The organism is Amycolatopsis sp. NPDC052450, from assembly GCF_044547565.1.
Lineage (GTDB): Bacteria > Actinomycetota > Actinomycetes > Mycobacteriales > Pseudonocardiaceae > Amycolatopsis.
Genome location: NZ_JBIUAQ010000039.1, coordinates 1 through 57281, shown reverse-complemented (window position 1 = coordinate 57281; position 57281 = coordinate 1). Strand labels below are relative to the sequence as shown.

Genomic DNA, 57281 nt, shown 5'->3' with positions numbered 1-57281 from the left:
GGCAACTTCGGCTGGCCCCAGTGCGAAGGCACCGAGGGCACCTGCGGTGGCACCGTCGCGCCGAAGAAAACCTGGTCGACGAGCTCCGGCGGGCCGAGCGGGATCGAGATCGTCAACGACTGGATCTACGTCGCGGCCGTCACCAGCGAGCAGCTCTTCGCCACCCAGATCAACGCGGCGGGCAACGGCGTCGGTTCGGTGCAGTCGCTGTTCTCCGGCCGCTGGGGCAGGCTCCGCTCGGTCACCAAGACACCGGACGGCGGCCTGTGGGTCACCTCGACCAACGCGGACAAGAACGGCGGCACGCCGAGCGGGATCGACAACGTGGTGGTGCGATTGAAGTTCCCCGGTGGCGGGCAGCCGGGAGCGTTCAAACTGACCAGCTCCGCGTTCGCCGACAACGCGTCGATCCCGGACAAGTTCACCTGTGCCGGTGACGGCACCGCGGGCCAGGACACCTCCCCGCCGCTGGCGTGGAGTGCCGGGACCACCGGCGCCAAGGGATACGCGGTCGTCTTCGCCGACGTGGCCAACAACGGCAACAAACTGCACTGGGCGATCTGGGACATCCCGGGGTCCACAGTGTCGCTGCCCGAAGGCCTCGGAGCGGGCTACACGGTCCCGAACCAGAACGGTGCCAAGCAGAAGGCCATGGGCAGCGGGGCGAACTCGCAGAAGTACTTCGGCCCCTGCCCCGGTGGCTCCAGCCATCCCTACACGTTCACGCTCTACGCCCTGAAATCGGCGACGGTACCGGGCTTGTCCTCATCCTCGACGATGGCCCAGATCGAGACGGCGATCAAGAACGCCTCGACGGCCAACGTCAAACTGCGCGGCAAATCCAGCGCCGCGTCCTGAGTCGCGGTCGGGGTGTCCGGAGCGGCGCCGGGCACCCCGGCCGTTTCCACGCCAAACGCCTGAGCTCCCCACGGTGAAGGACTGGAAGTTCTGCCCTCGCTGCGGCGACCGCACGCGAATCGCCGGCGACGGCGAAGACACCCATGTCGCATGCCCCGCCTGTGGCTTCACCAAATACGACAACCCGCTGCCGACCACGGTCGGGCTCATCCTCGACGGCGACCGGATCCTGTTGCTACGCCGGGAACACGAGCCTCGGAAGGGCAGCTGGGACACCGTCGGAGGGTTCCTCTCCGGCGCGGAGACCGCCGAGGAGAACCTCGTCCGCGAAGGGCTCGAGGAAGTCGGCTGCGAACTCCGGAACCTCCGGTTCGCCGGAACGTACCCGTCCGTCTACGGCGACACCGGGCTGATGACGATCGGTCTCGCCTTCGTCTGCGAACTTCCGCCGAACGCGGAAATCGTGCTGTCGGAAGAGAATTCCGAGTACGCCTGGTTCCCGCTGGACGATCGCCCTCGGCTCGCCTTCGCCGACTGCGAGGCCGCGGTGGCCGACTTGGCGGCGCTCACCAGCCGAACAGGTTCCGCATGATCCGCGAGCAGCGCTCGGTCATCGCCGCGGCGTCCTGATCCGGCTGGTCGATCCACCAGCTGATCAGGGAATCGACCACGCCGGTCCACACCTGGGCGATCGCCTCGATGTCTCGATCGTCGTCCAGCCCGCGCGAGTGCATCAGCTGCGCGGCGCCGATCAGCGCGAATCCGTCGAGCCGATGGCGATAGTCGACCGCGACACCGGCGATCTCGCCGGTCGACGGCACCGTTGGGTCGCGGAGCAGCTTCCACGCGTACCGGTCGTTGTCGAACGTCTCGAAAATGGCCGAGAGCACCGCGAGCGGCATGCGTTCCGGCGGCTCGCCCTTCTCCGCCATCGTCTCGGCGACCCCTTCGGTCAGCCTGTCCCCCGCCCGGTGCAGGCAGGCGAGGTACAGCCCGTCCTTCGAGCCGAAGTACTGGTACAGCAAGGGTTTCGTGACGCCGACCCGGCGGGCGATCTCCACCATCGACGCCCCGGCGTACCCGTTCTTGCCGAACTCCTCCGTCCCGGCGCGCACGATCTGGGTCTCCCGTTCCTCACGGGGCACCCCCTTCGTGCCGACGGCCCTTGCTTCTGTCACGGCGGTTATCTTACCCTGAGGTAAATGACCCTAGGGTAAGTTACCTGATGGTCAGTTAACGGAGGCGCGACAGGAGAGGTGCGATGGCGGAGTTCCTTGCCCATTTGAGTGACCCGGTACTGCTGGCGACGCCGGTGTTCCTGCTGTTCGTCGCGATCGAGATCCTCGCGCTGCATGTGCTGGGACACGACGACAACGTCATCGGCTACAGCGTCAAGGACACCCGGACCAGCATGTCCATGGGCGCGGTGGCGGTGGTGATCAACGGCGTCTTCCGCATCGCCATGCTGTTCGTGTTCGCCGCGCTCTACGAACTGGCGCCGGTGAAGTTCAGCCCGCACGACTGGTGGACCTGGGTGCTGATGCTGCTGGGGCAGGAGATCGTCTTCTACGCCTACCACCGGGCCAGTCACCGCGTCCGGGTCATGTGGGCGGGCCACCAGGTGCACCATTCGAGCGAGCACTACAACTTCTCGACGGCGTTGCGGCAGAAGTGGACCCCGTACTTCCAGCTGCCGTTCTGGTCGATCCTCGCCCTCGCCGGAATCCCGCCGTGGATGATCCTCACCGGACTGTCGATCGACCTCGTCTACCAGTTCTTCGTGCACACCGAGAAGATCCGGAAGCTGCCGCGCTGGTTCGAGTACGTGTTCAACACGCCTTCACACCATCGTGTGCACCACGGCAGCGACCAGGAGTACCTGGACGCGAACTACGGCGGCATCCTGATCATCTGGGACCGGATGTTCGGGAGTTTCGTCCCCGAGGGCAAGCGGCCGACCTACGGGCTGACCAAGAACGTCGAGTCCCACAACCTGCTCAAGGTCGGCTTCCACGAATACGGCTCGATCCTGCGAGACGTCCGTGCCGCCGGCTCTTGGCGGGACAAACTCGGGTACGTGTTCGGCCCGCCGGGCTGGCAGCCCAAGGAGGCACTGAGCTCAGGCCGTGTCGTGTAAGTGCTGATCCGCGGAGAGGGAGCGGGGGACCTTTGCCATCACTTCGGCCGCCGCATGTTGCGAAAGCCACTTTCGCAACCTTGAAGGTTGCGAAAGTGGCTTTCGCAACCTCCCGAGATGTCTCACCCGAGCCGCTGACCTGCGAAAAGGGAGCAAGGGACCTTTGCTACCGCCTCCGGGACGGTCACCGCAACTCCTTGCCGGACACACCCTAAGCGCTCCTGCGCAACGCGGGTGAATTCTCCGGCCGGATCTCCGGCGGAAGGCTTTCCAGCGGCGGCCGCTGGGTGAGGGCCACGTCGGTGAGCACGAGTTCCCGCTCGACGCCCTCCCCCACACCACGCCGGAATTGGGCGAGTGACGTCGACGGCGGCGCCGCGGAGATCACCCGGCCGCCGCCGTCGGGTTCGACGCCCGCCGCCCCGGCGAGCGGCCGGTGGTAGAACCCTTTGACGTAGGCGATTCCCGGGTCGGTCAGCAGGGGCCCCAGCAGGCCGGTCACGTAGCCGGCGGTGAAGTCGCGCAGATCGCCGTCGACGAAGACGACGAGATCACCGGTGGTTTCGGCGACGCCCTTCCAGAGCGCTTCCCCCTTGCCCGGCAAGCCTTCCAGAGCCGGGAACACCGCGTCCTGCGCGACGACGTCCGCGCCGGCCGCGCGGGCGACCTCGGCGGTGGCGTCGGTGGAATGGCTGTCCACCACCAGGATTTCGTCCACCAGGGGGAAACGTTCGACGAGTTCACGCCGGATGGTGCCGACGATCGCGCCGACGGTCTCCGCCTCGTCGCGGGCCGGGATCACCACCGAAACCCGCGTCCCGCGTTTGGCGACGACGAGTTCGCCCGCCCACCAGTCACCCGCCCGGCTGCTGCGCCGGGCGAGCCACGTGCCGACCTCCGCCGATACCCGCATGGCTGCCCCTTCCTCGAAGATCACCTCATCGGGAAGCTTCGAGGGGAGCTGTTTCCATCCGTCGTCACCACGGAAACCGCCGCGTTACGCCTGCCCGCCGCAGGTTAACGACCGGGAGAGGGCCTCACCGGTGCGGCGTTTGGCGAGGTAGAACGCCGCCTCGTGCGGTTTCGCGCCGTTGTCGACGGTGTAGCCGCTGTCCAGGACGCCGTCGGCGCCGGGGAACAGCCTGCTGAGATCCGGCCGGGCGGCGACGAGATCGTCGCGGTCGGCCAGGTTCACCCAGCTCGCGACGCCGGGCGGGACGGACGGCGGCTGCGGGCGGGTCCGTTCGTAGACCACCGTGCGCAGGCCCAGCGGCGAGCCGAGGGTGAGCAGCAACGGCAGCGGGCGGCCGTGCAGATGGGCGGCTTCGTAGGCGACGACGGAACCGAGCGAATGCCCGATGATCGCCTCGGTCTCCGGGCCGATGTGTTCGGCGACGCGGTCCTGCACACGTTTCCGGATCGTCTCGTCGGTGAGGTACAGCGTCACCTGTTTGAGTGCCTTGACCACCACGCGTTCGGCGAACGCCACCCCGAGCCTCGCGAACGGCTTCAGCCGCACCAGCGCGTTCAGCACCGGGCGGGCGGCCGCGCGCACGCCCTGGGTTTCCCCGTCCGGACCGCCGAGCCGGGCCAGTTCGGCACTCGCCCGCTCGCGATCCGTCTCGCGGGACGCCGAACCGGCCGCGTTCCGGAGCCACTCCCCTGCCAACGCCTCGGCGAGTTCCCACTCGTCGGCGGTGAGTTCGTCGGCGCCGCCTTGCTGGCCGTCCTTGAGGAAAAGGTCACCGTAGAAGGCCATCCGCGCGTCACCGGGCCGGGCGTCGCGCCACAGGGAGTCGGCCAGTCCGGCGTCCCCGGCGAGCCGGACACCGCCCGCCAGACTCGGCAGCCATTCCGCCTCGAGGGTGTCCGCGGACTTCTGTTCCTGGGCGATGCCGTGCACCAGAACGATCCGAGCCATGGCGCATGGTATCGCGGCCGCCCTTGCCGGTGACCGTCCGATGAGACAAAGTGATCTCCGTGGGAGAGCGGAGGTCGTTGGTCGTCGCGTCGCAGTGCGACTCGCTGAACCTTCTCTCGTTCCTCCCCGACGCGGGCCGTCAGGTTTCGACGGCCTTGCTCGACCCCGAGATCGGCGGCTGTGTCCCCGCGCTCCAGGACGGCCGCGGCCTGCTCGTCGACCCGACGATGGTCGAGCTGGACGACGCACTGGTGGAAGCCTTCGAGCGTGCTTCGGAAGACGAGGCGACGCTGTTCCTTTCGCTCGTCGGGCACGGCGAATACGCCGACGACGACTTCTACTTCCTCACCAAGGACACCGGCCTGCCGGTGGACAGCCGGAAATCGTTCCTGTTCGCCCAGCGCATCAAAGAGCTGCTCGGCCGCTACTCGATGCTGGACGGTTTGGTGATCCTGCTCGACACCTGCCACGCGGGAATCGGGGCGAGGCAGGCGGGCCGACGCTGGCTGCGGATCGTCGGCGAGGCGGGTCGACGGTTCGACCTGCTCACCGCCTCGGACGACCGTGTCGCGGCGAACGGGTGTTTCAGCCGGTCGCTGGTTTCGGTACTCCGGTCGGGGCACGCCGAGTTCGGCGAGCGCGTCCGGTGCGCGGACCTCAAACGGGTGATCACCGGCCTGTGCCCGGCGCAGACCGCCATCCATCTGGGTTTCGACGGCACCCGTGAGGTGGCCGAAGCCGACCAGGGACTGTGGCTCGCGCTGAACTCCTCGCCCGTCTGGCGGCGTTCTCCTTTGGCAGGCAACCCGGCCGCGCCGCGGATCGAGCGGCTGACCGCGGACTACCGGCCGGATCCGAAGCTCGGCGAAGCCGTCGGGCACCTGCTCACCGGAACCCGCCTGGTCGTGCTCGCGGGCGAGGCCGGCACGGGGAAGTCGGCCATGCTCGCCGCGCTGGCACGGCCGTCTGTGGCCGGTTCGTACGTGCCGCCGGACTTCCTGCACGCCGTGCTGTTCACCGGCCGAGGTGAGACCGCGGAACAGATCGCCCGTGAACTGGCCAGGCAGTTGCGGCGCACCGTCCCCGGGTTCGCCAACGCCGAAGACGCCCATCGCGGCGGGCTCGACGACGTCGGCCGCGCCGGCGCGAGCGCGTTCGAGCTGGCACTGCTCGGCCCGCTGCGCCGTCTCGCTCCACAAGGGACCGGCGGTCCGGTGCGGATCGCGATCGACGGGTTCGACGACCTCGATCCCGGGCTCCGGCGGCGGCTGCGCGGGGTCCTTCTCGACCTGTCACTGGACCCGGCGCTGGCGTGGGTCAAAACGGTGGTGGCGACCCGGAAACCGGACGTCCTGGAGTCGGCGTTCGTGATCCGGCTCGGTCAGCGGGACAGTGTCCCCGGACGGATCCTCGAACCGGAGGAAGCCTACGTGGGCGACCCCGTTCCAGGACATGACACCGGCTCCCCCACTTCGCCGCGGATCACTCCCGCCACCCTGATCATCGACGTACCCGGCCTCCCGCCCGCGCGGCACGAACTGTCCTTCGGGCTCACGACGCTCGGCCGCAGCAGGAACGCCGCGCTCCGGCTCGGCGATTCGCGGGTTTCCCGGCTCCACTGCGAGATCCGCTGGGACGGCACGACGGCGTGGCTGACCGACCGGGATTCCGCCAACGGCACCTTCGTCAACGGGAAACGGGTGCTGAACGCCGAGTTGGCGCATCGGGACGTGCTCCGGCTCGGCGATTCGACGGTTACCTTCATCAGCGTCACGCAGGCGGACCGAGAAGAGGAAGACGAGGAGCGAGGCACCGGCGCGGTGGCCTCGCCACGGCCGGGTCACGCGGTCCTGCTGGAGCTGCTGGGTCTGGCTTCCGGACGCGGGCCCATCCCGATCTCGATCCTCACCGCGGCGAGCGCGGCCGCGGGCGGGCCGGACCGGCGGGTGCGTGTCCGCGATTTCCTGGCCGGGCTCGGTGACGCGGTCAGCCGGACGCGAGCGGGCCTCGCCGACGAAACCGTCCTGTGGACCGGTGCGCCGCCCGAGCTCTTCCCTGCTGTGGCGGCCCGTCTGCACGCCTGGCTGGCGTCGGCGACCTCGGAGGTGGCACTCGTGACCGGAGACGACGAGCCGACGCTCGAACAGAGTTACGCCGAGGCCAACGAGGCCGAGCACCTCTGGCTCGCCGGGCTCCGCGAAGACGCCCTCGCCTCGTTGGAACGCCGGACGTCCCACATCCCGGTCGAGAACCGGGAACGCTGGGCGTTCTGGGCGAACCGCGCGGCAGGCGAGCTCGGCGAGACCGACCGGATCACGTTGCGCTGCAAAGCACGGCACGCGACGTGGACCGGCAAGGCGGGTGACGCGGCAGGCGCACTCGCCCGGTTCGAAGAACTCCTGCCGATCGCCACCGCCGCGCTGTCCGACGGCGACGAAGACGTTTTGAGCATTCGCAACAACATCGGGCATCTGCTCGCCGAACTCGGCCGCTTCGAGGAGTCCCGGGCCGAGTTCGAAGCCCTCGTCCGCGACGCCACCCACGCGCTCGGAGCCGACCATCGCGAGACACTGCACGCGCGGCATTTCCTCGCGGTCGCGACCGGCAAGACCGGGAACGGCGAGGAATCACTCCGGCGAAGCGACGGGACGGCTGAATGACCGGCATCCCGACGTCCTCGACCTCCGGTACGGTCTCGCACTCACCCTTGCCAAGGCCGGGCAGGTCACCGAGGCGCTGCCGACGTGGACCTTGCTGCTCGGCGATTCCGTCGAGGTCCGCGGCGAACGCCACGGGGAAACCCGGAAGATCCGCGAGCAGCTCGCGTACTGGAGCGCGCGGGAGTGAGCGGTGAGCGCACTGCGGATCGCGCTCCTGACCTACCGCGGGAATCCGCGCAGCGGCGGTCAAGGCGTGTACGTCCGGCATCTGAGCCGCGAACTCGCCGCGCTGGGGCATCGCGTCGAGGTGCTGTCCGGGCCGCCCTATCCGGAGGTCGACGACGGCGTGCGGCTGACGAAGATCCCGGGGCTCGACCTGTTCGCGGAGCCGGATCCCTTCCGGACACCGCGGCCGCGGGAGTTACGTGACCTGCCGTCGTGGGTGGAGTTCCTCGGCATGCGCCGCGGCGGCTTCCCCGAACCCCTCGCCTTCTCCCTGCGTGCCGCCCGGCATCTCGCGAAGCGCAGGGACGACTTCGACATCGTCCACGACAACCAAGGGCTCGGCTACGGAATGCTCCACTGTGGACTGCCGACCGTCGCCACGATCCACCATCCCCTCGCCGTGGACCGGGCTTTGAAGCTCGCCACCGTCACCGGACGCGACGCGGCTCGGGTCAAGCGGTGGTACGGGTTCGTCGCCATGCAGCACCGCGTCGCGCGGCGGCTGCCCACGCTGACGGTGTCCCGGGCTTCCCGCGCGGCCATCGGCCGGGAAATGGGTGTCCCGGAGGACCGGATCCAGGTCGTCCCGCTCGCCGCCGACACCAGGATCTTCCGGCCGCGGCCCGAAATCCACCGGATCCCGGGCCGGGTCGTGGCCACCGCCAGCGCGGACGAACCACTGAAGGGGCTCGAACACCTCTTGGCGGCGTGGGAACGGATCGAAGGCGAATTGGTGATCGTCGGCAAACCGAAACCGGACGGTCCGGCGGCGCGGGCGCTCGCCCGGCTCGGCCCCGGCGCGGGCGTCCGATTCGTCACCGGGCTGACCGACGACGAACTCGCACGGTTGCTGTGCTCGGCCGAAATCGCTTGCGTGCCTTCACTGTTCGAAGGATTCTCGCTGCCGGCGGCCGAGGCGATGGCCTGCGGAACGCCGGTCGTCGCGACCACGGGCGGCGCACTTCCCGAGGTCGTGGGTGACGCGGGGATCCTGGTGCCGCCGGGTGACGTACCGGCGCTCGCGGAGGCACTCACCAAAGTCCTCGGCGACGAACACCTGCGCGCCGATCTCGCGGCCCGCGGCAGGGAAACGGCGGGGGCGCTGAGCTGGCGGCGCACTGCCGAGGAGACCGCCGCGCACTACCGGCGGGTCCTCGGCCGGGAGCGTGCGGGGTGCTGACCGTCGACTTCGACCGGTTCCCCGTCGGCCCCGGGGACCGGGTGCTCGACCTCGGCTGCGGGGACGGACGGCACGCCTATGAAGCGTACAAACGCGGCGCGGACGTGGTCGCCGCGGACCTCGACGACACCGCGCTGAAGTACGTGCGGGACATGTTCGCCAACCTCGCGAAGGCGGGCGAGACTCCCGCCACGGCCTCGGCGATGGCAGTCCGCACGGACGCCCTCCGGCTCCCGTTCCCGGCAGGCTCCTTCACCCGGGTGATCGTGGCCGAGACACTGGAACACATCCACGCCGACCGGACAGTGCTCGCGGAGGCGAGCCGCGTGCTGGCACCCGGTGGACGGCTGGTGGCGACCGTGCCGCGCTGGTGGCCGGAACGGATCTGCTGGCTGCTCTCGGACGCGTATCACCAGGTCGAAGGCGGGCACATCCGGATCTACCGGCGCCGCGAACTGCTCGGCAAACTGACGGAAGCCGGGCTGCGGCCGACCGGAAGCCATCACGCGCACGCGCTGCACTCGCCGTACTGGTGGCTGAAATGCGCTGTCGGCCCGGACGAGGAGCACCGGCTCTGCGCGCTTTATCACCGGTTCCTGGTCTGGGACATCATGCGGAATCCCCCGCCGGTGCGGTTCGCCGAGCGAGCGCTGAACCCGGTGCTCGGCAAGAGCCTCGTCGTCTACGCCCGCAAGCCGTGAAGGCCACCGCCGCCGGGATCGCGGCCGTGCAACGGCCGGACGGCGGGATCCCCTGGGAGACCGGCGGACACCTCGATCCGTGGAATCACCTCGAAGCCGCCATGGGACTGGACGTCGCCGGACTGAAGGCCGAGGCCGAAGCCGCGTACGACTGGCTGCACCGGAACCAGCGTCCTGACGGATCGTGGGCGGCCAGGTATCGCGACGGCAAGATCGACTTGTCCACTATGGACACGAACTTCACCGCCTATGTCGCGGTCGGGACGCGGCACCATTTCCTGCTGACCGGGGATCGGGCCTGGCTGGACCGGATGTGGCCGGTCGTGGACAGGGCAGTCGACGCCGTCCTGCGGCGGCAGCAGCCGTCGGGCGCCATCTCCTGGCGCGACGACCCCGAAGTCCGGTTGGTCGCGGGATGCGGCAGCATCCACCACGCGCTGACCCAGGCACTGGCGCTCGCGTCCACGATGGGGCTGGACCGTCCACAGTGGCGGGACGCGGCGCGCCGGCTCCGCGCGGCCCTGGTCGGCGAGCCACGCCTGTTCGCCGCGAAACCGCACGCGATGGATTGGTACTACCCGATCCTGGGGTCCGTCGTGACCGGCGCCGACGCCACGGCGCGGCTCGCGGCCGGCTGGGACCGGTTCGTCGAACCCGGCCTGGGAGTGCGTTGCGTGCACCACGAACCGTGGGTCACCGGCGGGGAAACCGCCGAACTGGCACTGACCCTCGCCACCCGCGGCGAGCGGGCCCGCGCGGGCGAACTCCTCGCTTGCGTGGCCCGGCTTCGGCTCGACGACGGCTCGTACTGGACCGGATATCAGTACGCGGACGACGAGTTCTGGCCGGACGAGCGCACGACGTGGACTTCGGGCGCCGTCCTCCTCGCCACCGCCGCGCTCGATGGCGACCCAGCCACGTGCGAAGTCTTCGGCGAGCAACGCAACCGTCAGGTGTGATCGCTGGTGACAGTGGGACGGCTGTGACCTCGACGGCCGGTCGCGAAGTACAAGGCGTGACTCGCGTGCTTGGGGACGCAACTCGCGTGTCTGGGGGCGTAACTCGCGTGTTTGGAGGCCGCACTTGGGAGCGCGGAGTCCGAACACGCGAGATCCGGGTCTGAGCACGCGAGTGCGGTGCCGCGTCACCCAGCCCGCCGTCTCACCCGAGACACGACACGTGTGCCTTACCCGCGTTTAGTCCTCTGGATGCGGTCCTTGCACACGCAAGTACCGCATCCAGAGGACTAAACGCGGGCTGATCAGGCTTCGTCTTCTTCGAGCATGTCCGGGGTGACGGCCGATTCGGTGTCCGGGATGCCTTGTTCCTTCGCCTTCTTGTCGGCCATCGCCAGCAAGCGGCGGATCCGGCCGGCGACGGCGTCCTTGGTCATCTGCGGATCGGACAGCTGGCCCAGTTCTTCGAGCGAGGCCTGCCGGTTCGACAGGCGCAGTTTGCCCGCGGCGAGCAGATGCTCCGGGGCGGATTCGCCGAGGATGTCCAGCGCGCGTTCCACCCTGGCCGCCGCCGCCACGGCCGCGCGGGCCGAGCGCCGCAGGTTGGCGTCGTCGAAGTTCGCGAGCCGGTTCGCGGTGGCGCGCACTTCGCGACGCATGCGCCGCTCTTCCCAGGCGAGCACGCTCGTGTGCGCGCCGAGGCGGGTCAGCAGGGCACCGATGGCGTCACCGTCGCGCACCACGACCCGGTCCGCGCCGCGGACCTCGCGCGACTTGGCCTGGATGCCCATCCGCCGGGCGGCGCCGACGAGCGCCAGCGCGGCCTCGGGGCCGGGGCAGGTCACCTCGAGTGACGACGAACGGCCGGGTTCGGTGAGCGAACCGTGCGCCAGGAACGCGCCGCGCCAGGCGGCTTCCGCGTCGGCGACGCCGCCGGACACCACCGCGGCGGGCAGTCCGCGCACCGGACGGCCACGCTGGTCGATCAGGCCGGTCTGCCTGGCGAGTCCCTCGCCGTCCTTGACCACCCGGACGACGTACCGCGTGCCCTTGCGCAATCCGCTGGAGGAAATGACGTGGACGTCGGACTGGTGTCCGTACAGTTCGTGGATCTCCTTGCGCAGCCGCCTGGCCACCGAACCGGTGTCGAGTTCGGCCTCCACCACGACGCGGCCGGCCACGATGTGCAGCCCGCCCGCGAATCGCAGCATCGACGCGACCTCCGCGCGGCGCGGGCCGATCTTGGTGATCTCCAGCCGGCTCAGCTCGTCCTTCACGGCGGCGGTCATCGCCATCGCTGCCCCTCCATACCTTCAGCTCCTCCCCCGGTGAGACCGAGAGCGTCTCGCATACAGCCCGCGAGCGCATCAGGATCATGCCGCCCCGTCACGACCGGGTCAGCCACCGCCCCCAGCAACGCCCTCGCGCCCAGTCTCCCGGCGGCGTCCCGCAACCGGGCTGGTGAGGGCACCGAGTCACGATCCGCGATGACCGCGTCCACCCGCAATTCCGGGGCGTGTTCGAACAGTACGTCCAAATGCTTCTCCGGAGAGAATCCCGCCGTCTCCCCCGGTTGGGGGATCAAGTTGAGGATGACGACCTTCGTGGCGTCCGTTCGGAGCAACGCGTCGTGCAGATCCGGCACCAGCAGATGGGGCAGCACACTGGTGAACCACGACCCGGGGCCGAGGAACACCACGTCTGCGGCGAGCACTGCCTCGATGGCCTCGGGACAACCGCGCGGCGGCCGGTCGGCCTGCCCTGTCGGGTGCAGGCTGATCCGGTGCACCTGGCCCGGCGTCGTCGCCACCGCCACCTGACCGCGAATCCGCCGGAGCGCCTCGGGATTCTCGGCGTCCAGCCCCGAAACCTCGCCCTGGATTTCCAGCGGTTCGGGTGACATCGGCAGCACCCGGCCGGAAATGCCCATGAGCCTGCTCGCCTCGTCGAGCGCGGCGACCGGATCTCCGAGCACTTCGAACAATCCGGCCAGCAACAGGTTCCCGACCGCGTGCCCGGCAAGAGCCCCGTCGCCGCCGAAGCGGTGCTGGAACACCTCCGCCCACAGGGTCCCGCCGTCTTCGGCGGCGAACGCGGCGAAGGCCTGCCGCAGGTCGCCCGGCGGCAGCAGCCCGAGTTCCCGGCGCAGCCTGCCGGACGAGCCGCCGTCGTCCGCGACGGTGACCACGGCGGTGACCTGCGAGGTCACCCGGCGCAACGCGGTGAGGGTGGCGTGCAGGCCGTGCCCGCCCCCCAGAGCGACCGCGCGCAGATCACTCGCGGCCAAGGTCGCGGTGCACCACCTTCACGGCCATACCGTCCTCATTGGACAGACGCTGGGCGAGCTCCTCGGAAATGGCGACACTGCGGTGCTTTCCGCCCGTGCAGCCGACGGCCAGCGTCAGGTACCGCTTGCCCTCGCGCTTGTAGCCCGCGCCGATCAGGCGCAGCAGCTGGTGGTAGCGGTCGAGGAACTCGTCCGCGCCTTCCTGGCTGAGCACGTAGTTGCGGACCTCGCCCTCGAGACCGGTGTGGTCGCGCAGTTCCGGGATCCAGAACGGGTTCGGCAGGAACCGGACGTCCATCACCAGGTCCGCGTCCATCGGCAGACCGTATTTGTAGCCGAACGACAGCACGGTGACGCGGGTCTGTGTGCTCGCCTCGGAACCGAACGCGTCCTCGATCTTGGCGCGCAGGTCGTGCACCGAGAGCGACGACGTGTCGAGCACCAGGTCGGCCTCTTCGCGCAGCGGCTCCAGGAGCGTGCGCTCGGCGGTGATGCCGTCGGCGAGCCTGCCGTCGCCCTGCATCGGGTGGCCTCGGCGGACGGCCTCGAACCGGCGCACCAGCACCGCGTCCGTGGCCTCCAGGAACAGGACACGCGGCTTGTATCCGCGGGCGTCGAGATCCTTGATGACCGACGCCAGGTCGTCGGTGAACGCGCGCGAGCGCACGTCCATCACCACGGCGACCTTGGTGATCGCGCCCCGCGCCTGCGCGCCGAGCTCGACCATGGTGGCGATCAGTTCGGGCGGGAGGTTGTCCACCACGAACCAGCCCAGGTCCTCCAGGCATTTCGCGGCGGTGCTGCGGCCGGCTCCGGACAGCCCGGAAACGACCGCGACCTCCATCCCCGAACCGCGGCCTTCTTCTTGCGCACTCACGATGGTCCCTTCACCGATCACGTACCGGACTCCCCCGCCGCCGCGGCTTTCTCCCCTGCGAGTGCCGCGACGACCGCTTCCGCGGTGCGCCTGCCGAAGCCGGGCACCGCCTCGATCTCTTCTATCCGCGCTTCGCGGAGTTTCTTCACCGAGCCGAAATGCTTGATCAGCGCGGTACGGCGAGCTTGCCCCAGCCCGGGCACACCGTCCAATGCGGACACCTGCATCCGCTTGGACCGCTTCTCCCGGTGGTACCGGATGGCGAAGCGGTGCGCCTCGTCACGCAGCCGCTGCAACAGATACAGCGCGTCGGACGTGCGCGGCAGGATCACCGGATCGGGATCGCCCGGCAGCCACACCTCCTCCAGCCGCTTCGCCAAGCCGACCACGGCGACGTCGGTGACGCCCAGTTCGGAGAGGACGTCCGCGGCGGCGGTGGCCTGCGGGCCCGCGCCGTCGACGACGAGCAGGTTCGGCGCGTACGCGAACTTGCGCGGTTTGCCGGTCTCCGGGTCGATGCCCGGCCGATCCGGATCGACCGCGACACCCTCGGCGTTTTCCTTGAGGTAGCGGTAAAACCGGCGGCGGACGACCTCGGCGATCGACGCGACGTCGCCTTCCTCCGCGGCCTCGCGCAGGGCGAAGCGCCGGTACTCCGACTTGCGCGGGATCCCGTCCTCGAAGACCACGAGCGAGGCGACCACGTCACTGCCCTGGATATGGCTGATGTCGACGCATTCGATGCGCAGCGGCGCGGTTTCCAGCGCCAGATAGTCCTGCAGTTCCGCCAGCGCGGCCGAGCGCGCCGTGAGATCGCCCGCGCGGCGCAGTTTGTGCTGGGTGAACGCCTCGCCGGCGTTGCGCGTCACCGTCTCCGCGAGCGCGCGCTTGTCCCCGCGCTGCGGCACCCGCAGGCTCACCCTCGAACCGCGCAGCCCGGAAAGCCATTCGCCGAGCGCTTCCGCGTCGGCGGGCAACTCGGGGACGAGGACCTCGCGCGGCACCGGCGACCCGAGGTCGGGGTCGTCCGCGCGTTCGGCTTCCTCACCGTAGAACTGCGTGAGGAAATGGTCGACGAGATCCTTGACGTCCATCTCTTCGGCCTTGTCGATCACCCAGCCGCGCTGGCCGCGGACCCGGCCGCCGCGCACGTGGAAGACCTGGACGGCGGCTTCGAGTTCGTCGTGGGCGAAGGCGACGACGTCCGCGTCGGTACCGTCACCGAGCACCACCGCCTGCTTCTCCATCGCGCGCCGCAACGCGCCGAGGTCGTCGCGCAGCCGGGCCGCGCGCTCGAACTCCAGCTCCTCCGACGCGGCCGCCATTTCCTGTTCCAGGCGGCGGATCAGCGCGTCGGTGCGGCCGGCGAGGAAGTCGCAGAAGTCTTCGACGATCGCGCGGTGCTCGTCGGCGGAGACCTTGCCGACGCACGGCGCGGAACATTTGCCGATGTAGCCGAGGAGACAGGGCCTGCCGATCTGGCCGTGCCGTTTGAAGACGCCCGCCGAGCAGGTGCGCGCCGGGAAGACCCGGAGCAGCAGGTCGAGCGTTTCGCGGATGGCCCAGGCATGCGCGTACGGACCGAAATACCGCACGCCCTTCTTGCGCGCGCCGCGATAGACGTGCAGGCGCGGGAACTCCTCGTTCATCGTGACGGCGAGGACCGGATAGCTCTTGTCGTCGCGGTAGCGGACGTTGAACCGCGGGTCGAACTCCTTGATCCAGTTGTACTCCAGCTGGAGCGCTTCGACCTCGGTGCTCACCACGGTCCACTCGACGCTCGCCGCCGTGGTCACCATCTGGCGGGTGCGCGGGTGCAGACCCGTGATGTCGGCGAAGTACGAGTTCAGCCTGCTGCGGAGGCTTTTCGCCTTGCCGACGTAGACGACCCTCTTCGTGGCATCGCGAAATTTGTACACGCCAGGGGCGTCCGGGATGCTCCCCGGCGAGGGACGGTAGGTGGTCGGGTCAGCCACGTCGTCCAGCCTATGGGGCACCACCGACAGTCTTGCGAGCCCCCATGCTCTAACCCTCATCCGGGTGGCGACTACCACGATGCGGTCCGTATTTCATTACGTATACCGACCTAAGTCGGGTCTTCGGCCGGATCAGACGTTCGTTGGTTCCTAGCGGGTGAACCGGGTGATTACTTTCCGTCCCAGTTCCACTTCATTCGGTTCTTCGTCAGATGACGCTCGAAAGGACTCCTGCACCGTGAGCCGTCTTCGTACGCTGGGCGCCGCCACCCTCGCCGCCGCAGCCCTCACCATGACCGCCGGCGCGGTCGCCTCCGCGGGCACCCCCACCGGTGTCCAGCCGAACATCGTGGGCGGCGGCACCGCCCCCACCGTGAGCTGGGGCGCCCAGATCTACGTCAACACCCCCGGCCGTCAGTGGGACGGCTTCAACTGCTCCGGCAGTGTGATCGCCCAGCGCTGGGTCCTGACCGCCAAGCACTGCCTCGACTCCGACGGCAGCGGCATGCGGGTCCGCGTCGGCAGCAACGCGCTCCAGGGCGGCCGTGAGATCGCTGTCGACCGCAAGGTGTCCTCGCCGAACGGCGCCGACATCTCGCTGCTGCACCTGGCCTCGGACGCCGGGGTCACGCCGATCTCCCTGACCGGCTCGAACCCGCCGGTCGGCAGCACCAACAAGCTCTACGGCTGGGGCCGCGAGACCCCGACCGGCCCGCCCGCCTCGGCACTGAAGGTGGCCGACGTCCGCGTCACCGGCAGCTCGCGCGACGCCTACGGCGGCCCGGCCATCCAGAGCGTCGGCATCAACGGTTCGGCGTGGAAGGGCGACTCGGGCGGCCCCCAGGTCTACAACGGCGTCCAGGTCGGTGTCGCTTCGACCGTGCAGAACCAGAGCGGCTCGAACATCCGCGGCACCAACAACTACGGCAGCGTCGCTTCGGCCCGCTCCTGGATCCGCTCGACCACCGGGGTCTGACCTCCACCCCGGCCGGGCCCCTGTCGCGACGTGACCCGTCGCGACAGGGGCCCTTTCACGTGGTCGTGTCGGTGGGGTGTGGGACGCTCGCGGGCATGCGGATCGCGACCTGGAACGTGAACTCGATCGGGCCCCGGCTGCCGAGGGTCCTGGACTGGCTCGGCTCGGTGCAACCGGATGTGCTGTGCCTGCAGGAACTCAAGAGCGGCACCGACGCCTTCCCCGTCGACGCCGTGAAGGAACTCGGCTACGAGACGGCCGCGTACGGCATCGGGCGCTGGAACGGCGTCGCGATCGTGTCCCGCGTCGGCCTGGAAGACGTGACGCGCGGCCTGACCGGCGAGCCCACCTTCGAGGACAAGGCCGACGCGCGGGCCATCGGCGCCACCTGCGGCGGGCTGCGGCTGTGGTCGGTGTACGTGCCGAACGGGCGTGACCTGGAGAACCCGCACTACGGCTACAAACTGGCCTGGCTCTCGGCGCTGGAGGCGACCGTGCGGGAGGAGCAGGCGCGCGGACTGCCGTTCGCGGTACTCGGCGACTTCAACATCGCGCCGACCGACGCCGACGTGTGGGACATCGGCGTGTTCGCCGAATCGACGCACGTGACCGAGCCGGAGCGGAAGGCGCTCGCCGCGCTGCGCGACCTCGGGCTGTCGGACGTGTTCCCGCGGCCGCTGAAGTACGACCACCCGTTCACGTACTGGGATTACCGGGCGGGGAACTTCCCGAACAACAAGGGAATGCGGATCGACCTCGTGTACGCCGACGCCGTCGTGGCCGGTGCGGTGACGGATTCCTATGTGGACCGTGACGCGCGGAAGGGCAAGGGCCCCTCGGACCACGCGCCGATCGTGGTGGATCTTTCGCTTTGAGCGCTGCCGGTCCCGTGCCGGATGTCATGAAAGGGTCGTTCAGGACAAAAAACGTCCTGAACGACCCTTTCATGACACTTGAGTGAGCCAGCCGCACCGCGGCCCGGACCCTGCCCCGAACGCTAGGAACGGCCCTTTCCTTGCGAAATTTGCAAGGAAAGGACCGTTCATTGCAGCCTGCCGCGGCGTCGCGGCTGACCCGAGTCCGTGCCGGGCCCCGAACGCAATGAAGGGGCCTTTCATCGCAAATTTTGCGATGAAAGGCCCCTTCATTGCACGCTGGAGAGGGCGCGTCAGCCTTCCCAGGCCGCCTTGTGCAGCCGCCGCAGCGCCCGCACCGCGGCCACCGCACGTTCCCGGTCCACCGCCTGCACGGCCATGACCGAGTAGTACTCGTCGTCCGGCAGTTCCAGCCGCGCCCAAGAGGCACCGTCCGGGAAGCTCACCGAAAGCACCTCGCTCCACGCGAACTTCTTGGTGATCAGCACGTTCCGGACCTCGATGCCGTCGGCGTCGGCCTTCACGCGCGCGGTCGCGAACAGCATCGTGCCCGCGGCGAGCAGGACGCCGATGCCGATCATCGCCGCCTGGTCGGACGGCTGGAAGATCACGCCGGTGTCCGAGCCGCGCAGCAGCACCGCGACGACCACGAACGTGGCCAGCAGGATCACCGCCAGCACCGAACACATCACCAGGGCACGGCGGGGCCGCAGCACCACGACCTCGGACTTCGTCATCACATCCGCCTCGACGCTCACACGAAGCCCCGCTCGGTCCACGGCTGGCGCAGGTTCCGCAGCGCGTGCGCGGCGTCCAGTGCGGCGACCGTCGCTTCGTAGCCTTTGTCCTCGACGGAGCCGGGCAGGCCGGACCGGTCGAGGGCCTGCTGCTCGGTGTCGCAGGTGAGCACGCCGTTGCCGACCGGGGTGCTCTCGTCGAGCGCCACCCTGGTCAGGCCCGCGGTGACCGCGTCGCAGACGTACTCGAAGTGCGGTGTCCCGCCCCGGATGACCACGCCCAGCGCGACGACCGCGTCGTGCGTGCGGGCCAGCGCCTGCGAGGCGACGGGCAGTTCGACGGCGCCCGCGACGCGCACGACCGTCGGCTCTTCCTCCAGGTCGGCCGCCTTGGCCGCCGCGAGGGCGCGGTCCAGCAGCGCGCTCGTGATCTTCGTGTGCCAGCGCGTGGCCACGATGCCGAGCCTGATGTTCTTACAGTCGGACAGGTCGAGTTCGACGTCCGGACGGCCTTCGCCGCTCACCGCTTGCCACCTCCGTTGCCCTGGTCGACCTCGGCGCCGACCTGGTCGAAATGCTCCAGCTGGGACAGGTCGTGGCCCATCCGGTCGCGTTTGGTCCTGAGGTAGCGCAGGTTCTCCGGGTTCGGCGAGATCGGCAGCGACACCCGCCCGGTGACCCGCAGGCCGTAGCCCTCCAGCCCGACGCGTTTGGCGGGGTTGTTCGTCAGCAGCCGCATCGAGCGGACGCCGAGGTCGCACAGGATCTGCGCGCCGGTGCCGTAGTCCCGCGCGTCGGCGGGGACGCCGAGCTGCAGGTTCGCGTCGACGGTGTCCGCGCCGGCGTCCTGCAGCTGGTAGGCCTGCAGTTTGTGCAGCAGCCCGATGCCGCGGCCCTCGTGGCCGCGGATGTAGAGCACGACGCCGCGGCCTTCCTTGGCCACCGCTTCCAGTGCCGCCTCCAGCTGCGGGCCGCAGTCGCAGCGCAGCGAGCCGAAGACGTCTCCGGTGAGGCATTCGGAGTGCACGCGGACCAGGATGTCCTCGCCGTCGGCGATCTCGCCGTAGACGAACGCGATGTGCTCGATGCCGTCGAGCAGGCTGTCGTAACCGACCGCGCGGAACGTGCCCGCCGCCAGCGGGATACGCGCCTCGGCGACCCGCTCGACCTGCTTCTCGGTGCGCCGCCGGTACGCGATCAGGTCGGCGATGGTGATCATCTTGAGGTCGTGGTCCGCGGCGAAGACCTCGAGTTCGTCGCGGCGGGCCATGTCGCCCTCGTCCTTCTGCGACACGATCTCGCAGAGCACGCCGGACGGCGAGAGCCCGGCGAGCCGGGCCAGGTCGACGGACGCTTCGGTGTGTCCCGGGCGCCGCAGGACGCCGCCCTGCTTGGCGCGCAGCGGGACCACATGGCCGGGCCGCCGGAAGTCCGACGCCTTGGACGCCGGGTCGGCAAGCAGCCGGACGGTATGCGACCGGTCGGCCGCGGAGATGCCGGTGGTGATGCCCTCGGCGGCGTCGACCGTGACGCTGTACGCGGTACCGCGCTGGTCCTGGTTCGTGTGGTACATCGGCGGCAGGTCGAGCCGGTCCGCCTCCGCCTCGGTCAGCGCCACGCAGACGTAACCCGAGGTGTAGCGCACCATGAAGGCCATCAGTTCCGGCGTGGCCTTCTCCGCCGCGAAGATCAGGTCGCCTTCGTTCTCGCGGTCTTCGTCGTCCACCACGACGACCGGACGGCCCGCCTTGATGTCGGCGATCGCCGCCTCGATGGCATCGGCGTTCACGGCCACCCCGCCTCCACAGGGGGTCAGATCAGCCGACCCCGGAATCGCACTCGTCTCACTCACGCCCGCTCCTCCGTACCGCCATTGTCCCCCTGCGCGCGCAGATGCGGCATGGCCAGCTTCTCGACGTACTTGGCGACCACGTCGACCTCGAGGTTCACCAGGTCACCCGGGGTGTTCCGGCCGAGGGTGGTGAGTTCGAGGGTGGTCGGGATCAGGGCGACGGAGAACTCCTCGTCGGTCACCGAAGCGACCGTGAGGGAGACGCCGTCGACCGCGATCGACCCCTTCTCGACCACGTACCGCGACAGCTTCCTGGGCAGCGCGAACGTGGTGAGTCCCTGTTCGTCCCGCTTGAGGAAGACGCCGGTGCCGTCGACATGGCCCTGCATGATGTGCCCGCCGAGCCTGCCGCCCGCCGGCGTCGCGCGTTCGAGGTTGACCACGTCACCGACGTGTACCTTCGCGAGGCTGGAGCGCTGCAGGGTCTCGTGCACGACATCGACGGTAAACTCACCGCCCGCCACCGCGACCACGGTGAGGCACACGCCACTCACCGCGATGGAGTCACCGTGCCCGGCGTCGCTGGTCACCAGCGGACCCCGCACGGTCAACCGCGCGGCGTCCGGGACCTGCTCGACCGCGGTGACCTCGCCGAGTTCCTCGACAATGCCGGTGAACACTCCTGCTGCCCTCCTCCTGGCTCGCACCGTCGCTGGAAACGGTGCTCCCCTCATCCAACACCCATCGGGGCCGATTCCTTCTCCTGACCCGACGGCGGATCAAGAGGCGGGATCAGCCGCGGGCGCGGGCCGCCTGCTCGCGCAGCGCCGCGACCGCCTTACCTGGGTCTTCGGCGCCGTAGACGGCGGAACCGGCGACGAAGCAGTCCACACCGGCCTCGGCGGCCTGCTCGATGGTGTCGGCGTTGATCCCGCCGTCGATCTCGACGACGAGCTTGAGGTGACCGGTGTCGACCAGGCGCCGCGCCGTGCGCACCTTGTCGAGGACACCCTCGATGAACGACTGGCCGCCGAAACCGGGCTCGACCGACATCACCAGGAGCGTGTCGTAGTGCTTGAGGGTGTCGAGGTGGTCCTCGATCGGCGTGTTCGGCTTGATCGAGAGGCCGGCCTTCGCCCCGGCGGCGCGCAGGTTCTTCGCGAGCGCGATCGGGTCGTGCGCGGCCTCGACGTGCACGGTGACGTTGTACGCGCCCGCCTCGGCGTACCCGATGGCCCACTTGTCAGGGTTCTCGATCATCAGATGGCAGTCGATCGGCACGTCGGTGGCCTTGAGCAGCGACTGCACCACCGGCAGGCCCAGGGTCAGGTTCGGCACGAAGTGCGCGTCCATGACGTCGACGTGGACCCAGTCCGCGCGGGTTTCCCCCTCCCCCGCGACGGCGCGGATCTCGTCGCCGAGCCGGGCGAAGTCCGCGGAGAGGATGCTGGGTGCGATCAAAGGTCGGTGAGCCACGCGCCCGAGTGTAGGAGGACACCGCTAACGCCCGCTAACCGGCTGTGACCGCCCCGCCGGTCTTGGGGATGACGGGAAATGGCACCCCAGTGGGAGGTGCGCGCACGGCCGGGGCGAATAGCGTTCCGGTCATGGTCAACCCCCTCAAACCCCTGGTGCGGATCGGTAGCTATCGGAGCGTGCCGTTCGGGTTGCTCGGCATGGTGATGACGGCCGTGCCGTTCCCGATCGCGCTCATCCCCGCCGTGCTGATCCCCGGCGACGTACGGCTGAAATTCGTCTACGGGATGCTCTCGATGGGTGTCCTGGTCGCGCTGGCCGGGCTGCCGGGACCGATGCGGCGCGTCGGCATCTGGTTCGCGAACCAGATGCTGGGCACCCGGATCGCGCAGCCACTGCCGAATACGAAGATCGCCTGGCCGGAGCGCTGGCGCTCGGCGGCATGGCTGGTCGTGCACACCGCGCTCGGCTGGGTGCTGTTCGGCCTCGGCTCCTTTCTGATGCTCGGCTTCGTGTTCGCCGCGGTGTGGGCGGGAGGCGGCGGCAGCCCGATCGAGGTCTTCGGGGAACGGGTGACGATCGAATCCGGCACCGGCGGGCTGTGGACGCTGCCGATCGCGCTGGTCACGCTCGTGGTGATCGCGTACGTCCTCGCCGGTTTCACCAAACTGTTCCAGTACAGCGCGGTCGCGCTGCTGGGCCCCTCGGCCGCCGAACGCGTCGCCGCGGCCGAGGTCCGGGCGAACCACTTCGAGCAGCGGAACAGGCTGGCGCGCGAACTGCACGACTCCATCGGCCACACACTGACGACGTCGACCATCCAGGCCGCCGCGGCCGCCGAACTGGTCGACTCCGAACCGCAGCTGGTGCGGAAGGCGCTGGGCACCATCGAGGAGTCTTCACGGGCGGCGCTCGAAGACCTCGACCACGTACTCGGCCTGCTGCGGGAGGACCGGTCGTCCCGCGAACCCGAACGGCGGCTCATCGAGGCCGCGACGCTGGCCGAACGCGCCCGATCCGGCGGAGCGATGATCGACTACGAGCTGACCGGCCCCGCCGCGGAACTGCCCGCGACCCTTTCGCGGGAGGCGTACCGGATCGTCCAAGAAGGACTGACGAACGCGTTGCGGCACGCCCATCCCGGCCCGGTTTCCGTGCGGGTCGCGGTCCTCGCCGACGCGCTGCGGATCGAGATCGTGAACCCGCTCGTGGCACACGCGGCCGGTTCCGGCCGCGGCGGCAACGGGCTGCCGGGGCTCACCGAACGTGTCGAAGCGCTGCGGGGCGAGCTCGTCGCGGGTCCGGCCGTCGACGGGGAACCGCTGTGGCGGCTGGTGACCACGATCCCGCTACGGTCGCACTCATGACACTGCGCGTCCTGATCGTCGACGACGAACCCCTGTTGCGCGCCGGATTGCGCTCGCTGCTGGACAACCAGCCGGATCTGACGGTGGTCGGCGAAGCGAGCGACGGCGGCGAGGTGGTCGGCCTGGTGCGGCGGACGCGTCCCGACGTGGTCCTGATGGACGTGCGCATGCCGGGCGTGGACGGGATCGAGGCGACCCGGCGGGTGCTGGCCGGGGTGGCCGAACCGCCGAAGGTCCTCGTGATCACGACGTTCGACAACGACGATTACGTCTACGACGCGCTGCTCGCCGGGGCGAGCGGGTTCCTGCTCAAACGGGCGCGCAAGGAGGAATTCGCGCACGCCATCCGCACCGTCGCCGCCGGGGAGACCCTGCTGTTCCCCGACGCGATCCGGCGGATGGTCACCGCGCGCCCGGCGCCGTCCGGCCTCGCTCCCCGGCCGTCCTCGCTGACGAAACGGGAGACCGAGGTGCTGCGGCTCATCGCCACCGGTATGTCCAATGTGGACATCGCAGCCGAGCTGGTGATCAGCCTCGAAACCGTCAAGACCCATGTGGGCAACATCTTCGGGAAACTGGGCGCGGCGAACCGCAGCCAGGCGGTGGTGTTCGCCTACGAGACCGGCGTCGTCGCGCCGGGGCACAGCCTGCGCTGAGCCTTCACAGGCAGGTGGGGCAGACCCCCGGTACGGCGTGGGGCCTGCCCCATGGTTACCGCATCCGGCCGTCCCTAGCTTGGTATCCATGCGAAAATCCTTGCCAGGCAAGAAGATCATCGCCGTCGGTTCGCTGGTCGCGCTGCTCGCGGCGACGACCGCGACCCCGGCGCTCGCCGCAAGCGCACCACACGACGAGGTCGACCAGGCGCTGAAAACGCTGGTGCTGGACGGCGTCCCCGGCGCGCAGGCGACCGTGACGAGCCCCTCCGGGCGGACATGGTCGGAGCGCGAAGGCGTCGGGAATATCGAGACCGGGACGCCGTTCCCGCACGGTTCGAAGTTCCGGGCGGCCAGTATCACCAAGACGTTCGTCGCCGTCGTGGTGCTGCAACTGGTCGCCGAAGGGAAGGTCCGGCTGGACACGCCGATCGACCGGTATCTGCCCGGGCTCGTCAAGGGGAACGGCAACGACGGCACCAAGATCACCGTGCGGCAGCTGCTCCAGCACACCAGCGGGATCTACAACTACCTCCGCGACCTCGACCTCGAGGAATGGCGCCACCGCGGTGCCGAGCCCGAGGAGCTGGTGGCGATCGGCCTCGCGCATCCGCCGCTGTTCGCGCCCGGTACGAACTGGTCGTACTCCAACACGAACTACATCATCGCCGGGATGCTCATCGAGAAGCTCACCGGTCGTTCCGTCGCCACCGAAATCCGGAGCAGGATCACCAAGCCGCTCGGCCTGCGCGACACGTACCTGCCGTCGCGCGGCGACGAAGGCCTGCCGTATCCGCACGCCAGGGGCTACGCGCCGGGTCCCGCCGGCCACACCGACTACACCGAATTCGACCCGTCGGCCGCCGGGGCCTCCGGCGGGCTCATTTCGACCGGCGCGGACCTGAACCGGTTCTACGGCGCGCTCGTCGACGGCCGCCTCCTGCCGCGCGCACAACTGGCGGAGATGCAGCGGACCGTTCCGGTGCCCCTCGGGATCCCAGGCGCGCAGTACGGCCTCGGGATCGCGTCCGTCCCGCTGTCGTGCGGCGGCACGTTCTGGGGGCACGGCGGGAACATCGTCGGCTATGCGAACCTGTCGGGTGCCGTCCCGCACGGCAGGCGGGTGAACGTCGTGGTGAACCAGGATCCCGCGCCGCCCAAGGTGTCGGACGACCTCGTCAAGGCGCTGGACACCGGGTTCTGCGCCCGCTAAACCGACGGTAGCAGGTCCAGCACGGAGGTCCACGAGGCCTCCGGGCTGAGCCTCGCGGTGGTGACCCCGGCGGAGGCGAGCGTGCCGAGATGGCGCTGCCACGCCGGATGGTGCACCCGCGTGTCCTGGATCTGGTAGCCCAGCACGATTGTGACGCCCGGTGTGCCGAGGACGTCGCCGAGCAGGGTCAGCGCCTGGCTGTCGGCGATGCCCAGTGCCAGTTTCGCAACGGAGTTCGCCGACGCCGGCGCGAACAGGAACACCGCGGGATCCGGATGCGGCCGGGGTTCACCCGGCAGCCGGGAGGTACTGCGGACCGGCAGCTCGGTGCACTTCTCCAGATCACCGAGCCCGCCGGTCTCTTCCAGCCAGCGGGCCGCGGTGGGGGTCAGCGTGATCGCGAGCTCCCAGCCGCGGTCCGCGGCCGGTTTCGCGAGCTGCGCGGCGAACCGGGTGTCCAGTCCGCCGCACGAGCTCGCGACCAGGCCGAGGACCCTGCTCACCCGGCGGAGTCCGGCTTCCGCAGGACGGCGCAGAACATCGCGTCCGTGCCGTGGCGATGCGGCCACAGCTGGACGTACGGGCCGTCGCCGAGCTGCGGGACGCCCGGGAAGAAGTCCCGCGCGTCGACGATCTGGGCACCGGCGCGGCGCGCGGTCTCCCCCACGACGCCTTCGGTCTCGGCCAGATGCGGCGAGCAGACGACGTAGGTGACGACACCGCCGGGACGGACCAGGTCCAGCGCCGCGGTGATCAGCTGGCCCTGGAGTTTCGTCAGGTCCGAGATGTCACCGGGCTGACGGCGCCAGCGTGCCTCCGGCCGGCGCCGCAGCGAGCCGAGCCCGCTGCACGGCGCGTCGACCAGAACGCGGTCGTAGCCCGGTTCGAGACCGGACTCGCGCCCGTCGGCGACGTGGATGGTCACCGGCAGGCCCTGGACGGTGTTCTCGATCAGCTTCGCGCGATGCGGCGCCTTCTCGACGGCGTCGACGGTCGCGCCGCTGATCGACGCCAGCGCGCCCAGCAGCGCGGCCTTGCCGCCCGGACCGGCGCACAGGTCCAGCCAGCGCTCGTCCGAGCCGGTGAGCGGGACCTTCGTGACGGCGACGGCGCACAGCTGGCTGCCCTCGTCCTGCACCGCGGCCAGCTTTTCCCGGATCGGCTCGATGTCGCCGGGGTCACCGGAGCCCGCGGGCATCCGGACACCGTAGGGCGAGTAGGGCGCCACGTCGCCGCCGGTGATCGCGGCCAGTTCGTCGGCGCTGATCTCGCCGGGCCGGGCGACCAGGTGGACGTCGGGACGGTCGTCGTCGGCCTCGAGAGCAGCCTTCAGCTCAGGACCCTTGTCCCCCAAAGCTTCCGCGAACGAACGCGCGACCCAGCGCGGGTGCGCCGTCCGCAGCGCGTAAGCGCCGATCGGGTCGGCGGCCTCGTCCGGCGCCAACTCGTTCAGCCAGGTGTCTTCGTCCTTTTCGGACACCGAGCGCAGCACGGCGTTCACGAAACCCGCGATCCAGGAACCGACTTCGGCGCGGACGAGGTCCACAGTGGACCCGACGGCGGCGTGCTGAGGGATGCGGGTGCGCAGCAGCTGGTACGCGCCGAGCCGCAGCCCGTCCAGCACGATGGCGTCCACTTTGGCCAGTGGCCGGTCGAGGCAGGCCTCGATGACGGCGTCCAGCATGCCGACCGCGCGGCAGGTGCCGTAGGTCAGTTCGGTGGCCAGCGCCGCGTCACGACCGGAGATCCGGCGGTTGCGCAGCAGCTGCGGCAGCACCAAGTTCGCGTACGCGTCGTCTTCACGGACCGCGCGCAGGACGTCGAAGGCGACCTGCCGGGCCGGGTCGATCTGCGGCGGGCGGCTGGGCCCCTCTTTACGCGGGCCCGGGCGGCCTCGCTCCGGCCTCGACGGCCGGCGTTCCCTACGCTCGTTCACTGCAGGCGCTCTCCTTGTTCGATCCTCGTACCGCGCGCCCAATCGGTGGCCGCCATCCGCTTCTTCCCCTGTGCCTGCACTTCACCCAGCCGCACCGGTTTCGACGCCGTGCCGACCAGGACCCGCTTGCGTTCCACGACCAGCTCGCCCGGCGGGGGCCCCGGCTCGTCGACGACCGTCACCGGGCCAAGCTTCAACCGCTCGCCCCGGAACTCCGCCCACGCGCCGGGCTCCGGCGTGACCGCGCGGATCTGCCTGTCGACCGCCGCGGCCGGGTCGGCGAACGACACACGCGCGTCCTCGACCGTCACCTTGGGCGCGTAGCTCACGCCGTCACCGGTCTGTTCCACCGCGCGCAGTGTGCCGTCGGCGATTCCGTCCATCGTGGACACGAGCAGCTTCGCACCGGACTCCGCCAGCCTGGCGAGCAATTCCCCGGCGGTGTCGCCGTCGGTGATCTGCTCGGTGATCACGCCGTAGACCGGTCCCGCGTCGAGTTCCTTGACGATGCGGAAGGTCGACGCGCCGGTGATCTCGTCCCCGGCGCGGATCGCGGCCTGGACCGGCGCGGCGCCGCGCCACGCCGGCAGCAGCGAGAAATGCAGGTTGACCCAGCCGTGCGCCGGGATGTCCAGCGCGGCTTGGGGCAGCAGCGCCCCGTACGCGACCACCGGGCACGCGTCGGGGGCGATCTCCGCGAGCCGGGCGAGGAACGCGGGGTCGCTCGCCTTCGGCGGGGTCAGCACCTCGATCCCGTGCTCGTCGGCCAGCGCGCCGATCGGGGACCGGACGACGCGGCGGCCGCGGCCCGCCTGCGCGTCCGGACGGGTCACGACGGCGACGACCTCGTGCTGTTCGGACGCGAGGAGCGCCCGCAGCGACGGGACGGCGGGTTCGGGGGTGCCGGCGAAGACGAGGCGCATCAACGCACCTCCGCCGGGGGGACGGGTACCTCTGACTGGGCGAACATCGCCGCTCAGTCTAGAAGGGCCCCGCCACCGGGGCGCGCTCGCTGTCCCCGTGCGCTCCGAAGGCTGCAATGAAGGGGCCTTTCATAGCAAAATTTGCGATGAAAGGCCCCTTCATTGCACGTAAGCGACGACCTACCTGGGTGGCCAGGGCAGCACGACGGCAGCCGAGCCGCCACCCCGCCGGGTCGGTTCGGCGGCGGCGAGCCACCGGCCGTCCCGCAGCCGTTCGACACCGGTCGCGGCCCCGATCTCCGCGGGCGCCGCCGAGAAGCCCTGCCCCTTGGCCTTCAGCGCCGCGAGCACCTCGGTCTGGTCGAGGAACGCCTGCTCGACCTGCGCGGCCGCCGAGTTTCGCTGCGAAGCGCGCGGTTCGGCGATCGCGTCGACGAGCTTCAGGCCGCGGTCGATACGGCCGGTGAGGATCTGCAGCACCGTGGTGATGATCGACGCGCCACCGGGCGAGCCGACGGCGAGGAACGGTTTGCCGTGGTCGAGCACGATGGTCGGCGCCATCGACGAACGCGGCCGCTTCGCCGGGCCCGGCAGGTTCGGGTCGGGCACGCCCGGCGTCACCGGGGTGAAGGAGAAGTCGGTCAGTTCGTTGTTGAGCAGGAACCCGCGGCCCGGCACGACGATGCCGCTCCCGCCCTCCTGCTCGATGGTCAGCGTGTAGGCGACGACGTTGCCCCACCGGTCGGCGACCGTGAGGTGCGTGGTGTTCTCGCCCTCGTACGGCGTCGGTGCGGCGTTCGTCCCCGCGACGCAAGGAGTCGGCTTACGCGGGTCGGCGGGCGCGACCGGGCTCGTCCCGGCCTTCGCGGGGTCGATCAGGCACGCGCGGCTGTCGGCGAACTTCTGGCTGATCAGTTCCTTCGCCGGGACGTCGACGAAGGCGGGGTCGCCGATCCACCGGTTACGGTCGGCGAAGGCGTACCGGGTCGACTCCAGGAAGTAGTGCAGGTAGTCGGCCTTCTCCAGCTTGGACAGCTTCGTGTTCTCGAGGATGTTCAGCGCCTCGCCGACGGTCAGCCCGCCGGACGACGGCGCGGGCATGCCGTAGACGTCGAAGCCGCGGTACTGGGTCTTGGTCGGCTTCCGTTCCACGACGCGGTACTTGGCGAGGTCGGCCGCCGTCATGTCACCGGGCCGGACCTTCAGCGTCGACGCTGGGTCCACCGGCGGTTTCCGGACGGTGTCGACGACGTCCGCGCCGATCGGGCCGCGGTAGAGCACGTCGGTGCCCTTCGCGGCGAGCTGCGCGTACGTGCCGGCGAGGTCGGGGTTCTTGAACGTCGTACCGACCGCGGGCGGTGTCCCGCCTGGCAGGTACAGCGACCGGGTCGACGGGAACGCCGAGAAGCGGGCGGCGTTGTTCGCGATCTGGGTGGTGAAGGTCTGGTCGACGGTGAAACCCTTGCGGGCGAGGTCTTCGGCGGGCTTGACCGCCTTCGCCAGCGACCTGGTCCCCCACTTGCGCAGGGCTTCGTCCCAGGTGGCGGGAGTACCGGGCACGCCGACGCCCAAACCGCTGGTGACGGCTTCGGCGAACGGGATCGCCTTGCCGTTCTCGACGAAGAGATTCTCGTTCGCCGTCGACGGCGCGGTCTCGCGGCCGTCGAGGGTGTGCACCTTGCCGGTGCGCGCGTCGTAGTAGACGAAGAAGCCGCCACCGCCGAACCCGGCGGAGAACGGGTCGGTGACGCCGAGCGCGGCGGCCGTCGCGACGGCCGCGTCGACGGCGTTGCCGCCCTCACGCAGGATCTTCGTACCGATCGCGGTCGCGTCCGCGTCGATACTCGAAACGGCACCGAGGTAGCCGGCCGCGACCGCGGATTTGGGTGTCGGTGGAGCGGCGGCCGCGATACCCGGCGCGGCTGTGCCTGCCAGGGCGGCGATCGCGATGACTGCGGTGATGCGTACCGGAGTGCTTCTGTGCGCGGCCATGGCGCGAGTCTGCCCCGCCTGTCCACCCCGGACAAGACCCGGCCAGACCTGCGAACGTCGGTAGTGCGGCCCGGCCTCGATGAGAAGAATGCGCTCCATGAAGACTCCCGGCAGGCGATGGGGCGTGCTCCTTCCGCTGCTCATCGCCCTTCCCGTCCTCGCGGTCCCCGGCGTCGCCCAAGCCGAAGGCGCGCATGCCTGCTTCGACGACTCCGCCGCGATCACCGTCGAGGAGAAGCGGCTCACCGCGACCATGCCGTCCGGTGGCCCGGCGGTCGGCCCGGAACTCGTCCGGCTCGCCGGATTCGACAAGCTCGTCTCGGACTTCACGACGCGCCTCTGCACGACGAAGACCGCTTTACGCGCCGAGAAGCTCGCGGAGACCGCCGGTGACGGGCTCTGGCGGACCGCGGTCGACCGCGCGCAGGGCCGCCGTCCCGATCTCGGCACCATCGACAAGGCCGACGACCGGCCGCTCTACTGGGCGCGCCTGCAAATGAGCAAGGCACTGCGCCAGTGGACACCGCGCTTCCCGCTGTCCGCGCCCGCCCGCGCGGAACTGCTGAAGACGTTCGACATCGGCGCCCGCGGCCTCGACGACTCACGTTTCCCGGCCGGCCCCAAACCGCGCCGGGTGCTGGTGAGCGGGTTCGACCCGTTCACCCTCAACGGCGCGGGCGTCCGCATCGCGAACCCGTCGGGCGCGGCCGCGCTGCACCTGGACGGCAAGGTGATCCAGACCCCGACCGGGCCCGCGCTGGTGCAGGCCGTGTCGTTCCCGGTGGTGTGGAGCTACTTCGACGCCGGCATCGTCGAGGCCGCCTACGGCCAGGCGTTCAAGGACCGCTTCCGCCGCCCGGAGCTGATCATGACGATCAGCCAGGGCCGTCCCGGCCGCTTCGACATCGAACGCTGGGCCGGTGCCTGGCGCGGTGGCTCGCCGGACAACCTCGACGAGCCCGTCCGCGGCCCCGTCCCGCCCGCCGACGGCTGGCCGCAGCCGGCCGTCCAGTTCATCGAAACCACGCTGCCGTACGAAAAGATGCTCGCCGCGCCCGCCGGGGCGTACCAGGTGCTGTACAACCAGGCGTTCTGCGTCTGGCCGGACAGCGGCCACCCGGGGACGGGAACGGCGGTCTGCCGGACGGACGCGCCGAAGCCCGGCGAGATCGCCGCTTCCGGTGGCGGCGGCAACTACCTGTCGAATGAATCGATGTTCAGAAGCAACCGGCTCCGGACTGGGCTCGGCCTGGACGGGATCGCGGGCGGACACCTGCACACTCCCGTCCTCGGCACGCCCGCCGATCCTTCGGCGCTGACCGACGCCGATTTCGAGGCACGGCGGGCGGCGATCTCCTCGCAGATCGTCACTCTGCTCACCGCCGCTCTCGGCGGCTCCGCCGCGAAGGCGGCTACGCCCGCTCCGGGCGCTTCGGCTCGCGCCGACGTCCTCGCCACCCCCGGCACGACACTCTGACCCCTACAAGTGTCATGAAAGGGTCGTTCAGGACAAAAAATGTCCTGAACGACCCTTTCATGACATCCGGCCGCCACGATCGCAACCAGGTGCCGAATTGCGGGGCTAGATGAGCTCCAAGGGGTCCAGCTGGATCCGGATGGGCTCGGCGGCCTTGCGCGCGTCCCGGCGGGCGGCGGCCGCGTGGATCGCCGCGGCGAGCGCCTTCCCGTCCGGACGCGCGACGCGCACCAGAGCCCGCTCACGTTCGGCGTTGCCGTCCTCGTCGACCTCGCCGAGCGGCACCGGGCCCAGCACTTCGCCGGTCTCCGGCAGGGCGAGGTCGTCGAGCAGTCCGGCGACCGCGTCCGGGGTGCCCTCGACACTCGCCATCCGCATCGCGGGCGGGAAGCCGAGTTCGCGCCGCTCGGCCAGTTCCTGGCTCGCGTGCCAGCCCGGGTCCCACCGCACCAGCGCCTGCACGACCGCGAGACCCGCTTCCGCGCCGACGAACACGCGACCGCCTTCGGTCCCCGGCCGCACCAGTGCCGCGGCCGCCATCCATCGGCGCAGGGTCTCCTCCCCCGCGCGCAGGTCCTGCCGTCCGAGCAGCGCCCAGCCGTCCAGCAACAACGCCGCGCCGTAGCCGCCTTCCGCGACCGGCTCGGCTCCCGGCGTGCACACCACGAGCGCCGGTTTCCCCGGCACTGAAGCCAAAACCTCCGACGCGCCCGAGGTCCGCACGGGAAATCCGGTGAACGCGCGGCCCAGTTCCTCCGCGGTGCGCTTGGAGCCGACGACGACCGCCCGCAACCGCACGGAACCGCAAGCGACGCAATGGAAGTTCGTCTCGGGGACACCGCACCAGCGGCAGGCGGGCGGCCTCGGCGCGCCGTCGATCAGCCCGCCCGGCAGGGAAAGCGGGCCGGCGCACCGGCGGCAGTGCGCCGACGTCCGGCAGTTGCCGCAGGCGAGGCCCGGGACGTATCCGCGACGCGGAACCTGGACCAGCACAGGGAATCCGCCCGCCAGCGACTGCCGGGCCGCCTCGAAGGCGACCGACGGGAGGCGCGCGGCCTTCGCCGCTTCGTCCCGGGCGACGTCGAAGTCCTCGCCGACCGGGGTGACTCGCGGCGCCGCGGCCCGCAGTTCGGGACGGGCCGCCACGAGAGGCTGCGCCCAGCCCGATTCCACCAGGAACTGCGCCTCCGCGGTGCGCGCGAAACCGGCGACGAGCATGGACCCCTTCGCGGCGTGCGCGCGGTCCATCAGCACGTCGCGGACGTGCGGATACGGCGCGTGCTGGTCGAGGTGGACGTCGTCGCCGTCGTCCCACACCACGAACAGGCCAGGATCGGCGACCGGCGCGAACATCGCCGCGCGCGTGCCGACGACGACCCGCACCGCGCCGCGCAGCACCGCGAGCCAGCGGCGATACCGCTCGGCCGGCCCCAGCCCGGCGATCAACGCGACCACGGAATCGGCGCCCATCAGTTCGGCGCACGCGTCGTGCAGCCGAGTGAGGTCGCGGTGGTCGGGGACGACCATGACGACCCCGCGTCCGGCGGCAGCCGCGACGGTGGCCGCTTCGGCGAGGCGGCGCGGCCAATCCTCCCCCGGCAGGGCCTGCCAGACGGCGTTGGCCGGACGCCGTTCCGCGACGGCCTCCAGGAAAGCGGGGCCGTTTTGGTACCGCTCCCAAGCCGTGGTTCCGGGCGGTTCCGGCGTCGACGCGGGCTCGGCGGGCGGCTCGGCCTCGACCTTCGCGTGCCGGGATGGGATCGCGAGCCGCAGGACGTCGCTGAGCGTGCCGCCGTACCGGTCCGCGACGGATCGGCAGAGCGTGTGCAGCGCCGGCGGCAGCACCGGTTCGCTGGAGGTCACCCTGTCGATGTACGCGAGCTTCCCGGTGAACTCCGTGGTGTCGGCACGCTCGACGAGGTACCCGTCGACGAGCTGGCCCGCGAACCGGACGCGCACCCGGCAGCCGGGCACGGCGGCTTCGTGCAGCTTCTCGGGGATCCGGTAGTCGAAGGTGCGGTCGAGGTGCGTGAGCGGGATGTCCACGACGATCCGCGCCACCGGGTTCTCGGGCGCGGGATTCTGCGCGCCGCGGCGGCTGGCGGTTTTCGCGCGGGACGGTTTGGCCTTCCGCGCCGGCTCGGCTTTCGGAGGCTCCGGAAGGTCCCACAGCGGGGTCGGTTCGGGACTGCTGCTCACCCGGTGATCTCTACCAGACTCTGTCGCCACTGCCAGTCACCGCGTGCGATGAACGGTCCGTTGCTTGCGAATTTCGCAAGTAACGGACCGTTCATTGCAGCGGTGCTGGCGTAACGCGCCGCGGAGTGCTGTGAAGGCCCCCTTCACGCGGCTCAGCCGGAGAAACTCGACCTTCACGCCTTCCCAAGTACATGAAGGCCCCCTTCCTTGCGCCTAGCGCCGTGAAGGACCCCTTCATGTACTTCCGCCACCTCAAGCCGCAGACGTAGTGAAGGCCTCCTTCCCTACCCTCAAGGTAGGCAAGGAGGCCTTCACGGACGGAGCGGGCGGATCAGGCGCCGGCGGCCGACTTCAGGTCCGCGGCCCGCGCCGTGCTCTCCCACGGGAGATTCAGCTCGGGACGGCCGAAGTGGCCGTACGCGGCTGTCGGCGCGTAGATCGGGCGAAGCAGGTCGAGGTCGCGGATGATCGCGGCCGGACGCAGGTCGAAGACCTGTGTGATGGCGGCCTGGATCTTCGACGGGTCGACGGTCTCGGTGCCGAAGGTCTCGACGAAGAGGCCCACCGGGGCCGCCTTGCCGATCGCGTAGGCGACCTGGACCTCGGCGCGCGAAGCAAGCCCGGCGGCGATGACGTTCTTCGCCACCCAGCGCATCGCGTACGCGGCCGAGCGGTCCACCTTGGAGGGGTCCTTGCCGGAGAACGCGCCGCCACCGTGCCGGGCCATGCCGCCGTAGGTGTCGACGATGATCTTGCGGCCGGTCAGGCCCGCGTCGCCCATCGGGCCGCCGATGACGAAGCGGCCGGTCGGGTTGACCAGCAGGCGCACGTTGGAGGTGTCGAGCCCGAGTTCGGCGATCTCCGGGGCGACCACGTGCTCGCGGACGTCGACGCCGAGCATCTGCTCCAGGTCGATGCCGTCCGCGTGCTGGGTGGACACGACCACCGTGTCGAGCCGCACCGGCTGGTCGCCGGCGTACTCGATGGTGACCTGGGTCTTGCCGTCCGGGCGCAGGTACGGCAGCACGCCGTCCTTGCGGACCCGGGTCAGCCGCTGCGAGAGCCGGTGCGCCAGCGCGATCGGCAGCGGCATCAGCTCGGGGGTGTCCGAGCAGGCGTAGCCGAACATCAGGCCCTGGTCGCCGGCGCCCTGGCGGTTGATCTCGTCCTCGTCGGACTCGACGCGGGACTCGTACGCGGTGTCGACACCCTGCGCGATGTCCGGCGACTGGGAGCCGATCGCGACGTTGACGCCGCAGGAGTTGCCGTCGAAGCCCTTGGCCGAGGAGTCGTAGCCGATCTTCAGGATCACGTCGCGGACGATGGTCGGGATGTCCGCGTAGGCCTCGGTGGTCACCTCGCCGGCGACGTGCACCTGCCCGGTGGTGATGAGGGTTTCGACCGCCACCCGGCTGCGCGGGTCCTTGGCCAGCAGGCCGTCCAGGATCGAGTCGCTGATGGCATCGCAAATTTTGTCGGGATGACCTTCAGTCACCGATTCCGATGTGAACAGTCTGCTCGTGGACGCGGTCACGGTGCCCGTCACTCCCTCACCTAGACGTCTGATGCCTAGAAAGTTAGGCACCCCTCAGCTTGAACTCAAGCCTACTGACTATCGCTTTGGGGGCTCTCAACGCTTCATCAAGGTCACAACGGCATCCCACAATGTGGACGCCAGTTCGGCCTTGGCGCCGAGGGGGATCGGGATTTCGGTGCCGTCGGCCCCGAGCAGCCAGCCCGAGTTGTCCTCGGTCCCGAAGGCCTTCCCCTCACCGACGGCGTTCACCACCAGCAGGTCCGCGCCCTTGCGCTTCAGTTTGACCCTGGCGTGGTCGAGGACGCCACCCTTGTCGTCCCCGGTTTCGGCGGCGAAGCCGACGACCACTTGACCTTGGCTCCGATTGCGGACCAGCTCGGCCAGGATGTCCGCGTTGCGGGCGAGTTCGACGACGGGATCCGGTGTGTCGTCGGATTTCTTGATCTTGTGATCGGCCCGGTTCGACGGCCGGAAGTCGGCGACCGCGGCGGCCATCACGAGGACGTCGGCGGAGGCGGCCTCGGCGTGCATGGCCTGGCGCATCTCCTCGGCGGTCGACACGTGGACGACCTTCGCGCCCGCGGGCTCCGGCAGCGCGACGGTGTGCGCGGCGACCAGCGTGACTTCGGCACCGCGCTGGGCGGCGACGCGCGCCAGCGCGTAACCCTGTTTGCCCGACGAGCGGTTGCCCAGATAGCGGACCGGGTCCAGCGGCTCGCGGGTGCCGCCGGCCGAAATCGCCACGCGCACGCCTTCGAGGTCGCGCGGGAGGGCCTTCGGCACGGCGAGCAGGAGCCGGGCGAGGTCGACGATCTCGCCCGCGTCGGCGAGCCGTCCCTTGCCGGTGTCCTTGCCGGTGAGCCTGCCGGCGGCGGGTTCGGCGACGACCAGGCCGCGTGAGCGCAGCAGCGCCACGTTGTCGCGGGTGGCCGGGTGCTCCCACATCTCGGTGTGCATCGCCGGGAAGAAGGCGACCGGGCACCGGGCGGTGAGCAGGGTGTTCGTCAGCAGATCGTCCGCGATGCCGTGCGCGGCCTTGGCGAGCAGGTTCGCCGTGGCGGGCACGACGATCACCAGGTCGGCTTCCTTGCCGACGCGGACGTGCTGGACCTCGGGCACTTCGGTGAACACGCCGGTGTGGACCGGGTTCCCGGAAAGTGCCTCGAAGGTGGCCGCGCCGACGAAGTTCAGCGCGGCTTCGGTGGGGACCACGCGGACGTCGTGACCGGATTCGGTCAGTCCGCGCAGGACCTCACAGGCCTTGTAGGCGGCGATCCCGCCACCCACGCCCAGAACGACCTTGGGTTTACTCACCCTCGGTGTGCTCGAGCAGGCCACCGTGGATCTCGCGCAGGGCGATGGAGAGCGGCTTCTCGCGCGGGCCCGGCTCGACCAGCGGGCCGACGTACTCCAGCAGGCCCTCGCCCAGCTGGGCGTAGTAGTCGTTGATCTGGCGAGCGCGCTTGGCCGAGTAGATCACCAGCGCGTACTTCGAGCTGACCTTCTCGAGAAGGTCGTCGATGGGCGGGTTGGTGATGCCTTCGAGCTCTTCGTGCAGCGTGGCCTGAGTCGTCACTCGTGGTGCTCCGAATCTTCGGTCAAATGGTCGCCGGTCATCAAGTTTAGCAACTGCTCGGCGGCGTCTCGCACGTCGGCGTTGACGACGCGCTCGTCGAACTCCCCGGCGGCGGCGAGTTCACGTTCCGCCTCGGCCAGTCTGGCCTTCACCGCGGCCTCGTTCTCGGTGCCGCGGCCGGTCAGCCTGCCGACCAGTTCGTCCCACGACGGCGGCATCAGCATCACCAGCCGGGCTTCCGGCATCGCCTTGCGGACCTGCCGCGCGCCCTGGAGTTCGATCTCCAGTACGGCGTTGCGTCCGGCGGCCAGTGCCCGCTCGACGGGCTCGCGCGGGGTGCCGTAGCAATTTCCCGCGAACTCGGCGTGTTCGAGCAGTTCGCCGACGGCGACCATGCGGTCGAATTCGGGCCGGTCGATGAAGTGGTAGTGCTCGCCGTCGACCTCACCCGGCCTCGGCTTCCTGGTGGTCACCGAGACGCTGAAATAGATCTCCGGATCCAGCTTGCGCAGCTCCTTCGCCACGCTCGACTTCCCGACCCCCGAAGGCCCTGAGACGACCGTGAGCCGGTGCCGGGAAGAAACTCCCGCCACCGGCTCACCGCCGCGGTCAGCGCCCGGGGTCACCGGGTGGTCCTGACCGGTGCCGCTCACTCGCCGCTGAATTCGGCCAGCAGCGCCTTGCGCTGCCGGTCGCCGAGGCCGCGAAGACGACGGCTGGGTGCGATCTCCAGTCGTTCCATGGTCTGCTGGGCACGGACCTTGCCGACGCCCGGAAGAGCCTCGAGCAGAGCCGAGACCTTCATCTTGCCGAGGACTTCGTTCTCCTCGGCCTGCTTCAACACGTCGACCAGAGTGGTACCGCCCCGCTTCAGCCGCTCCTTCAGCTCAGCACGGATGCGGCGGGCGGCGGCGGCCTTCTCCAGCGCCGCAGCGCGCTGTTCCTCTGTCAGCTGGGGAAGTGCCACGTTTTCCTCCGGTAGTTCTCAAATCTGGGTGGGTGTGGCGACGGTACCCACCCGTTACCTCGGCCCACAATGCGGGGGTGGCTGGTCATGACGGATTCCCGGGCCTGCTATTGGCCTTTTTCCAGGGGACCGAGGGAATCCCGGGTCCGCCGAACGGCCGCACGCAACGCTTCGGGGCCGGGTCCGTGCCTGAGGACGTCACGGGACGACGCGGGGAGCACACCCGGCAGTCCCGGCCCGAAAAGGGCCCGCAAATCGGCCGGAGTGGCCCCCTGTGCCCCGAAACCGGGCGCCAGGACGGGTCCGTTCAGCTTGCTCAGATCGAGCTCTCCCGGCGTGATGGTGGCGCCGACGACGACACCGATGTCACCCAAGGGCCCGACGCCCGCGTTGTACGCGGCCGCCGTGTCGACGATGTCCTGCGCGACGGTCTTTCCGTTGGGCAGCAAGGCGTTCTGCAATCCCTGCGCCTCCGGGTTGGAGGTGCGCGCGAGGACGAACAGCCCCTTGCCTTGCGTCCGCGCAACGTCGAGCGCGGGGGCCAGCGAACCGAACCCGAGGTACGGCGACACCGTGATGGCGTCCGCCTCGAGTTCCGCGCCGGCGGGCAGGAACGCCGCCGTGTACGCCGCCATCGTCGAACCGATGTCGCCGCGTTTGACGTCCAGCAGGACGAGCGCGCCCGCGTCCCGGCACACCTTCATCGTCTTGGCCAGAACGGCGACCCCAGGAGGCCCGTAGGCCTCGAAAAAGGCCGACTGGGGCTTGATCACCGCGACCTCGGGCGCGATCGTCTCAGCGGCCGTGAGGGCGAACTTCTCCAGACCGCCCGCGTCCGCCGGAAGACCCCACGCCTGGAGCAGCCCCGGATGGGGGTCGATCCCGGCGCAGAGCGGTCCCTTCTCGGCGACCGCCCGCGCCAGCCTCGCCCCGAACCGTTCGCTCATGCCTTGGCCTTCAGCGCCGCCTGGAGGCTCTGCAGCGACCGCACGCCGATGTCGCCCTTGATGACGGCCTCTATCCCGTGCACGGCCGCCGCGGCGCCCTGCACCGTGGTGATGCAGGGGATGTCCCTCGACACCGCGGCGGTGCGGATCTCGTAGCCGTCGATGCGGGGACCGCTGTTGCCGTACGGGGTGTTGATCACCATCTGCACCTCGCCGCTGAGGATGACGTCCACGACGTTCTGCTCCCCCTCGGCCGAACCCTCGTAGTGCTTGCGCACGACGGTGCAGGCGATTCCGTTGCGCCGCAACACTTCCGCGGTTCCCGACGTGGCGAGGATCTCGAAGCCGAGGTCCGCCAGCCGCTTCACCGGGAACACCAGCGAACGCTTGTCGCGGTTGGCGACGGAGACGAACACCTTGCCCGACGTCGGCAGCGAACCGTAGGCACCGGCCTGCGACTTGGCGAACGCCTTGCCGAAGGAGACGTCGACGCCCATGACCTCGCCGGTGGACTTCATCTCCGGGCCGAGCAGCGAGTCGACACCGTGGCCCTCGGGGGTGCGGAAGCGGTGGAACGGCAGGACCGCCTCCTTGACCGCGACCGGCGAATCGGCGGGCATGTGGCCGCCGTCACCCTCGGCGGGGAGGACGCCGGACTCGCGCAGCTCCTTGATCGACGAGCCGGTCATGATCAGCGCCGCGGCCTTCGCCAGCGGCACCGCGGTCGCCTTCGACACGAACGGCACCGTCCGCGAGGCGCGCGGGTTGGCCTCCAGGACGTACAGGACGTCGTCCTTGAGCGCGTACTGGACGTTCAGCAGCCCGCGGACGCCGACGCCGCGCGCGATGGCCTCGGTCGAACGGCGCACCGTCTCGATGTCGGTCCGGCCCAGCGTGATCGGCGGGAGCGCGCACGACGAGTCGCCGGAGTGGATCCCGGCCTCCTCGATGTGCTCCATGACGCCGCCGAGGAACAGCTCGTCGCCGTCGAAGAGCGCGTCGACGTCGATCTCGATGGCGTCGTCGAGGAACCGGTCCACCAGCACGGGGTGCTCAGGGGTGACCTCGGTGGCGCGGTGGATGTAGCCGGCGAGGGATTCCTCGTCGTACACGATCTCCATACCGCGTCCGCCGAGCACGTAGGACGGCCGCACCAGGACCGGGTAGCCGATCTTGTCGGCGATCCGCTTCGCGCCCTCGAACGAGGTCGCCGTGCCGTACTTCGGCGCGGGGAGCCCGGCGTCGGTGAGGACCTCGCCGAACGCGCCGCGGTCCTCGGCGAGGTGGATCGCGTCCGGGGAGGTGCCGATCACCGGGACACCGGCGTCGGCGAGGCGCTTCGCCAGCGAAAGCGGGGTCTGGCCGCCCAGCTGCACGATGACACCGGCGACGGTGCCCGACTCCTGCTCGGCGTTGACCACTTCGAGGACGTCCTCGAACGACAGCGGCTCGAAGTACAGCCGGTCCGAGGTGTCGTAGTCGGTGGAGACGGTCTCGGGGTTGCAGTTGACCATGACGGCCTCGAAACCGGCCTCGCGCAAGGCGATCGCGGCGTGCACGCACGAGTAGTCGAACTCGATGCCCTGCCCGATGCGGTTCGGCCCGGAGCCGAGGATCAGCACCTTCGGCTTGTCGGTCTGCGCGGTGATCTCCGACTGCGCCGCGGGATCGGTCTCGTAGGCCGAGTAGTGGTACGGCGTCTTGGCCGCGAATTCGGCCGCGCAGGTGTCGACGGTCTTGTACACCGGGCGCACGCCGAGACGGCGGCGCAGCGCGCGGACGCCGTCCTCACCGGCCAGTTCCGGCCGCAGCGCGGCGATCTGGCGGTCCGAAAGACCGGTGCGCTTGGCGCGCCGCAGCAGCGGCTCGTCCAGCACCAGTGCGTCGCGGACCTCCGAGCCGACCTCGCCGATGAGGGCGATCTGGTCGATGAACCACGGGTCGATACCCGAGGCCTCGTGGATCTCCCCGACCGTGGCACCGAACCGCAGCGCCCGCTCGACCTCGTAGATCCGCCCGTCGTGCGGAGTGCGAAGGGCGTCCAGGATGGACTCCTTGGTCGCGCCTTCGGGGTCGGGGCGGGTCCAGAAGCCGGTGGCCTTGGTGTCGATGGACCGCAATGCCTTGCCGAGCGCCTCGGGGAAGCTGCGGCCGAACGACATCGCCTCGCCGACGCTCTTCATCGTCGTGGTCAGCGTGGGGTCCGCGCCGGGGAACTTCTCGAAGGCGAACCGCGGCACCTTCACCACGACGTAGTCCAGCGTCGGCTCGAAGGCCGCCGGGGTCTCGCCGGTGATGTCGTTGCGGATCTCGTCGAGGGTGTAGCCGATGGCGAGCTTCGCGGCGATCTTGGCGATCGGGAAGCCGGTCGCCTTCGACGCCAGCGCGCTCGACCGCGACACCCGCGGGTTCATCTCGATGACGACCATGCGGCCGTCCTCGGGGTTGATCGCGAACTGGATGTTGCAGCCACCTGTGTCGACGCCGACCTCGCGCAGCACGGCGATACCGACGTCGCGCATGTGCTGGTACTCGCGGTCGGTCAGGGTCATCGCGGGCGCGACGGTGACCGAGTCGCCGGTGTGCACACCCATCGCGTCGATGTTCTCGATCGAGCAGACGACCACCACGTTGTCGTGCCGGTCGCGCATGAGCTCGAGTTCGAACTCCTTCCAGCCGAGGACGCTCTCCTCGATGAGCACCTCGGTGACCGGCGACTCGGTGAGGCCGGTGGAGGCGAGCCGCTGCAGCTCCTCGTCGGTGTGCGCCATGCCCGAGCCGAGCCCGCCCATGGTGAACGACGGCCGGATGACCACCGGGAGGCCGACCTCGGCGACGGTCGCGCGGACCTCGTCCATGTCGTGGCAGACCCGCGACCGCGGCACCTCGGCGCCGATCGTGCGGACGATGTCCTTGAACTTCTGCCGGTCCTCGCCGCGCTGGATGGCCTCGACGTCGGCGCCGATCAGCTCGACGCCGTACTTCTCCAGGACACCGCGCTCGTGCAGGGCGACGGCGCAGTTCAGCGCGGTCTGCCCGCCGAGGGTCGCCAGGATCGCGTCGGGGCGTTCCTCGGCGATGACCTTCTCGACGAATTCCGGGGTGACCGGCTCGATGTAGGTGGCGTCGGCGAACTCGGGGTCGGTCATGATGGTCGCCGGGTTCGAGTTCACCAGCGAGACGCGCAGTCCCTCTTCGCGGAGCACGCGGCAGGCCTGGGTGCCGGAGTAGTCGAACTCCGCCGCCTGGCCGATCACGATCGGCCCGGAGCCGATCACCAGCACGTGCTGGATGTCTGTCCTCTTCGGCATTACTTGGCCTTCTCCGTGTTGATCATGGCGCGCGGTCGACGAACGCGTAGCCGGGCCGTGAGTTCTGGAATTCCGTTGCAGTCCGCGCCGAAGGCGGCCCGCCTCCACGTTCGCGAGGCCTTCGGCCGGTGCGCGCCGTCGTGGCCGGCCAGCTGATCAGCCATTTCCCCGCCCCGCGCTCTTGCTCATTAGACCCACGAACTCATCGAACAGGGGGGCCGCGTCGTGCGGGCCGGCGGCGGCCTCGGGGTGGTACTGCACCGAGAACGCGGGGACGTCGAACGCGCGGACACCTTCGACGGTGTCGTCGTTCGGGCAGTAGTGCGAGATCTGGGCGGCGCCGAACGGCGACTCGAACCGCTGCCCCGGCTCGCCTTCGAGGGCGAAACCGTGGTTCTGCGCGGTGATCGCGACCCGTTTGGTGGCCACGTCGATCACCGGGATGTTGATCCCGCGGTGGCCGTAGCGCATCTTGTAGGTGCCCAGCCCCAGCGCGCGGCCGAGGATCTGGTTGCCGAAGCAGATGCCGAACAGCGGGATTTCCCGCTGCAGCACGGACTTCGTCAGCTCGGTCGCGTGCGCGGTGGTCGCCGGGTCGCCCGGCCCGTTGGACAGGAACACGCCGTCCGCCTCGACCGCGAGCAGTTCGTCCACAGTGGACGACGAGGGCAGCACGTGCACCTCGATGCCGCGCGCGGCCATCAGGCGCGGGGTGTTGGACTTGATGCCCAGGTCCAGCGCGGCCACGCGGAACCGGGTCTCCCCCTGCGCCTTGACCACGTACGGCTGCTTCGTGGTGACCTCGCCGGCGAGGTCGGCGCCCTTCATCTGCGGGCTGGCCTTCACCTCGGCGAGCATTTCCTCGTCGGTGCCCAGCGCGTCACCGGAGAACACGCCGGAGCGCATGGCGCCCTGCTCGCGCAGGTGCCGGGTCAGCGTGCGAGTGTCCACTTCGGAGATCCCGACGACACCCTGGCGCTCCAGTTCCTCGTCCAGCGTGCGCTTGGAGCGCCAGTTGGACGGGGTGCGCGCCGAGTCGCGGACGACGTAACCCGAAACCCAGATGCGGGCGGACTCGTCGTCCTCGTCGTTCCAGCCGGTGTTGCCGATCTGCGGCGCGGTCTGGACCACGATCTGCCGGTGGTAGGAGGGGTCGGTCAGCGTCTCCTGGTAGCCGGTCATGCCGGTGCAGAACACCGCCTCGCCCAGGCTCCGGCCACGGGCGCCGTACGCGGAGCCGCGGAACACGCGGCCGTCTTCGAGGACCAGTGCCGCGGGGGTCCTAATGCCGTTCGTGGTGCTCATCAGGCACCTCCCTTGATGTCGTTGCGAGTGTCTTGCAAAGCTTCGATCCACTGTGGATAGTCGTCGACGTCGTCGCCGCGGAATCCGGTGTCCAGTTCGACGTCGCCCGCCAGCCAGGTGATGACGAGCAGCGCGTCGATGCCCATCACCTTCCCGGCCATCCCCTTGTCCTTGCGGACGCCGGTGACGGACGCGCGCGGGATCCAGAAGTCCGGGGCGCCGCCGCGTTCGATGGCGATGCCGTCTTCGTGCAGCCGCCAGACCGCGCCGGTGCGCAGGCCGGCGCCGCGGGTGACCACGCGCTCCTGCCAGTGCCCCGCCGTCGTGGTGCTGATGTAGACGCCGGTCGATTCGAGGGATGCCTCACCGGGCTCCGCGGGGATCTCCGGGAACGGCGGCACCTGGACGCTCTGCGCGCGCGACTTGCGCCGCCAGCCGCGCCACATCAGGAAGACGCAGAACAGGAAGAAGGCGAAGACCGCCAGGGTCAGCAGAATCCGGTCGCTCATTGCGCGATCTTCCCTTCCCGCGCGGTGATCCGCCCGCGCAGCAACGTCGCCGTCACCACGCCGGGGAGCCGCATTCCTTCGTACGGGGTGTTCGCCGCGATGCTCGCGAACTCGACGCCCCGTACGGTCCATTCGGTTTCCGGGTCCACCAGAGTCAGGTTGGCCGGTTCGCCGACCTCGATCGGACGGCCGTGGTCGGTCAGGTCGCCGATCTCGGCGGGCCGCTCGCTCATCACCCGCGCGACGCCCCGCCAGTCCAGCAGGCCGGTGCGGACCATGGTCTCGACCACGATCGACAACGCCGTCTGGAGACCGAGCATGCCGGGCCGGGCCGAGTTCCACTCGCAGTCCTTGTCCTGGACGGCGTGCGGCGCATGGTCGGTGGCGACGCAGTCGATGACGCCCTCGGCCAGCGCGGCGCGCAGCTTCTCGGCGTCGGATTCGGTGCGCAGCGGCGGGTTGACCTTGTTGACCGGGTCGTAGGTCGCGAGCCGCTCGTCGGTCAGCAGCAGGTGATGCGGGGTGACCTCGGCCGAAACCTTGGTACCGCGATCCTTGGCCCACTTCAGGATGTCGGCCGTGCCCGAGGTGGACACGTGGCAGACGTGCAGCCGCGCGTTCGCGTGCTGCGCCAGCAGGCAGTCGCGGGCCACGATCGACTCCTCCGCCGAAGCGGGCCAGCCGGTGTAGCCCAGGCGGGCGGCCTGCTCGCCTTCGTGCGCCTGGGCGCCGACGGTCAGCCGCGGCTCCTCGGCGTGCTGGGCGATGACCACGCCGAGCGCCGTCGAGTACTCCAGCGCGCGGCGCATGAGCAGCGGGTCCGCGACGCAGAGACCGTCGTCGGAGAAGACCTTCACCTTGGCTTCGGACTTCGCCATCGTGCCCAGTTCGGCGAGTTTCTCGCCCTTGAGGCCCACGGTGACCGCGCCGACCGGGTGCACGTCGACCAGCCCGGCCTCCTGGCCGCGCCGCCACACGTGGTCGACGATCACCGCGTTGTCGGCCACCGGGTCGGTGTTGGCCATGGCGAACACCGCGGTGTAGCCACCGAGCGCGGCCGCGGCCGAACCGGTCGCGATGGTCTCGGTGTCCTCGCGGCCGGGTTCGCGCAGGTGGGTGTGCAGGTCGACGAAACCGGGGAGCAGCACCTGGCCGCCCGCCTCGATGACTTCGGCGTTGTCCGGGGTGTCGATCGAACCGATGTCGGTGATGACCCCGTCCTCGACGAGCACGTCGACCGGGTCGCCCTCGCCGTAGGGTCGGGCGCCCTTGATCAGGACGATGGTCACGCGGTGGCTCCTTCGCTGGCGAGCAGGTGGTAGAGGACCGCCATGCGCACGTGGACGCCGTTGCGGACCTGTTCGGTGATGGCCGAGGCCGGGGAGTCGGCGACCGCCGAGGCGATCTCCATCCCGCGCAGCATCGGGCCGGGGTGCAGGACGACGGCGTGCTCCGGCAGGAGCTTCATCCGTCGTTCGTTGAGGCCGTAGGAGATCGAGTACTCGCGAGACGAAGGGAAGAAGCCCCCGTGCATGCGCTCCGCCTGAACTCGCAGCATCATGACCGCGTCGACCGCGGGCAGTTCGGCGTCGAGTTCGTGCGACACGGTGACCGGCAGGCTTTCCAACCCGGCGGGCAGCAGCGTCGGCGGCGCGACGAGCACCACTTCCGCGCCCAGCGCCGACAGCAGGTGGATGTTCGACCGCGCGACCCGGCTGTGCAGGACGTCGCCGACGATCGCGATCCGGCGCCCCTCCAGCGAGCCGAGGCGCTCCCGCAGCGTCGCCGCGTCGAGCAGCGCCTGCGTCGGATGCTCGTGCGTCCCGTCGCCCGCGTTGACGACCGCCGTCCCGGCTTCGGCGAGCCAGCCCGAAAGCCGCTGCGCCGCCCCGGAGGCGGGGTGCCGGATGATCACGCAGTCGGCGCCGGCCGCGGCCAGCGTCAGCGCGGTGTCCCGCAGCGATTCGCCCTTGTTGACCGAGGAACTGGAGGCGGAGACGTTGATCACGTCGGCGCTCATCCACTTCCCCGCGATCTCGAACGAGACGCGGGTGCGGGTCGAGTTCTCGTAGAACAACGTGATCACGGTGCGGCCGCGCAACGTCGGCAGTTTGCGGACCTCGCGGCCCAGCAGGGTGTGCTTGAGCTCTTCGGCGGTGTCCAGCACGGCTGTCGCGAGCGCCGGGTCGAGCCCGTCGGTGGCGAGCAGGTGCTTCACGATCGATCTCCTTCTGGTTGCGCGCGAAGCAGAACCGTGTCCCGTCCGTCCACTTCGGACAGCAGGACCTCGATCCCTTCGGCGCGCGAGGTGGGCACGTTCTTGCCCACGTAGTCGGCGCGGATCGGCAGTTCGCGGTGGCCGCGGTCGACCAGCACGGCCAGCTGGACCGCGCGCGGGCGGCCGTGGTCGCGCAGGGCGTCGAGGGCGGCGCGGATGGTGCGGCCGGAGAACAGCACGTCGTCGACCAGGATCACCACCGCGTCGTCGATACCGGTCGGCGGCAGCTGCGAATGTTCGAGCGCGCGGGGCGGGCGGCGGCGGAGATCATCACGGTAGAGCGTGATGTCCAGCGCACCGGTCGGCGGACGGATGCCGGAGAACTCGGCGATCTTGTCCGCGAGCCGCAGGGCGAGCGGAGTACCCCGGGTGGGGATGCCCAGCAACACGGGCGGAGTCGAGCCACCCGCACCGAGAGCGGTCTTCTCGATGACCTGGTGGGCCATTCGGGCGATCGTGCGCGCGACATCGCCGGACGAGAGCAGCTCGCGCTCTCCCGCCGGTTCCGCCGCGCCACGCGGACGTGACGACAAGGCGGACCTCCTTCCCCGCCTCTCTGGACGGGTCCTTAAAGGACGTCGACTTCCTGCTTGGCGAGGAAATCGAACCGACACTAGCAGGCAGGAGCCCTCAGTCTTACGGGTGGCGCGCCCCAGGTGACGAACACCTCTCGAAAGCACCCGCTTGACCTGGTGACAACTATGCGTAACCATTACTCTGAGTATTCGACTCTAGGAGTCCCCTGGATCGGTCACCCTCGACCGGTTGGGGGTGAGGAAACGGAGAACCACCAGATGGGCGATTACGCCAAGGCGCTCGGGGCCAAGCTCCGCGGGATCCGCCAGCAGCAGGGCCTGTCCCTGCACGGGGTCGAGCAGAAGTCCGGAGGCCGCTGGAAGGCCGTCGTCGTCGGTTCGTACGAGCGCGGAGACCGCGCCGTCACCGTGCAGAAGCTCGCCGAACTGGCCGATTTCTACGGCGTGCCGGTGGTCGAGCTGCTGCCGGAGGGCCGGGTGCCGTCGGGCGCCGAACCCGCCACGAAGATCGTCATCAACCTGGAGCGTCTCCAACAGCTCCCGGCGGAGAAAGTCGGGCCGCTCGCCCGCTACGCCGCCACCATCCAGAGCCAGCGCGGCGACTACAACGGCAAGGTGCTCTCCATCCGCACCGAAGACCTGCGTTCACTGGCGATCATCTACGACATGACCCCCGGAGAGCTCACCGAGCAGCTGATCGACTGGGGTGTGCTGCCGCCAGAGGCTCGACCGTCCAAAGAGGACTAGATGGTCCATCGCGCGACCGGAAACGCGTCTACGGGCCGTGCCTTGGCAAGGCACGGCCCGTTAACATGAAGGCGGCCCGCAGCCGCGTTTCCGGGGCCTGACGGCCAAAACGCGCGACTCCAAAGATCAAAAGACCTTGGTCACCTCAGCCTTGGTCACCTGATCGTGGTCACCCTTGTCACAAGACCGCGCGGAGCCGGTCCGCGATGGTGCCGATGCGGCCGAGCACGCCGTTCACGAACCGCGGCGAGTCGTCGGTCGACAGCTCCTTCGCCAGCCCGACGGCCTCGTCGATGGCGACCGGGTCCGGCACGTCCTCGGCCCACAGCAGTTCGTAGACGCCGACCCGGAGCACCGCCAGGTCCACCGGCGGCATCCGGTCCAGCGTCCAGCCCTGAGCATGCTCGGAGAGCAACTCATCGATCGCTGCCTTGCGCCCGGTGACACCCTCGACCAGCGAGATCGTGTAGTCCCCGATCGGATCGACCTCGACCGAACCGACCCTGTCCGCCAGCAACGTCACCGCGTCGGCGCCGCGCTGGGCGGCTTCGTACAGCACTTCGACGGCACGCTTGCGTGCCTGGCGGCGGCTGATCGGCCCACCGCGGTTCGGCGACTTGCCGGACTTGTCTGAACCGGCCATCAGTTGGAGACGCGGCCCAGGTAGCGGCCGTCACGGGTGTCGACCTTGATCTTCTCGCCGGTGGTGAGGAACAGCGGCACCTGGATCTCGGCGCCGGTCTCCAGGGTGGCCGGCTTGGTGCCACCGGTGGAGCGGTCGCCCTGCAGGCCGGGATCGGTGTGCTGGACGATCAACTCGACCGAGGTCGGCAGCTCGATGTACAGCGGGACGCCCTCGTGCACCGCGACCTGGACCTCGAAGTTCTCGAGCAGGTAGTTCGCGTTGTCGCCGACGGTCTCGGCCAGCACGGTGATCTGGTCGTAGGTCTCCGCGTCCATGAACACGAAGTCCGCGCCGTCCTTGTACAGGTACGTCATGTTGCGACGGTCGACGGTGGCCGTATCGACCTTCGTCCCCGCGTTGAAGGTCTTGTCGACGACCTTGCCGGTCAGCACGTGCTTGAGCGTCGTGCGGACGAACGCGCCGCCCTTGCCCGGCTTGACGTGCTGGAACGCGGTGACGGTCCAGAGCTGGCCGTCGAGGTTGAGGACGAGCCCGTTCTTCAGGTCGTTGGTGGTGGCCACGAGTGTGCAGTCTCCTGTGTCGATCTTCCGGGCCGCCGTCAGACGACCACGAGTTCCTTGGTGCTCAGCGTGAGGAGTTCGGGCGTACCTTCCCGCACGACCAGCGTGTCCTCGATGCGCACGCCTCCGCGTCCGGGCAGATACACACCAGGTTCGACGGTGACGGCCATACCGGCGGACAGTGTACCGACGCCGGTGGCGGCCAGGCTGGGCGCCTCGTGCACCTGCAGTCCGACCCCGTGGCCGAGACCGTGGCCGAACTCGTCGCCGCGCCCCGCGTCGACTATGACCCCGCGCGCCGCTTTGTCCACTTCGGACACTTCGGCGCCGGGCAGGACGGCGTCGCAGCCCGCCGCCTGCGCGCGCTGGACCAGCTCGTAGATCTCCTCCTGCCACGCCGCCGGCTTGCCGAGGACGAACGTGCGGGTCATGTCGGAGTGGTAACCGTCGACCGTGGCGCCGAAGTCGATCTTGACGAAGTCGCCGTTCGCGAGCACGGCCGAAGTGGGCCGGTGGTGCGGGATCGCGGAGTTGACGCCCGCCGCGACGATCGTGTCGAACGACGGCCCCGTCGACCCGTGGCCGAGCATGCGATTCTCGAGGTCGCGCGCGACGTCCAGCTCGGTCCGGCCCGGCCGGAGCCCGCCGGCGGACACCAGATCCTCCAGCGCCCTGTCGGCCGCGGCGCACGCCTGGCGCAGCGCCTCGATCTCCTGCTCGTCCTTGACCAGCCGCAGCTGCTCGACAAGCCCCGGCGTCCGGACCAGCTCGACGCGGTCGAAGCGCACCTTGAGATCTTCGTGCTGCTCGACACTGACGTGCTGGCTCTCGAACCCGGTCTTGCCGAACTTCTTCCCTGCCGCGAGGTCGGCCAGCTTCGCCGCGCTCGCGCGGTCCAACACCCGTTCGAGGTCGGGCACCTCCGTCGCCGACTGGACCGTGTAGCGGCCGTCGGTGCAGAAGATCGTCTTGTCGTCGCCGCTCCCGTGGACGAGGAGAGCGGCGTTGGACCCGGTGAAGCCGGTCAGGTACCTGATGTTGAGCAGGTCCGTGACCAGCAGCGCGTCCACCCCGGAGTCGGCCAGCAGGGAACGCAGCGCCGCGCGGCGGCGAGAGAAGTATTCACGCACGCCTTGGAGTTTAGGGGGTGCGCGCGGTCCTGGCGGACGCCTCGCTTGACGCGTTTCGCCGACTGCTTGCGGCGCTTGTGGTGCGCGGTGGTCCGTGAAGGCCTCCTTGAGGGACCCAGAGTCCCTCAAGGAGGCCTTCACGGACTTGGCCAGCCACAGCCTCGGCCCGCGGGACGGATGTGGCTCCAGTGACCGATGCGTCCTGTGTGGCACCGCCGTAAGTCCGTGAGGGCCTCCTTCCCTACCCTCAAAGTAGGGAAGGAGGCATTCACGGACCTTCCACCGGCGGTCCAGGACCGCGCGGGGGTGACCATCGCTACTGGCGAGTTAAACTCACCCCATGGCACCGTGGCTGACTCGTGGACTCGTGATGGCGCTGCTGCACGGCGCGGCCGTCACCGTGCTGGCCAAGTACGAGGTCTTCAACCCCACCGACAAGACGCTCGCCACCTCCCTCGCCCTCGCCGTCCTGGTCGGCGCGGCGGCGGGCTGGAGCGCCGTGGACGCCTGGCGGGGCAAACCCGAACGCGGCAGGAACTGGTTCATCGCGGCGCTGATCGCCGGACCGGTCTCGGGGGTGCTGTACGTCATCGGCCGCGCGGTGTTCGTCGATCAGACCGGCGTATCGGAGCTCGGCGGCGCGCTCACCGGCGGCGCCGCCTTCTCGGCCCTGCTGGTGCTCATCCCGGCCGGGCTCGGCCTGTTCGTCGGCGGCCGCATCACCAAGGCCGGAGACGGCGAAGATCAGCCCGCGAGCGGGAAACCGGCGGGGAAACCGTCCCAGGCCTGATCGCTGATCTGCTCGACGGCCGAGTCGTTCAACGCCGCCGTCCCGGCGTCCGGCACCGCGAACAGTTTGCCGTCGAGCACCACGCCGAACCCGCGACCGGGGGCGCGCACCATCCTCGCCCCGGCGCTCAGCCGCGCCGCCTGCGGGAACTTGTCGACGACCTTGAGCCGCTGGTCCAGGATCTCGCTCGCGAGGGTCGCCGCCACGGAACGCCGGTCGACCCGCACCAGGGTGCCGTCGGCGACCAGATCGATGGTCCGCTGCGGTGACGGCATCGCGACGCCTTCGAACGAGGTCCGGACGCGGGCGTCGCCGTCGCAGGCCCGCGAGCCGCGGACGTCCAGGCCGAAATGTTTGAGGTCGGTCGGCGCCCCCGCGCCGCCGACGATCGTGGCCCGGACGACGTCGAACGGGACCCGGTCGCAGACGTCGCCCGAGGAGAGCGGCGCGTGCCCGTCGGGCCGCCGGACCAGGCCGGGGCCTTCCTTCCACGCGCCGGGGATGATCGCCGTCCGGTACGGCTGCGCGGAGAAGTCCCTGGTCCAGAAGGTGAGCGTGGTGCCGGTTTCGGTCTCGTGCGCGATCACGAAGGCGTCGAGCGCGCCGACCCACATCAGATCCGTGCTGAATCCGTCGACCAGTGAGCGGGTGCGCGGCGAGATCGTGCTCGGCTTGGGGATGAAGCCCTGCTCCCCCAGCGTCTCCACGCCTCGGCTGAACGCCGCGTCCTTGGCGCGGAGCAGGAATTGCCCGGCGCCGTTCCACCCGGCGCCCTTCGCCGTGGTGTCGGTGAAGAGCACGTAGAACCAGCCGTCGAGGTACACCGCCGAGGGCTGGCCGGCGCCGTAGACGTTGGCGCGATGCACGTCGTGCGAGGGCCCGATGATCGGCTGCCCGCCCGCGGCTCGGGTCCAGTTGAGGCCGTCGGGGCTGGTCGCGAGCCCGATCGAGTTGCCGAGCGCGTGATCGCCCGCCGCGCCGGTGTAGTACATGTAGTAGATCGAGCCGACCTTGATCACCGACGGATCGCAGGTGTGCATACCGTCGAAACCGCCGGGCGCGCCGGAGAACACCGCCGTCGGGCCGCCACCGGACGGGCCGGTGAAGGGACCGTCGAGCGAGGGCGACTGTGCGTAGAGGATGTCGTCACCGGGCGGCTGCGCACTGCCGTACTGGCTGCACCACCACATCCGGAGCTTGCCGCCGTCGCGCATCACCGTCGGGCCGTAGTTGTAGACCGCGTCCTGATCGCCCGCGGCCACCACACCGCCACTGGCCCGGGGGTCGCTCGTCGCAAGTTCGACGTCCATCGGCCGCGGCTTTTCCTTGGGCGGCTGGGCTCCGCCTATCCCGCCGCCCTTGCCGTCGGCCTGTGACTGGACGAGCTCGGCACTGCACGCCACGAGGACCGCGCCTGCCGCGAGGACAGCCACCACGGCACGGGCGGGTCGCCGACCCCCACGAAAAAGGCGCATGATGGCCGAGTGTAGCGAGGCTTAACCCGGCCGGGTGACGTCAGTACCCGGTAGGGCGACCAATTCCACTTCGAAGCCATCGGCGTTTTCGAGGTAGGCGGCGTAGTGGTGATCACCGCCCGCATTCGGGAACTTGTCCGCGAACATCGGCGACCAGCCGTGTTCGAGCGCCTTCGAAGCCAGTTCGTTCACCCGTTCGCGCGACTCGACGTGCAGGGCGAGATGGTTCAGGCCCGGCGCGGTGCGCTCGTGCTTTTCGCCGCTGAGCGCGGGAGAACGCTCGACGACGAGATAGGTCGCGCCGTGTTTCCAGCTGACCCCGGCGGGCCAGCGCTGGAATTCCCGCCAGCCGAGTTCGCCGAGCAGCCAGCCCCAGCTCTCCTCGGCGCGGGCGAGATCGGGGACCCACAGTTCGATGTGGTGCGCGCGGCCGTGGTCCGATGGCAGCGCGACGAAGACGCGGTGCGGCCCGCTGCCGTAGTGGTCGCCGCCGCCGACGTCGAGGAAACCCAAGCGCTTCACCAGGTTCTGACTGGCCACATTGGACTCGCCGACGAGCGCCCACACCGACGACAGGCCGAGCCCGACGAGCCCGTGGTCCAGCAGGGCCTTCGCGGCCTCGGTCGCCAGGCCCTGGCCGCCGTGCGCACGCGCCAGGTAGTAGCCGACCTCCGGTACGTCGCCGGGCAGCTCCTGCGACGGCCGCAGATGCGCGAGGCCGATCACCTCGCCGTCACGTTCGATCGCCCAGTGCCCCATCCCGGCCGGGCCGCGGTACGCCAGTCGCCTGCCGACCATTTCGCGGACCAGGTCCGGCTCGGTCAGCCGGTCCGCGAAATGCGCGCTCATCGCCGGGTCGGCGAAGAGCGCGACGATCGCCTCGGTGTCCGCTTCCGTCAACGCGCGCAGCCGGAGCCGCGCGGTCTCGATCTCGGGAGGGTTGTTCACGCCGCGTTCGCGGCCATCCAGCGCAGGGCCAGCGGATACCCGTCGACCCCGAGCCCGGCGATGACCGCGGTGGCGATGTCCGACAGCACGCTGTGGTGCCGGAACCGCTCACGTTTGTGCACGTTGGAGATGTGCAGCTCGATCAGCGGCGCCGTGAGCTGCGCGGCGGCGTCGCGGACCGCGATCGAATAGTGCGTCCACGCGGCCGCGTTGAGCACCACCGGCCGGCCCGCGTCGGCGGCTTCGTGCAGCCAGCCGACCATCTCGCCCTCGTGGTCGGTCTGCCGGACCTCGACGTCGATCCCCAGCTCCTTGCCTGCTTCGACGCAGGTGGTGACCAGATCCGCGTGCGTGGCCGAACCGTAGATACCGGGTTCGCGCAGACCGAGCCTGCCGAGGTTGGGGCCGTTGAGGACGAGCACCTTCACAGCAGCACGCTCCCGCCCGCCTTGGGGGCGTCGCCCGCGACCACCGAGTACGCGGCGGCGAGCAGCGACGGGTCCGGGCCCTCCAGCCTTCCGGGTTTGGCGAGGCCGTCGAGGACGACGAAGCGCAGCACGCCGGACCGGGTCTTCTTGTCGCCCTTCATCGTCTCCAGCAACTGCGGGAGCGCGTCCGGGTCGTACGTGGTCGGCAGGCCCAGCATCTTGAGGACCGACGTGTGCCGCGCCGCGGTGGCGTCGTCGAGACGGCCCGCGAGCCGCGCGAGTTCGGCGGCGAACACGAGGCCGACGCTGACCGCCGCGCCGTGGCGCCACCGGTACCGCTCGCGGCGTTCGATCGCGTGGGCGAGGGTGTGGCCGTAGTTGAGGATCTCGCGCAGATCCGACTCGCGCAGATCCGCGGCGACGACGTCGGCCTTCACCTGGATCGAGCGGCGGACCAGTTCGCCGAGGACCTCGCCCGTGGTGTCCAGCGCCGCGGCGGGATCCTGCTCGACGAGTTCGACGATGCGCGGGTCGGCGATGAACCCGGCCTTGACCACCTCGGCCATTCCCGCGACGAGTTCGTTGGGAGGCAACGTTTCCAGCGTCGCCAGGTCGACGAAGACCGCGCTCGGCTCGTGGAAGACGCCGACCAGGTTCTTGCCGGCCTCGGTGTTGATGCCGGTCTTGCCGCCGAGGGAGGCGTCGACCATGCCCAGCAGCGTGGTGGGCACGTTGACCAGGCGGACGCCGCGCATCCAGGTCGCGGCGACGAACCCGGCCAGGTCGGTCACGGCGCCGCCGCCGAGCCCGACGACCACACCCTGGCGGTCGAGGCCCATGCGGCCGAGGACCTCCCAGCAGAAGCTGGCGACGGTGAGCGCCTTGCCGTCCTCGGCGTCGGGGATCTCGACCCGGTGCGCGTCGATCCCGGCCTCGGCCAGTTCGTCGCGGATGGCCTCCGCGGTCGTCGTCAGCGTCGGCGGGTGGATCAGCGCGACCTTGGAGGCGTCGGCGAGCTGCTCGGTGAGCTCGCCGAGCAGGCCGCGGCCGATGACGACGTCGTACGGCTTGGCGGTGTTGACGGTGATGCGGACCGGCTCGGTCATCGTTCCCCTCACTTCGGCGGAAGCCGCTTTGCCCTCGCGACCTCGCAGGTGATCTTGCCCTTGACCGGGGTGTCCCCCGGGATCTCTTCGGTCACCTTCTGGCCGGGCGACATCCGGTTCTTCGCGAACAGCGCTTCACCGGAGGCCTTGCCGTCGGCGTCCTTGATCGCGATGGTGACGGCGTAGCGCGCGTCCTCGCCCGTGCTGTTGGTGACCTCGATGGTGATCTTCGGGGTGTAGCTGTTGCTGTCGCATTTGGTGACCTTGACGTCGGCGGCGACGTCCTCCGCCGGAGCGGCGGAACCGGTCTGCGCGGCGGAAGTCTGGACGACGTCCGCGCCGGCGGGCTGCTTCTCCTCGCCGCACGCCGTCAGGGTCAGGGCCACGACGGCGAGGAGGACGCCGGTCGTGGTGGTGGTGGTGCGCTTCATGTTCGTTCCTTGCTGATCTCGTGCAGCCCGATGACGGCGGCCTCGACGACCTCGTCGGCGGTCAGCCGGTCGGTGTCGATTTCGATCGTGGCGACCTCGCGGTACACCGGCAGGCGCGCGTCGAGGAGCGATTTGTAGGTGGCGCGGGGGTTCACCCCGGCCAGCAGCGGACGCGCGGTCGAGAGCCCGGCGCGCTGGACGCCCGCGGCCATCCCGACGTTGAGGAAGACGACGGTGTGGCCGGCGAGCCGCTCGCGCGTGCCGGGGGTGATCGGCGCTCCCCCGCCCAGGGAGAGGACGCCGTCGTGTTCCGCCAGCGCCTTCGCGACCATCTCCTCCTCCAGCGCGCGGAAGGCGGGCTCGCCCTCCTCGGTGAAGATGTCGGTGATGGGCTTGCCCGCGCTCACGACGATGTCGTCGTCGGTGTCGCGGAAGGCGAGGCCGAGCCGGGCGGCGAGCGCCGGGCCGACCGTGCTCTTGCCGGAGCCCGGCGGCCCGATGATCACCGCGCGAGGAGTCACCAGCGCTCCTCGAGCGCCTTCAGGTAGGCCTCGGCGTTGCGCTTGCCCTCGATCAGCGAGTCTCCGCCGAACTTCTCCAGCGCGGCGTCCGCGAGCACCAGCGCGACCACCGACTCCAGCACGACCCCGGCGCGGGGTACCGCACAGACGTCGGAACGCTGGTGGATGGCCACCGCGGGTTCGCCGGTGGTGACATCCACAGTGGACAGTGCTTTGGGGACGGTCGAAATCGGCTTCATGGCGACGCGCACGCGCAGCGGCTCGCCGTTGGTGATGCCGCCTTCGAGCCCGCCCGCGCGGTTGGACCGGCGGGTCACCCCGACCGGACCGGTGCCGCGGTCGATCTCGTCGTGGGCCTGGCTGCCCCAGCGCTTGGCCGTGGTGAAGCCGTCGCCGACCTCCACACCCTTCATCGCCTGGACACCCATGAGCGCGCCGGCGAGGCGGGCGTCGAGCCTGCGGTCCCAGTGGACGTGCGAGCCGAGGCCCGGCGGCAGGCCGTAGGCGATCACCTCGATCACGCCGCCGACGGTGTCACCCGCCTTCCGCACGGCGTCGACCTCGGCGACCATCGCGTCGGTCCCCTCCTTGCCGAAGGCGCGGACGGGGCTCTCATCGATGGAGGGCAGGTCCGACGGCACCGGCAGCGGGCCCTCGGGCGCCGAGGCGCCGCCGATGGAGACGACGTGGCTGAGGATCTCGACCCCCAGCAGCTGCTTGAGGTACGCGCGGGCCACCGTGCCGAGCGCCGTGCGGGACGCCGTCTCACGGGCGCTCGCGCGCTCCAGCACCGGACGGGCCTCGGGGAAGCCGTACTTCTGCATGCCGGGCAGATCCGCGTGGCCTGGCCGGGGACGGGTCAGCGGCTCGTTGCGCGCCAGGCCTTCCAGCTCCTCGGCGGGCACGGGATCGGCCGACATGACCTTCTCCCACTTGGGCCACTCGGCGTTCTCGATCTGGACCGCGACGGGGCCACCCTGGGTGAGCCCGTGCCGGACGCCGCCGGTGAACTCGATGTGGTCGGTCTCGAAGCCCATGCGGGGGCTGCGGCCGAAGCCGAGCCGCCGTCGCGCGAGCTGCTCGCCCACTTCGGCGGTGGTGACCTCGACCCCGGCGGGCATCCCTTCCAGGATGGCGGCGAGGGCGGGTCCGTGCGATTCCCCTGCGGTTATCCAGCGCAACACCTGACAGATCCTGTCACAACCTCCTCTCCGTCCCGGTACAGGCCGGGCTATCCCGGACCGGGTCCGGCGAAGACGGCGAGCGCCCACGCCGCCACCAGGAGACCGGGCCCGTGCGGCACCGTGGGATGCCGGGGCCCGCCCACCGCGAGCGCCACGCTCAGTAACGCGGCGGCGACGGCGCCGAGCACGACCGACGGCCAGCCCGTCGCGGCGAGGACCGCGCCGAGACTCCCGGCGAGCTTCACGTCACCGGCGCCGAGCGAGCGTGGCGACAGCGCGTGGACGAGCGCGTGCGCCCCGCCGAAGACCAGCGCGCCCAGCACGGCCCGCCACGCGATGGCCGCCCCTCCCGCTTGCGCGGCGACCGCGAGCGCGGCGGCCAGCGCCGGGTACGCGGGCAGGGTCAGGATGTCGGGCAGGCGCCGGTACTTCAGGTCGGCGAGCGCCAGCGGGACCGCGAAGACGGTCAGCACGGCCGGGACCGCCAGCCACCACGCCGGCCAGGCTCCCGCTTGATGCCGCAGCCAGACCGCGACGAGCGCCACCGCCGCGACGGCCGCCGCCCAAGCCGTCACCGGTGCTCCGGCCCGGCGCAGGCAGGAGCGGGTGACGAGCGCCGATCCGGCGCCCGCCGCGGCGAAGGCGATCGGCGTGAACACAAGATCAAGAGTGCGCCCGTCGCGCTGGGCGAAGCAAGGATTTCTTTTCGTGACAGGGACTTTCACGCACTTTTGGCAGTTCGGGGGTGGGCTGAAAGGGCCTTTCGCCGCGTCTCATGCGGTGAAAGGCCCTTCAGCCCCCGGCCGCGCGCGCTGTGGCCGTTCGCCTAGGTACATGAAGGCCCCTTCCTGTACCTAAGTGTCCCGAGTCGGAAGTTCGTGTGGTGATTCGGCGTGGTGCCGAAGGATCTTGTTCTTGCTTCGCGCGGTGAAGATGCTGTCGCCTGAGGCCG

General features: G+C 70.1%; 55 protein-coding genes (1 of these 55 running past the window's edge). 15 read left to right on the top strand and 40 right to left on the bottom strand.

Annotated elements, in window-relative coordinates:
- Both ACIHAO_RS38170 and ACIHAO_RS38165 read left to right on the top strand, forming a co-directional pair.
- A protein-coding gene (locus tag ACIHAO_RS38170) for a PQQ-dependent sugar dehydrogenase (RefSeq protein WP_396566399.1) crosses the window boundary here: on the top strand, nt 1-858 show its 3' end. It extends 1647 nt beyond the left edge of the window; the window shows 858 of its 2505 coding nt (coding positions 1648-2505); the start codon falls outside the window, past its left edge; its stop codon occupies nt 856-858.
- Between the two features lie 73 nt (nt 859-931).
- Nucleotides 932-1450: an NUDIX domain-containing protein gene (locus ACIHAO_RS38165; protein WP_396566374.1), complete on the top strand. Its 519-nt coding sequence runs from the start codon at nt 932-934 to the stop codon at nt 1448-1450.
- Here the strand turns inward: ACIHAO_RS38165 and ACIHAO_RS38160 are convergent.
- Entirely contained in the window at nt 1425-2036 is a 612-nt protein-coding gene (locus ACIHAO_RS38160) for a TetR/AcrR family transcriptional regulator (RefSeq protein ID WP_396566372.1), read from the bottom strand. The genes ACIHAO_RS38165 and ACIHAO_RS38160 overlap by 26 nt on opposite strands.
- A gap of 83 nt (nt 2037-2119) precedes the next feature.
- Between ACIHAO_RS38160 and ACIHAO_RS38155 the strand changes: the two genes are divergently transcribed.
- A complete protein-coding gene (locus ACIHAO_RS38155; RefSeq protein WP_396566370.1) occupies nt 2120-2995 on the top strand; it encodes a sterol desaturase family protein in 876 nt (291 codons plus the stop codon).
- A 211-nt stretch (nt 2996-3206) separates the two neighbouring features.
- Here ACIHAO_RS38155 and ACIHAO_RS38150 read toward each other — a convergent pair whose 3' ends face one another.
- On the bottom strand, nt 3207-3908 hold the full coding sequence (locus ACIHAO_RS38150) for a glycosyltransferase (RefSeq protein ID WP_396566368.1): 702 nt from the start codon (nt 3906-3908) through the stop codon (nt 3207-3209).
- Between the two features lie 84 nt (nt 3909-3992).
- Nucleotides 3993-4916 carry a hypothetical protein gene (locus ACIHAO_RS38145; protein ID WP_396566366.1) on the bottom strand — a complete coding sequence of 308 codons (924 nt, stop codon included), beginning with the start codon at nt 4914-4916 and terminating at the stop codon, nt 3993-3995.
- Nucleotides 4917-4966: 50 nt separating this feature from the next.
- On the opposite strand from ACIHAO_RS38145, the gene ACIHAO_RS38140 reads away from it, so the two are divergent.
- The 4 genes from ACIHAO_RS38140 (at nt 4967) to ACIHAO_RS38125 (ending at nt 10641) form a co-directional block, all read left to right on the top strand.
- Nucleotides 4967-7576, top strand: coding sequence for an FHA domain-containing protein (locus ACIHAO_RS38140; RefSeq protein ID WP_396566364.1), 2610 nt, complete (start codon nt 4967-4969; stop codon nt 7574-7576).
- 190 nt (nt 7577-7766) lie between these two features.
- Nucleotides 7767-8981 (top strand): glycosyltransferase family 4 protein, encoded by a 1215-nt coding sequence (locus ACIHAO_RS38135; protein ID WP_396566362.1) that lies wholly within the window; start codon nt 7767-7769, stop codon nt 8979-8981.
- A complete protein-coding gene (locus ACIHAO_RS38130) occupies nt 8975-9682 on the top strand; it encodes a class I SAM-dependent methyltransferase (RefSeq protein ID WP_396566360.1) in 708 nt (235 codons plus the stop codon). The genes ACIHAO_RS38135 and ACIHAO_RS38130 overlap by 7 nt, the downstream gene beginning before the upstream one ends.
- Nucleotides 9679-10641 (top strand): prenyltransferase/squalene oxidase repeat-containing protein, encoded by a 963-nt coding sequence (locus tag ACIHAO_RS38125; protein ID WP_396566358.1) that lies wholly within the window; start codon nt 9679-9681, stop codon nt 10639-10641. The genes ACIHAO_RS38130 and ACIHAO_RS38125 overlap by 4 nt, the downstream gene beginning before the upstream one ends.
- A gap of 302 nt (nt 10642-10943) precedes the next feature.
- Here the strand turns inward: ACIHAO_RS38125 and whiA are convergent, their stop codons facing one another.
- Genes whiA through uvrC form a run of 4 tightly spaced genes read right to left on the bottom strand, consistent with a single transcriptional unit; the run spans nt 10944 to nt 15778 of the window.
- Entirely contained in the window at nt 10944-11933 is a 990-nt protein-coding gene (whiA, locus tag ACIHAO_RS38120) for a DNA-binding protein WhiA (RefSeq protein WP_005152315.1), read from the bottom strand.
- Nucleotides 11924-12910 carry a uridine diphosphate-N-acetylglucosamine-binding protein YvcK gene (gene yvcK / locus ACIHAO_RS38115; RefSeq protein WP_125784004.1) on the bottom strand — a complete coding sequence of 329 codons (987 nt, stop codon included), beginning with the start codon at nt 12908-12910 and terminating at the stop codon, nt 11924-11926. Before yvcK ends, whiA begins: the two co-directional genes overlap by 10 nt.
- 1 nt (nt 12911) lies before the next feature.
- Nucleotides 12912-13769, bottom strand: coding sequence for an RNase adapter RapZ (gene rapZ, locus ACIHAO_RS38110; RefSeq protein ID WP_034311885.1), 858 nt, complete (start codon nt 13767-13769; stop codon nt 12912-12914).
- 50 nt (nt 13770-13819) lie between these two features.
- On the bottom strand, nt 13820-15778 hold the full coding sequence (gene uvrC, locus ACIHAO_RS38105; protein ID WP_125783673.1) for an excinuclease ABC subunit UvrC: 1959 nt from the start codon (nt 15776-15778) through the stop codon (nt 13820-13822).
- Nucleotides 15779-16016: 238 nt separating this feature from the next.
- On the opposite strand from uvrC, the gene ACIHAO_RS38100 reads away from it, so the two are divergent.
- Together ACIHAO_RS38100 and ACIHAO_RS38095 are read left to right on the top strand one after the other, a co-directional pair.
- Nucleotides 16017-16754, top strand: a complete 738-nt coding sequence (locus tag ACIHAO_RS38100; RefSeq protein ID WP_125793791.1) for a trypsin-like serine protease — start codon at nt 16017-16019, stop codon at nt 16752-16754.
- A 95-nt stretch (nt 16755-16849) separates the two neighbouring features.
- Complete coding sequence (locus ACIHAO_RS38095) at nt 16850-17629, top strand: exodeoxyribonuclease III (protein WP_125783669.1); 780 nt, start codon at nt 16850-16852, stop codon at nt 17627-17629.
- Nucleotides 17630-17922: 293 nt separating this feature from the next.
- Here ACIHAO_RS38095 and ACIHAO_RS38090 read toward each other — a convergent pair whose 3' ends face one another.
- The 5 genes from ACIHAO_RS38090 to rpe all read right to left on the bottom strand — a co-directional run bounded on the left by ACIHAO_RS38090 (nt 17923) and on the right by rpe (nt 21619).
- Nucleotides 17923-18366 (bottom strand): PH domain-containing protein, encoded by a 444-nt coding sequence (locus tag ACIHAO_RS38090; RefSeq protein ID WP_396566354.1) that lies wholly within the window; start codon nt 18364-18366, stop codon nt 17923-17925.
- Nucleotides 18367-18383: 17 nt separating this feature from the next.
- Nucleotides 18384-18890: a 6,7-dimethyl-8-ribityllumazine synthase gene (gene ribH / locus ACIHAO_RS38085; protein ID WP_396566352.1), complete on the bottom strand. Its 507-nt coding sequence runs from the start codon at nt 18888-18890 to the stop codon at nt 18384-18386.
- Entirely contained in the window at nt 18887-20161 is a 1275-nt protein-coding gene (locus tag ACIHAO_RS38080; RefSeq protein WP_199748986.1) for a bifunctional 3,4-dihydroxy-2-butanone-4-phosphate synthase/GTP cyclohydrolase II, read from the bottom strand. The genes ribH and ACIHAO_RS38080 overlap by 4 nt, the downstream gene beginning before the upstream one ends.
- 53 nt (nt 20162-20214) lie before the next feature.
- Nucleotides 20215-20838, bottom strand: coding sequence for a riboflavin synthase (locus ACIHAO_RS38075; RefSeq protein ID WP_396566350.1), 624 nt, complete (start codon nt 20836-20838; stop codon nt 20215-20217).
- A 112-nt stretch (nt 20839-20950) separates the two neighbouring features.
- Nucleotides 20951-21619, bottom strand: a complete 669-nt coding sequence (rpe, locus tag ACIHAO_RS38070) for a ribulose-phosphate 3-epimerase (protein WP_396566396.1) — start codon at nt 21617-21619, stop codon at nt 20951-20953.
- A gap of 146 nt (nt 21620-21765) precedes the next feature.
- Here rpe and ACIHAO_RS38065 point away from each other — a divergent pair, with 146 nt between their 5' ends.
- The 3 genes from ACIHAO_RS38065 to ACIHAO_RS38055 all read left to right on the top strand — a co-directional run bounded on the left by ACIHAO_RS38065 (nt 21766) and on the right by ACIHAO_RS38055 (nt 24870).
- Nucleotides 21766-23001: a sensor histidine kinase gene (locus tag ACIHAO_RS38065; protein ID WP_396566348.1), complete on the top strand. Its 1236-nt coding sequence runs from the start codon at nt 21766-21768 to the stop codon at nt 22999-23001.
- Entirely contained in the window at nt 22998-23657 is a 660-nt protein-coding gene (locus tag ACIHAO_RS38060) for a response regulator (RefSeq protein ID WP_396566346.1), read from the top strand. The genes ACIHAO_RS38065 and ACIHAO_RS38060 overlap by 4 nt, the downstream gene beginning before the upstream one ends.
- Before the next feature lie 88 nt (nt 23658-23745).
- The gene (locus tag ACIHAO_RS38055) at nt 23746-24870 is read left to right on the top strand and encodes a serine hydrolase domain-containing protein (RefSeq protein WP_396566344.1); all 1125 of its coding nucleotides are present in this window, start codon (nt 23746-23748) and stop codon (nt 24868-24870) included.
- Here ACIHAO_RS38055 and ACIHAO_RS38050 read toward each other — a convergent pair.
- The 4 genes from ACIHAO_RS38050 to ggt form a co-directional block, all read right to left on the bottom strand.
- Nucleotides 24867-25373, bottom strand: a complete 507-nt coding sequence (locus ACIHAO_RS38050) for a flavoprotein (protein WP_396566342.1) — start codon at nt 25371-25373, stop codon at nt 24867-24869. The genes ACIHAO_RS38055 and ACIHAO_RS38050 overlap by 4 nt on opposite strands.
- Entirely contained in the window at nt 25370-26806 is a 1437-nt protein-coding gene (locus ACIHAO_RS38045) for an RsmB/NOP family class I SAM-dependent RNA methyltransferase (RefSeq protein ID WP_396566341.1), read from the bottom strand. The genes ACIHAO_RS38050 and ACIHAO_RS38045 overlap by 4 nt, the downstream gene beginning before the upstream one ends.
- A complete protein-coding gene (fmt, locus tag ACIHAO_RS38040) occupies nt 26803-27729 on the bottom strand; it encodes a methionyl-tRNA formyltransferase (RefSeq protein WP_396566339.1) in 927 nt (308 codons plus the stop codon). The genes ACIHAO_RS38045 and fmt overlap by 4 nt, the downstream gene beginning before the upstream one ends.
- A 180-nt stretch (nt 27730-27909) precedes the next feature.
- Nucleotides 27910-29721, bottom strand: coding sequence for a gamma-glutamyltransferase (gene ggt, locus ACIHAO_RS38035; RefSeq protein ID WP_396566394.1), 1812 nt, complete (start codon nt 29719-29721; stop codon nt 27910-27912).
- Nucleotides 29722-29818: 97 nt separating this feature from the next.
- Here ggt and ACIHAO_RS38030 point away from each other — a divergent pair, with 97 nt between their 5' ends.
- Nucleotides 29819-31198: a hypothetical protein gene (locus ACIHAO_RS38030; protein WP_396566337.1), complete on the top strand. Its 1380-nt coding sequence runs from the start codon at nt 29819-29821 to the stop codon at nt 31196-31198.
- Between the two features lie 105 nt (nt 31199-31303).
- On the opposite strand, the gene ACIHAO_RS38025 is transcribed toward ACIHAO_RS38030, so the two are convergent.
- The 13 genes from ACIHAO_RS38025 to pyrR form a co-directional block, all read right to left on the bottom strand.
- Nucleotides 31304-33397 (bottom strand): primosomal protein N', encoded by a 2094-nt coding sequence (locus ACIHAO_RS38025; protein WP_396566335.1) that lies wholly within the window; start codon nt 33395-33397, stop codon nt 31304-31306.
- Between the two features lie 331 nt (nt 33398-33728).
- Entirely contained in the window at nt 33729-34943 is a 1215-nt protein-coding gene (gene metK, locus ACIHAO_RS38020; protein ID WP_396566333.1) for a methionine adenosyltransferase, read from the bottom strand.
- Between the two features lie 84 nt (nt 34944-35027).
- Entirely contained in the window at nt 35028-36248 is a 1221-nt protein-coding gene (coaBC, locus tag ACIHAO_RS38015) for a bifunctional phosphopantothenoylcysteine decarboxylase/phosphopantothenate--cysteine ligase CoaBC (RefSeq protein WP_396566331.1), read from the bottom strand.
- Nucleotides 36241-36510, bottom strand: a complete 270-nt coding sequence (gene rpoZ / locus ACIHAO_RS38010; protein WP_005152353.1) for a DNA-directed RNA polymerase subunit omega — start codon at nt 36508-36510, stop codon at nt 36241-36243. Before rpoZ ends, coaBC begins: the two co-directional genes overlap by 8 nt.
- Nucleotides 36507-37163 carry a guanylate kinase gene (gmk, locus tag ACIHAO_RS38005; RefSeq protein WP_396566329.1) on the bottom strand — a complete coding sequence of 219 codons (657 nt, stop codon included), beginning with the start codon at nt 37161-37163 and terminating at the stop codon, nt 36507-36509. Before gmk ends, rpoZ begins: the two co-directional genes overlap by 4 nt.
- Nucleotides 37160-37477 carry an integration host factor, actinobacterial type gene (gene mihF, locus ACIHAO_RS38000; RefSeq protein WP_003096398.1) on the bottom strand — a complete coding sequence of 106 codons (318 nt, stop codon included), beginning with the start codon at nt 37475-37477 and terminating at the stop codon, nt 37160-37162. The genes gmk and mihF overlap by 4 nt, the downstream gene beginning before the upstream one ends.
- A 107-nt stretch (nt 37478-37584) precedes the next feature.
- Nucleotides 37585-38424 (bottom strand): orotidine-5'-phosphate decarboxylase, encoded by an 840-nt coding sequence (gene pyrF / locus ACIHAO_RS37995; protein WP_396566326.1) that lies wholly within the window; start codon nt 38422-38424, stop codon nt 37585-37587.
- Nucleotides 38421-41735 (bottom strand): carbamoyl-phosphate synthase large subunit, encoded by a 3315-nt coding sequence (gene carB, locus ACIHAO_RS37990; RefSeq protein ID WP_396566324.1) that lies wholly within the window; start codon nt 41733-41735, stop codon nt 38421-38423. Before carB ends, pyrF begins: the two co-directional genes overlap by 4 nt.
- 156 nt (nt 41736-41891) lie before the next feature.
- Nucleotides 41892-43040: a glutamine-hydrolyzing carbamoyl-phosphate synthase small subunit gene (gene carA / locus ACIHAO_RS37985; RefSeq protein WP_396566322.1), complete on the bottom strand. Its 1149-nt coding sequence runs from the start codon at nt 43038-43040 to the stop codon at nt 41892-41894.
- Nucleotides 43040-43549 carry a transporter gene (locus tag ACIHAO_RS37980; protein WP_396566320.1) on the bottom strand — a complete coding sequence of 170 codons (510 nt, stop codon included), beginning with the start codon at nt 43547-43549 and terminating at the stop codon, nt 43040-43042. The genes carA and ACIHAO_RS37980 overlap by 1 nt, the downstream gene beginning before the upstream one ends.
- Nucleotides 43546-44838 (bottom strand): dihydroorotase, encoded by a 1293-nt coding sequence (locus ACIHAO_RS37975; protein WP_396566318.1) that lies wholly within the window; start codon nt 44836-44838, stop codon nt 43546-43548. Before ACIHAO_RS37975 ends, ACIHAO_RS37980 begins: the two co-directional genes overlap by 4 nt.
- Nucleotides 44835-45767, bottom strand: a complete 933-nt coding sequence (locus tag ACIHAO_RS37970; RefSeq protein WP_396566316.1) for an aspartate carbamoyltransferase catalytic subunit — start codon at nt 45765-45767, stop codon at nt 44835-44837. Before ACIHAO_RS37970 ends, ACIHAO_RS37975 begins: the two co-directional genes overlap by 4 nt.
- On the bottom strand, nt 45764-46360 hold the full coding sequence (pyrR, locus tag ACIHAO_RS37965) for a bifunctional pyr operon transcriptional regulator/uracil phosphoribosyltransferase PyrR (protein ID WP_016333099.1): 597 nt from the start codon (nt 46358-46360) through the stop codon (nt 45764-45766). The genes ACIHAO_RS37970 and pyrR overlap by 4 nt, the downstream gene beginning before the upstream one ends.
- Before the next feature lie 261 nt (nt 46361-46621).
- On the opposite strand from pyrR, the gene ACIHAO_RS37960 reads away from it, so the two are divergent.
- Nucleotides 46622-47110 (top strand): transcriptional regulator, encoded by a 489-nt coding sequence (locus ACIHAO_RS37960; RefSeq protein ID WP_003096372.1) that lies wholly within the window; start codon nt 46622-46624, stop codon nt 47108-47110.
- 178 nt (nt 47111-47288) lie between these two features.
- Here ACIHAO_RS37960 and nusB read toward each other — a convergent pair whose 3' ends face one another.
- From nusB to ACIHAO_RS37945, 3 genes are read right to left on the bottom strand one after another with little or no spacing between them, the layout of a single operon-like run.
- The gene (gene nusB, locus ACIHAO_RS37955) at nt 47289-47753 is read right to left on the bottom strand and encodes a transcription antitermination factor NusB (RefSeq protein ID WP_396566313.1); all 465 of its coding nucleotides are present in this window, start codon (nt 47751-47753) and stop codon (nt 47289-47291) included.
- Nucleotides 47753-48316 carry an elongation factor P gene (gene efp / locus ACIHAO_RS37950; protein ID WP_076163692.1) on the bottom strand — a complete coding sequence of 188 codons (564 nt, stop codon included), beginning with the start codon at nt 48314-48316 and terminating at the stop codon, nt 47753-47755. The genes nusB and efp overlap by 1 nt, the downstream gene beginning before the upstream one ends.
- Before the next feature lie 38 nt (nt 48317-48354).
- Nucleotides 48355-49446, bottom strand: a complete 1092-nt coding sequence (locus tag ACIHAO_RS37945; RefSeq protein ID WP_396566311.1) for a M24 family metallopeptidase — start codon at nt 49444-49446, stop codon at nt 48355-48357.
- Nucleotides 49447-49816: 370 nt separating this feature from the next.
- Here ACIHAO_RS37945 and ACIHAO_RS37940 point away from each other — a divergent pair, with 370 nt between their 5' ends.
- Nucleotides 49817-50236: a hypothetical protein gene (locus tag ACIHAO_RS37940; protein WP_396566392.1), complete on the top strand. Its 420-nt coding sequence runs from the start codon at nt 49817-49819 to the stop codon at nt 50234-50236.
- Here the strand turns inward: ACIHAO_RS37940 and ACIHAO_RS37935 are convergent.
- From ACIHAO_RS37935 to ACIHAO_RS37900, 8 genes are read right to left on the bottom strand one after another with little or no spacing between them, the layout of a single operon-like run.
- Complete coding sequence (locus ACIHAO_RS37935) at nt 50191-51672, bottom strand: beta-xylosidase (protein WP_396566390.1); 1482 nt, start codon at nt 51670-51672, stop codon at nt 50191-50193. The genes ACIHAO_RS37940 and ACIHAO_RS37935 overlap by 46 nt on opposite strands.
- Nucleotides 51673-51732: 60 nt before the next feature.
- A complete protein-coding gene (locus ACIHAO_RS37930) occupies nt 51733-52659 on the bottom strand; it encodes a GNAT family N-acetyltransferase (RefSeq protein ID WP_396566309.1) in 927 nt (308 codons plus the stop codon).
- On the bottom strand, nt 52656-53087 hold the full coding sequence (gene aroQ / locus ACIHAO_RS37925; RefSeq protein WP_396566307.1) for a type II 3-dehydroquinate dehydratase: 432 nt from the start codon (nt 53085-53087) through the stop codon (nt 52656-52658). Before aroQ ends, ACIHAO_RS37930 begins: the two co-directional genes overlap by 4 nt.
- On the bottom strand, nt 53084-54193 hold the full coding sequence (aroB, locus tag ACIHAO_RS37920; protein ID WP_396566305.1) for a 3-dehydroquinate synthase: 1110 nt from the start codon (nt 54191-54193) through the stop codon (nt 53084-53086). The genes aroQ and aroB overlap by 4 nt, the downstream gene beginning before the upstream one ends.
- 8 nt (nt 54194-54201) lie before the next feature.
- Nucleotides 54202-54624, bottom strand: a complete 423-nt coding sequence (locus ACIHAO_RS37915; protein ID WP_396566303.1) for a hypothetical protein — start codon at nt 54622-54624, stop codon at nt 54202-54204.
- Nucleotides 54621-55145, bottom strand: coding sequence for a shikimate kinase (locus tag ACIHAO_RS37910; RefSeq protein ID WP_396566301.1), 525 nt, complete (start codon nt 55143-55145; stop codon nt 54621-54623). The genes ACIHAO_RS37915 and ACIHAO_RS37910 overlap by 4 nt, the downstream gene beginning before the upstream one ends.
- Nucleotides 55142-56329: a chorismate synthase gene (gene aroC, locus ACIHAO_RS37905; RefSeq protein ID WP_396566299.1), complete on the bottom strand. Its 1188-nt coding sequence runs from the start codon at nt 56327-56329 to the stop codon at nt 55142-55144. The genes ACIHAO_RS37910 and aroC overlap by 4 nt, the downstream gene beginning before the upstream one ends.
- A 47-nt stretch (nt 56330-56376) precedes the next feature.
- The gene (locus tag ACIHAO_RS37900; protein WP_396566297.1) at nt 56377-56988 is read right to left on the bottom strand and encodes a prepilin peptidase; all 612 of its coding nucleotides are present in this window, start codon (nt 56986-56988) and stop codon (nt 56377-56379) included.
- Between the last annotated feature and the right edge of the window lie 293 nt (nt 56989-57281).

What these genes read in the sequence shown, in the direction of transcription:
- pyrF (WP_396566326.1), bottom strand. Translation starts at nt 38,424, where the DNA reads ATGAGCGAACGGTTCGGGGCGAGGCTGGCGCGGGCGGTCGCCGAGAAG.
- ACIHAO_RS38055 (WP_396566344.1), top strand. Translation starts at nt 23,746, where the DNA reads ATGCGAAAATCCTTGCCAGGCAAGAAGATCATCGCCGTCGGTTCGCTG.
- ACIHAO_RS38150 (WP_396566368.1), bottom strand. Translation starts at nt 3,908, where the DNA reads ATGCGGGTATCGGCGGAGGTCGGCACGTGGCTCGCCCGGCGCAGCAGC.
- fmt (WP_396566339.1), bottom strand. Translation starts at nt 27,729, where the DNA reads ATGCGCCTCGTCTTCGCCGGCACCCCCGAACCCGCCGTCCCGTCGCTG.
- ACIHAO_RS37940 (WP_396566392.1), top strand. Translation starts at nt 49,817, where the DNA reads ATGGCGCTGCTGCACGGCGCGGCCGTCACCGTGCTGGCCAAGTACGAG.
- carA (WP_396566322.1), bottom strand. Translation starts at nt 43,040, where the DNA reads ATGAGCACCACGAACGGCATTAGGACCCCCGCGGCACTGGTCCTCGAA.
- aroB (WP_396566305.1), bottom strand. Translation starts at nt 54,193, where the DNA reads ATGACCGAGCCGGTCCGCATCACCGTCAACACCGCCAAGCCGTACGAC.
- ACIHAO_RS38095 (WP_125783669.1), top strand. Translation starts at nt 16,850, where the DNA reads ATGCGGATCGCGACCTGGAACGTGAACTCGATCGGGCCCCGGCTGCCG.
- ACIHAO_RS37915 (WP_396566303.1), bottom strand. Translation starts at nt 54,624, where the DNA reads ATGAAGCGCACCACCACCACCACGACCGGCGTCCTCCTCGCCGTCGTG.
- ACIHAO_RS38155 (WP_396566370.1), top strand. Translation starts at nt 2,120, where the DNA reads ATGGCGGAGTTCCTTGCCCATTTGAGTGACCCGGTACTGCTGGCGACG.
- ggt (WP_396566394.1), bottom strand. Translation starts at nt 29,721, where the DNA reads ATGGCCGCGCACAGAAGCACTCCGGTACGCATCACCGCAGTCATCGCG.
- ACIHAO_RS38145 (WP_396566366.1), bottom strand. Translation starts at nt 4,916, where the DNA reads ATGGCTCGGATCGTTCTGGTGCACGGCATCGCCCAGGAACAGAAGTCC.
- rapZ (WP_034311885.1), bottom strand. Translation starts at nt 13,769, where the DNA reads ATGGAGGTCGCGGTCGTTTCCGGGCTGTCCGGAGCCGGCCGCAGCACC.
- whiA (WP_005152315.1), bottom strand. Translation starts at nt 11,933, where the DNA reads ATGGCGATGACCGCCGCCGTGAAGGACGAGCTGAGCCGGCTGGAGATC.
- ACIHAO_RS38030 (WP_396566337.1), top strand. Translation starts at nt 29,819, where the DNA reads ATGAAGACTCCCGGCAGGCGATGGGGCGTGCTCCTTCCGCTGCTCATC.
- ACIHAO_RS37960 (WP_003096372.1), top strand. Translation starts at nt 46,622, where the DNA reads ATGGGCGATTACGCCAAGGCGCTCGGGGCCAAGCTCCGCGGGATCCGC.
- ACIHAO_RS38090 (WP_396566354.1), bottom strand. Translation starts at nt 18,366, where the DNA reads ATGACGAAGTCCGAGGTCGTGGTGCTGCGGCCCCGCCGTGCCCTGGTG.
- ACIHAO_RS37980 (WP_396566320.1), bottom strand. Translation starts at nt 43,549, where the DNA reads ATGAGCGACCGGATTCTGCTGACCCTGGCGGTCTTCGCCTTCTTCCTG.
- carB (WP_396566324.1), bottom strand. Translation starts at nt 41,735, where the DNA reads ATGCCGAAGAGGACAGACATCCAGCACGTGCTGGTGATCGGCTCCGGG.
- nusB (WP_396566313.1), bottom strand. Translation starts at nt 47,753, where the DNA reads ATGGCCGGTTCAGACAAGTCCGGCAAGTCGCCGAACCGCGGTGGGCCG.
- ACIHAO_RS38060 (WP_396566346.1), top strand. Translation starts at nt 22,998, where the DNA reads ATGACACTGCGCGTCCTGATCGTCGACGACGAACCCCTGTTGCGCGCC.
- ACIHAO_RS38065 (WP_396566348.1), top strand. Translation starts at nt 21,766, where the DNA reads ATGGTCAACCCCCTCAAACCCCTGGTGCGGATCGGTAGCTATCGGAGC.